Here is a 57,671-nt window from a genome sequence, read left to right as displayed (position 1 = left end):
TTGCCAATAACAATGATGATGCAAATGTCGTAAGAGTACATACAAGCAAGGAAATCGATCAATCTGTTGCTAACCAAGCAAAAGTAAAGGTAATAAAAGAAGATGAGATTTCAGGGGTAAAGGCTGTGAATACAGATAAAGAGTTATTGTTGGCCGTAAAAGTCGATAATTTTGACAGGTTTCGATTAAAAGAAATTGAAAAGAAAGTGAAATCAGACTTAGAAAAAGAATATCCAGATTATAAAATCATCGTCTCAACCGACTCAAAAATGTATTTGGAATTGGAACAATTAGAAGAAAAACTGCAAAAAGATCATACCCAAATGAAATCATTAAAAAAATCTTTCGATAAAATTAAAAGTCTTATGAAGGAAAAAGCATGACGAAAGAGGGATAGGCATGTCGAATAAGCAAAAGAAACAATTAACACCTGTACAACAGGAGTATCAAACCCTTGAAGAGCAGCTGGAAACAAAAAGGCCAGTATTTAAAAATTGTATAAATGCATTTTTAACAGGTGGATTCATTTGCCTGGTCGGTCAGTGTATTCAAATGTTTTATATTTATTATTTTGATTTTACTGATCAAACGGCAGGAAATCCGACAGTTGGGACTTTAATTTTCATCTCTATGCTTCTTACAGGTTTCGGAGTCTATGATCGAATCGCCCAATTTGGAGGGGCCGGGTCTGCTGTTCCAGTTACCGGTTTTGGAAATGCTGTCATATCAGCAGCAATTGAACACCGAACAGAAGGGTTTGTGTTAGGTGTAGGCGGCAATATGTTTAAATTAGCTGGCTCCGTCATTTTGTTTGGTACTTTTTCCGCGTTTGTGATTGCTACGATCAAAACCATACTTATTCAGTGGGGTGGTTTGTAATGTTAATGGGCCATCGTACGTGGATATTTGAGAACAAGCCGGTCATTCTCTCCACTGGAACTGTCGGCGGGCCATTTGAAGCAGAAGGGCTGTTGTCTGAAGATTTTGATCTTCTTCATTCCGATTTATGGTTAGAACAAGATTCCTACGAGAAAGCCCATAAAGTTCTAATAGAAGAAGCCAGTCAAAGAGCGATTGAAAAAGCTGGTCTTCAAAAGGAGCAAATTCAGTTATTCCTTGGAGGAGACCTTATAAATCAGATTACTCCTACTAGCTTTGCGTGCCGGACATTAGGGACACCCTATCTTGGATTGTTTGGTGCCTGTTCAACCTCAATGGAGGGACTGGCTCTTGGCGCCTATCTTGTGAACACCAAAGGCGCCAATTATTTATTAACAGGAGCATCCAGTCATAATACAGCGGTTGAAAAACAGTTCCGCTATCCAACAGAGTACGGTGGACAGAAACCGCCTACAGCTCAATGGACCGTAACTGGTGCAGGAGTTGCTTTGTTAGGTCAATCAGGAGAGGGCCCTCGTGTTACATCTGCTACGATTGGCCGTGTCATTGATATGGGAATGACCGATCCATTTAACATGGGTGGTGCAATGGCTCCGGCTGCGGTTGATACGATTGAGGCTCATTTAACAGAACGAAATCTAGATCCCTCCTACTATGATTTGATTGTAACAGGAGATCTTGGTCAGATTGGTCACGAAGTTTCACTTGATTTATTTAAAAAACATGGAACCCCAATAAATGAAAAACAGTATCAGGACTGTGGAATGATGATCTACCGGGAAGGGCAGCCAGTACTCGCTGGAGCCAGCGGGCCGGCATGTTCGGCAACGGTCGTATATGGTCACTTATTAAACCGAATGAAAAAAGGTGAGTTTAAACGCATTTTGGTTGCAGCGACTGGTGCTCTATTATCGCCTTTAAGCTTTCAGCAAAATGAAACGATTCCTTGTATTGCTCATGCGGTGTCGATAGAATACGGAGGTGAATAACAAGTATGATTTTCTTTTGGGCTTTTGTCGTAGGCGGTTTGATTTGCGTAGTTGGGCAAATTATGTTTGATGTGTTTAAACTCACACCTGCACACACATTAAGTACATTCGTTGTCATTGGTGCCCTTCTTGATGGATTTGGTTTATATGAACCGTTCATCGATTTTGCAGGAGCAGGAGCTACTGTTCCGATTACGAGTTTCGGAAATTCCCTTGTGCATGGCGCGATGGAAGAAGCTGAAAAACATGGATTAGTCGGTGTAATATCGGGAATGTTTGAAGTGACAAGTGCCGGTATTTCTGCTGCCATCATTTTCGGAATGATTGGCGCTCTGCTTTTTAAACCTAAAGGATAAGGAGGATCCGTAATGACCATCGCATCAGATGTGAAACAATGTTTTGCTCAGCTAAAAGGTATAGAGGCTGATCTATCAAGTTTAGCGTTACGGACTCAAGCTAATGAATCAAAACGTACATTACATGAAACCATGATGATCGTGCATGAAATATCTGCAGATTTAAAAAAACGAATTGGGGAATTGGAGCGAGAAGAGTCTCAATATAAAGGTTTTTAGGATAAACCATTCTTAAACAGGAGGTGTTAAACAGTGCCTGAGTGGTTAGATGTAGTAGTACGGGCATTATTATTTGTAGTTGTCTTATTTCTAATTACAAAATGGTTAGGTAAAAAGCAGCTTTCCGAACTTTCATTTTTTGAATATGTCACTGGCATTACAATTGGAAGTATTGCAGGAGAAGTTGCTATGGGGCTTGAAAAAAACATATTTCACGGGATAATCGGAATCTTGATCTTCGCTGCAATGCCTTTTTTAGCAGGTTTGATTTCTTTAAAAAGCAAAGCCTTTCGCGATTTTATAGAAGGGAAAGCAACCGTTTTTATTAAAGATGGGAAAATCATGGAAGAAAATTTAAAAAAGGAAAAATACACAACGGATGAATTGCTGGAATTGCTTCGAAATAAGGATGTCTTCCAAGTGGCTGATGTGGAATTTGCGTTATTAGAGCCGACTGGGGAATTAAGTGTTCTGTTGAAAAAAGAAAATCAGCCTTTAACTCCGAAAGATGTAAACTTGAATGTTGCTTCCATTAAGGAACCCCAGACCGTCATTATGGATGGAGAAATCTTAGATGAGCCGCTGTCTACTAGTGGCCGAAGCAGAAATTGGCTGAAAACGGAACTGGAAAAACTGGGAGTTACCATTGAAAATGTTTTTCTTGGACAAGTAGATTCTTACGGTCAATTAACCGTTGACCTCTTTGATGATAAACTTCAAGTCCCATCTCCTCAAGAAAAACCTTTAGTTTTCGCCGCAATGAAAAAATGTCAGGCGGACTTAGAGCTGTTTGCACTTGGAACTGAATCAAAAGAGACAAAGCATATGTATAGTGAAAATAGTAAAAAATTGCAAGAGGCTATTGATAAAGTGACCCATATTTTAAGAGGTTAGAAATATACTCTGCATCATGATAACCAAATGCATTGTAATGAATATAATAAATATTGGGTATATGAATTAAAGCATATGTTAGTCAAAAAAATCATTTCGTCTATCTGTGACCTCCTTTTTAAAGGAGGTTTTTTTATTTTGTTAACATGCGAAATAATAAGGATAAAAATTAACAATTTTTATCCTATTTTACATGAGAGGAATTAAATTAAACTACAGAAACAAAAAAATGAAAAAAATGTTATTTGGGACTTATATGTATACCTTCATTCTCTCGCCAATCTGCGTAGAATATACTTTTTACATTATCATATCCATTGGTAGTTAATTGATTATCTAACCATTGTTGATCAAGTCCAAGGTCATATAAGTTATCCCATAATACTTCTCCATCTATAATTATTGATGTTGGGAGGTCTACTGAACTTTCTGGGAGATTGAGATCTTGCTTGTTAGGTTTTTGATACTTGGATTGTAATAATATACTTATTTGCCCATTAGCTTCCAATATTCCGTATTTGACTTCACGAACAGAAAAAACATGATTTTGTCGAAGTATACTCAATACTTGATTCACATCCAGTTTGTTCTTTGCAAGTAACTTTCTGTCCATAATACCATCCCGTATAACTATATTAGGATTTCCTAATAAGAGGGAACGTGTCGATTTATTTTTTAGAGTCAAAAATTCTATTCCCAACATAAGAAGCGTCCACAATCCGATGGCATATAAAAAATGAAAAGTACTTACCTTATCTTCATAAATGGTATTCCCTAAAAAATCTCCAAGTACTAACACAAAAACTAAGTGAAACGGGGTTAACTGATAGATGGATGTTCTTCCTGTTACGAGAATGATAAAAAATAAGGTGCCAAAACCTACGATGGTTTTGATCGTCAATAAACCAATATTAACTTCTTCCAAAGTTTTTTCCTCCAATGTTAATTACTTAATTGTAAAATCTTGAGCTTTATATAAAGAGACTAGTTTTAGTATTAAAGCTCGAGTTCCAATACCAACGAGGATGTAATATATGAATGAATAACTGTATCTCCACTCTATATAATAAACAAGTTTGACCCATTCACAAAAAGGTTCACCAATAAAGGCGAATGATAGTGCCATAATGATTTGGGCTATTACAAAATATTTCCATGATCTAAAATATTGATATAACAACATGTAAGCTACAGGTACCAATGAAAAATCAAAAGGAAAGGCTCTAGGAATAATAGGTAAGAATGAAATTGGATAATCCCAAAACCTATATTGTAAGCCAACTATATCTAATAAGGTTGTTGTTATGATTATTATGGTACCAAACAACAAAATTTCTAAAATCATGTCTCGTTTAACGAGTTTAGCCCATATAACCCAAGGCACAACTAAAAAGCCAACTAATATCCACCATTCCCAAGTTAAAAACTCATTCTTTAGCCAATCATTTAATTCTAAAAGGTACAGTTTATCTTCTAAAAAACGTATTTCATTAAAATTTCCAAATATATTATCTATTGATATCACCCCTATATTTAGGTAACAAATATTTTTGAATTCAACCTTTTTGACCTACCTTTTTAGTATTACCTTTTTTAGTTATGAATTTCCATCGTAATTAAGAAAAACCCGTGTTAGAAGTACTTCTAACACGGGTTTTCGATTTTTTTAAATAAATCAGAAGCATTTTAAAGCAACAAAATTTTTAAAATCTAGATTTAAGATAGAACAATAAAAAGAGGATATATCACTTATAATAATGGAGAAAGCAGGCGGGCACCCTGTTCAATAATGCGCTCGGTCAAGGATCGTTGCAACAAGTCTTCAATTCTTAATGGTACAGAATCATTAAGATCAAGCTCGAATTGATGTGTAAGTTCTTTCGCCACATCAACACTATACAGGACTTGACACACCTCATAATTCAGGCGAAAACTTCTCATATCATAGTTTGCTGCACCTACTTCTGCAATTTCCTCATCTATGATCATCACCTTCGCATGTAACATTCCTTTATCATACTGGTAGATTTGGACTCCAGCTTCTATAAGTTCCCCGTAATAGGTACGGCTAGCAAATCCCACTATTTTTTGATCAACGTGGCGAGGAACCAGCAATCTTACGCGTAAACCACGAGCCACAGCTGTCTTTAATGCCATGATAATATCTGTTTCCGGTATAAAGTAGGGTGTCGTTATGTCAATCGTCTTGGTTGCCTGTGTTATACATATAAAGTAAGCTTGACGAATAACTGGGGTAGGAATTCCAGGGTTTCCTTCCAACGTATGGATATACGCTTTGTGCAATGTCCCTGTTGGGTATATGTCCATCACTTTACCATCTATTGTGCTCAACTCTGATCCTAATTCGGCAGACCATCTGGAAAGGTCTACTCTTCCGATTGGATTGGTTTTCGTTACATCAGATTTTGTTTCCAGATTTGTTTTCGATTTTATCCGTTCTGGCACAGCAATATTCCAATGAACGTCAAAGACAGTCTGCAAATCGGCAGATGCTTCTCCTATGATTTGCAAATGAGTATCCCGCCAGAACCCAACTTTAGGATTCAATCCTGTATATTCATAACCTACATTCATGCCGCCAGTAAATGCCTTCTTTTCGTCAACCGTAACAATCTTACAATGATCCCGGTAATTCCAATTGGACAAAATCCAAGGAAAGCGTAAAGGAAATATAGTTCGGCATTCTATCCCTGCTTCTATCATCTGAAGGATTCTTTGACGCGGAAATTTTTTGCTTCCCCAACCATCTCTAATAAAACGAACCTGCACTCCGTTTACTGCTTTTTCGATCAGCAGTTCTGTGATGAGATTACCTATTTGGTCATCCCGATAGATATAGTATTCTAGATCAATGGTTTTTTGAGCTTTTTGTAGGGATTTGATGAGTTGTTCATACTTTGCTATTCCAGTGTTAAATACTTGGACTTGGCCGACTCGAAGTCCATGTACAGTGTAATGCCGTAATGCATCGGCGATTACCGATGCTGAACCACTATATGTATCAGGTAATTTGTCAGGCTCATTTTGAGTAGAGGTCAATCTTTTCCGATGAATAAGCTTAGGATTTGATATGCTAAGGTATAACCAAAAACCAATGACAGGCAAAACAAGAACGACTATTATCCAATTCAAAGCCTTGGCAGGCCGACGCACTTCCCAAATTGCTATAAATAAGATAAGAAACGCATTTAACAGATATAGATAAAAAATCCATTCCAACTTAAAATTCCTCCTTAGTTTTTCCCTTAACATTTACAAACTATGTTATGAGTATACGTTCGGAATACGAAGGATTGTTGAAAAGCCTTTTCTTATGAGACACCCTAGATAATTTTGTAATTAGTTTGTTTTGTCACATTGATTTTAACATTGGAAATGGATCGAAAAACAAAAAGGTGGTTCATTTCATATTACTTCTATATTAAACCTGATTTCTTCCGAAATTCTGCTGTAGCTGACTAAGTATATTCGATGTTAAAAAGACTCCAACAGGGGCAAGGTAGTACTGCTAACGGGAGATCCGGTAAGAGTTCTATCGGTTGTAGCAATCCATGTTCCGTATTCGCCTGCTTGTAAAGAAGGAGGTTTCATGATTATCCTCCCATTTAAAATAAAATGTCGAATCCTAATTTGAGGTTCATCAAATAAAGTTAAGTTTCCTGAATATGTTGCATAAGGTGAATCAAATCTTATTTGTTTGGTGTTTTCATCCCAAGACCCATTAATTGGAATAGGTATACCACGGAAAATTAACAGTACCATTTATCCAGTTACCTATAATAGAGTTAATGGTAAGTAACCCCCAAACGATTGGTCTACCAGCTATAGCAGCATGGATACCCCATTTTGATGGGAATGGAATAGTAACAGTTGTTTGCTGTTCAGTTTGCAACACTAATCTCCCCTTAATTTAAAGAATTCTACTACCATGGATAATGAACCAATCCAGTATATGCATCACAAGCTGAATAATCCTTAATTTTTTTCATTTCTAATGCTGTTGTGAAAAATGTAGTAAAATCAAGGTTGTACTTTTGGATTTATTTTGCACTTTTTAATAATTATTTTGCGTGAATAGAAAAGATCATCCATATTAGTCCTGCTAATATGGATGATCCTTTTATAATTTTTCCAGAAACAATAAATTCCCAGCCCTAAAGGCAACATAATAAACAATACTTTCTTTAAGCTTGGCTCAAAGTACATTCCCTTCACATAGTGCATAGGATAATTGATAAAGCTGAAGGGAATGAGAAAATGTATTACGTTCCATATATGCATCCTTATCAATATCCTAATTATGTTAATGTACCAACGTATAGCTATGGAAGACAGTCTGTTTACTGGACAATTCCTGATCAGGTAGAGCATACTAACAGATTTGGTCCTTTTCGCTTACCCAATGGTGATGGGAATATTTCGTTAAAAGATTATGGACCCACCCCATTTGTTATTAATATTAATGAGGCAACTAAACAAAACAATATGTATCGTACCGCTTTGTGGACAGGAACACATTTACAAGTTACATTAATGAGCCTTAATGTTGGCGAAGATATTGGTTTGGAAATGCATCCTGACGTTGATCAATTCTTACGAGTTGAACAGGGGCAGGGGATTGTTCAAATGGGTAAGAGCAAAGATAATCTGAATTTTGAAAGAAGGATCTTTGATGACACTGCAATAATGATACCTGCTGGAACATGGCATAATGTAACCAATACAGGGAATATCCCATTAAAACTTTATTCCATTTATGCACCACCACAACATCCACGTGGAACAGTTCATGTAACAAAAGCAGATGCAATGGCTGTGGAAGAAGGAACCAGTCAAAGGGGTTCAGCCACATGCCCATCAAGCTAAGGTGAATTATTATCCCCTAAACGAAAAAAGCGCTATCCTTTCTGTAATATGATGGAAAGGATGGTGCTTTTTTATGTCTCGAGTTGTTTCAGATGAGCTGAACCTCTTTTCGCTTGAGTTACAACAATCTTTGTCTCCTCATGTCCTCAAACAACTGGCCAAAAAAGAAGGTTTTGTACAAAGGTCCAGTAAGTATCAAGCAAAAGATTTAGTGGCTTTATGTGTATGGTTAAGTCAAAAGGTAGCGAATACTTCCTTAACTCAGCTATGTAGCTGTCTAGAATCTTCAACTGGTGTCTTAATGAGTCCTGAGGGACTCAATCAACGATTTAATTCTGCGGCAGTCAGTCTCCTGCAAAATTTGCAACTTTAGTTAATAGAGATTGTGAAGATTTCACAATTTTTGTTTTTTGAATAATTTTAATGACGATTGATGACTCCAGGACTCAGTTCAGTATTTGTTGTCATTAATTAAGGCCATATATCTTGATAACAAGTCTTCCGGATAATAAGGGCGGGAGCTTTTTCATACAATATTTTGGAGGTGAAAAAATGCCGAGAATAAAATACACAAGGACCGATGTTGCCTTAATGGCAAGAATGATGAGAGCGGAAGCCGTAGGAGAAGGGAAACAAGGAATGTTGTATGTCGGAAATGTAATTGTTAATCGTGGCGTAGCGGATTGTTTAGATTTTAGAGATGTAAGAACAATTCGACAAGTTATTTTTCAAGTACAAGGAGGAAATTATTCTTTTGAAGCTGTCCAAAAAGGTAATGTATTTTATCAAGGAGCGAGATCAGTTGAAAAAAGATTAGCAAAAAAGAATTTGGATTTTTGGAGGCAGCACCCGGCGAAATATTCTCTTTGGTATTTCAATCCATACGGTCCATGTCCTCCAACATGGTACGGTCAGCCTTTTGCTGGTCAATATAAAAATCATTGTTATTATGAACCCGCAGCTGGAACATGTCCCAGTGTTTATTAAGTTATTATATTTATCCAAGAAAATAAGTTTATGAAATATTGTACTTAAACCACTGGTCACTTCATAGAAAAAAAGAATGACAAAAAAGAAAGCAAATCACTTAACATTCATAAATCTCGTTTATCAAGGACTAATAACACCATGCGATGTCTCTGTAGGAATAAAAGCATTTTTTTTAAATTGGAATTCAAAAGGTGGAAGTGTTCGAGTGCGAATTTGACAATTCCCCAGCTAGAAAATTTACTCCGTTGTAGAATTAATACAAAGATTATTCAAGAAAATTTTGACGACGTCCTCCGTTTAGCCCATTCTATTCGAGAAGGAAAAGTATCCGGCTCGCTTATCATGGGAAAATTAGGTTCTTAGCAAGGCAGAATAAACTAGCTACTGCTTTACGTGAAATGGGGAAGAATCGAAAAGACCAATTTTATTTTGGATTACATGTCTAATGAAACTTTACGTCGTAGTATTCAACGAGGATTAAATAAAGGTGAGGCTATGGAATGGCCTTACGAGATCCTTGTTTTTTGGGAAATGGGATGAATTACGAGAAAGAGGATTGCAAGATCAGCTTCAACGTGCCAGTGCATTAAACATTATAATTAACGCCATTAGCGTATGGAACACCGTATACCTTACTTAAGCCACAAAATTGCTTGAGGAAAAAGGAACTTTACGAGAAGATTTACTAAAGCATATTTCCCCTTTTTGATGGGAACATATTAATTTCCTTGGCAAATACACTTTTAATATGAAGAAAGTAGCAAGCATAGATTCACTTAGACCTCTTCATCAATAAATTAAAGCCGAAGATTCCTTGGCGTAGGAAAACTCGGCTTTCTTTATGTCGAAATTTGCTTAGCGTATGTTTCCAGAGTTTATTATACCATGAAAATCAGGAGTATTTAAAGTATTTTAAGAAGAAAAATTAAGTGAAAAGCTACTTTGAATACTTGATATCTTAACTCAGTAAACAATATATTCAACGTATACAATGTAGTGATGTCTTAACACTGAGAAGGCATCGAATACCTTATCCTAAATAACAAAGGCTTAATACGCCTTTAGGCGTTTTAGTTGCCTTCAAGGCATAAACTGGTTGTAGAATTTAATGATGCGAGGACGATTGTTAAGACGAATACGTTATATACATGTCTTCAATGTAAAATGCTTATGAAATCAAGGACTTTTTACTCCAAGTATAGATAAACGCGGATTTCGTACGCTAAGGCTAAATACCCCTTAAAATAAAAGTTCTTTGTACTTTAATCTCATTTCGACAATACAACATAAATTAAATTGTGTTGTATTAAACAGCTTTTATTACTGCTGATAACGCCCTAAGGATATTGGTAATTCATTTATTTTTTGTAACAAACATTGAAATAACTCGATATTATAAGATATCTCCTCTCACATTTCATTGTATTCTTTCTTCTACTGTAAATTTAGCCATGTTAAAACCCCGTAAATGTTAGATTTGTGTCTAACATTTACGGGGCAGTTCAAAAGGCAACAATGGCTTTTTTTCACAAAAACAATTTGCCGATTATTTAAAAGAGAATGGATTGAATTATGATAAACGGAAATTGAATGTGTACTATCATCGAGGCAAGATACCAGAACCTGATTTGTGCGGGGAATAGGAAAAAGCCTTGCTGCAGGAATGGATCCAAAAAATAGAGGTACCTGTCATTTTTGAAGACACAGGAGAAGCAAACCGCTATTATCATCTCATTCGTCATTATTTGGGTCTCTTTCATTTTTTTAAAATTATTCTCTATTGATCATGTTGATGGGACTGATAACCGATCTCTTTATCTATTTTTAATTAGTTTTCGTTCAAGTATCTCGATAAGTTGGTACATAAATGTCGCAAGGACTGCAATAATGAGGAGGCTGAGCATGACAAGGGTGAAATCAAATACTTGGAATCCGTATATGATCAAGTAGCCGAGACCTTGTTTTGAAACAAGGAACTCCCCGATAATTACACCAACCCAAGCAAGACCAATATTTACTTTTAGGACTGAAATAATCGCTGGGAAACAGGCGGGAAGAACGACTTCTTTATAACATTGTAACTTCGAACCACCAAATGTTTGGATTACTTTAAGATAGTTTGGCTCAACAGTTATGAAAGCAGAGTATACCACAATTATTGTAATAATAACGGTAATCAATATACCCATAGCAAGAATAGATGTGAAATTCGGTCCAAGTGCTACAATTAATAGCGGACCAAGCGCAACTTTTGGTAGAGCATTTAAAATGACAAGATAGGGTTCAAGCACTTTTGAGAGGAATGGTATCCACCATAAAAGGGAGGCAAAAAGGGTACCTAACAAGGTTCCAAACAAGAAACCGAAGAATGTTTCGGATAGTGTAACTCCTAAATGAGGAAATAAACTTGCGTCACTAACCATATCCATAAACAGAAACCCTATCCGTTTAGGCGAACTAAATAATAACGGATCAATCCACCCATTATTTGAGGAAACTTCCCATAATCCCATAAACGCAATAAAAATAAAAATCTGGACAAACAATACAGTTCGTTTTTCTTTTTTTATACGTTGAAGATAATCCGCATGTGCTTTATTCACTGTCGTTTTGTTCAATGTGCTCCAACTCCTCCCAAATTTGCTGGAACATCAACGAGAAATCAGGATGCTGTCGAGCCGCAAAGGGGGGAAGCTTCCTTAGCGTTTCCGGAATTTTAAAGGTACGAAAGATACGTCCGGGATTCTTTGAAAATAAAATGATCCTTTCACTCATAGCAATGGCCTCACTGATGTCATGTGTAACAAGGATTGCGGTTTTGTTATGCTCAGTTAATGTAACTGAAACTAAATCTTCAAGCCTTAGTTTCGTCTGGTAATCGAGTGCGGAAAAGGGTTCATCAAGCAGCAATATCTTAGGGTTGGTAGCAAGTGTCCTAACAAACGCCACCCGTTGCCGCATGCCGCCTGAAAGTTGTGATGGATACATATCTAAGGTACCCTCTAAACCGACTTCTTTTAGTAACGAAAAGGTGTTGGATACATGTTGTTCGTTAAGCTGATCTCTTAATTTTAATCCGAGAAGCACGTTTTCTTTGACTGTTTTCCACGGGAACAGGTAGTCTTGTTGAAGCATATAGCCGATTTTTGGATGTGGCCCTTTAATGAGTTGACCGTTTAGAGTAACAGAACCCTCTGTGGGAGGAAACAATCCCGCAATAATCGATAAAACTGTCGTTTTTCCACAACCACTCGGACCAAGGAAGGAAATAAATTCTCCTTCTCGAACAGATAAAGATATATCTTCTAAGGCCTTTGTGCCCGATCGTTTTGAAAAATAGGTTTGACTAATGGAATTTAACTGTAAAAAGACCACGACGATCCCTCCAAAACTAGGATAATAATAAAATGTAAACTCTAACATATCAACAATAGTTGCTTTTAGGAAAAAGAATAATACTTTATCATATGGTAGTTTTGTAAAAAAGATTGGATGTTTTACCGATTAAGATAAGCTTTTATTTATTGTTAGATAGTTGGGAGACCATTTTCCTGCATCCATTTTTATTCCACCTCTAAAAAATAAAAAATCCATCATAATCTTCCACTACTATCGGTTCAACTAGTAATCCTTTTATCTTGAATTCTTTCGATAAATAGGTAATAAGATGTAGTTGTATGCGTGGATTTGGTAAGGGAAGAAACTGACAATCTATAATTGTTTCATCTGTCAAAATTAACATCCCCTCTAAAAGCTTATTCTAGGTAGGAATTCACACTTTTTTTCACGTCTCATACTTTACAAAGGCATACCTTACTGAAATTTTTATTATTAATGGTGCTTATCACCAAGGAGGGGCTTTTCATGAAAAAATGGCTAACAGGATTAATACTGTCCTTTGTATTAGTCTTATCACTAAGTGCTTGTAATCAAAACAAGGTGGAGAAAATTCGTTTAGCTGAGGTGACACACTCCATCTTTTACGCTCCCCTGTATGTAGCAATGTCTGAAGGTTTTTTTGAAGACGAAGGATTAGATGTTGAACTGACTACAACGTGGGGTGGAGATAAAACAATGACTGCACTATTGTCAGATGGGGCAGATATTGCACTTATCGGCTCAGAAACTTCAATTTATGTATCAGCACAGGGCTCAAAAGATCCAGTTATCAATTTTGCCCAACTCACCCAAACCGATGGGACGTTTCTTGTTTCACGAGAGAAAATTGATAACTTTAGCTGGGATCAGTTAAAAGGGAGTACATTTCTAGGTCAGCGAAAGGGTGGAATGCCGCAAATGGTTGGAGAATTTGTCTTAAAGAAAAATGGCATTGATCCAAAGAATGATTTGAATCTTATTCAAAACATAGATTTTGCAAACATACCTAGTGCATTTGCTTCTGGAACTGGTGAATACGTTCAATTATTTGAGCCAACAGCAAGTATCTTTGAAAAAGAAGGAAAAGGTCATATCATTGCTTCTTTCGGTAATGAATCTGGAAAAGTACCTTATACAACCTTCATGGCGAAAGAAAGCTTTTTAAAAGAAGACAGTGAAACTGCATCTAAGTTCACAAAAGCAATTTATAAAGCACAGCAATGGGTTGAAGAAAATAGTGCAGAAAGAATTGCAGCATCCATTGCCTCACAATTTGAGGATACTGAACAAGATATTATTACGACAGTTGTAGAGCGCTACAAAAAACAAGATTCGTATGCAACAGATCCAATTCTAGATGAAGAAGAATGGATAAATCTTCAAGAAATAATGAATGAAGCAGGTGAGCTTCCAAAACGGGTCGACCATGATTTCCTTGTAAATACATCGTTTGCTGAGGAAGCAACAAAAAAGTAAACAGTACCTGGTATGTCTTTCTTAAATGGTCCAGAATGTCAAACAACATACTAACCTCCTTGAACGCCAAGGAGGTTTTGGTTTGATTATATTCCTCTAAGAAAATAATTGTTATGTAAACTAACTTTGCATAGGGTATGCACAATAAGTCAGCTTCTAATTGAAAGAGCGCTGGTAACTTTTCAAATCGACTAATACGTTGGAATCTAGAATTGTTATTTTTAAATTATTGGGAGATGGTCGAAGATCAGCATAAGAAGACAAAACATATAGCGTCAAAAACATCTTTGAGAAGATGGATTTACGTGATGCCAATGGATAATTCATTGTTTGAGATGTTCAATTTAACAGGGGTACTATTTTAATTATGGCTATTTTAGAAAAAGGAATCGAGCGTTTATGGTGAGCGAAACTTCTCTCAGGATAACCATTGAAGAATTTTTTTATTTGTCCTGCTTTAGTGCTTGGAATAGGGCTCCACAAAAGGAGGAAACTATAAGCTGCTTTTCTATCGAAGAAAGAGGCTATTTATTATAATAAACTAAGCTGTGAAAAGCTCACAGCCTTTTGATTGATTATTTAAGTTGGACGCTTCACTACTTCAAAATTATCGACAAGCAACAATCAATTTTGCGGAAATGCTATACCAAGTTTCCATCTTGGAACCCATATTTCTCTGCAGCAGATACGTTTTTTTGATAAAACGGTCTTGAACAGCTATGTCATTCAATAAGATACGACCCAGTTCATCACTGAATCCGTCGACTTCCTGATTCGTAATCACCATCATAAGTACGTTATTGAAGATCAACCATTGTTTTGTAATTAGGTTTATTTATTTTCATTATAATAAAATTCATAATGGATATATTATAAATGTTTTTAATAAAAGATAAATAAGGAGAAGGGTTTATGAAATATTCTGGAGAAAACTTTGAAAATTTGTTTGGAGTAATAAAGAGAGCAAGGTTAAAAAAAGAAATAGAAAATTTGGGTCAATATTTTGAAAACCCCATCATACATAGGGAAATACATGGGGATAAAATATATGTCCCCTTAAATCTGGATAGAGTTTGGAATCAGATAAGTTAGTTATAACATAGAATCCAACATTAAGTTTATTAGTAGGGAACTTAACTTATTTCGAAGAATTAATTACAAAGGTTTTGAGATTAAACAAATACTATAAAGAACTTATGCGGAATATTTCATGAATAATGAATGCCTTTATATATATATTGAGAGGGTGGAGATTCTGATCCTAAAAAAATTGAGAAGTAATGAAATACATTTCATTATCATTAGTGCAATAGTTATAGCTTTTTTTAATGTTTTATTTTTTGATTCTTGAAAATCTTAGAATCACAGCAATACGGCAGCTTCATGGGTCAATCTGGTTATGGTGGATATCAACCCATGAAGGGTTATGCTGGATCCAACGGATAACAGAGTACTTTTTAAATAAGTAAAAACTAAATACGCCTGGTGTTAAGATGTCGTGTTTGCTGTTGGTCTTTAGCAGTTTAACTCCTTATAAAAATAACTAAGCTTTTATAGTAACCCTAAAATAACTTTTATAGGCATGAGTACACGGTAATCTACTGGACTCATGCCATATTTTATTTGAATGATGGCTCTGCCTTAAGAATTCATCAGTGTTAGCTTGATGGGCATGTGGTAGGACGCTTACCTAAGACAAAAATCCTTTTTCCTAAGATACAAATGTCCCCGGTTATATTCATGCCTACTTGGAAATAAATAGAGGAAGGCATGTATGCCCAGCCAGGAGGGAAAGGATGCATAACGGTGTATAAAAATAAAAAATCCAAATCTCCAACTTTAAAGACAAAATTAGAAGAGCACTTGCAGGGAAATGCGGATTGTAAGTTTCAAACGTTAACCAGCAACAGCAAGCAAGTGGAGCTTATCTATATAAAGAGTTTGTGTGAAGAGCAGAAAATTCAGGAAATAGTGGTCAAGGCCTTTTTTGAAATTGAGGATCTTAAAACCTATGAAGGCTATCTAAAAAGCGTCGAAGGATTTGTAGAATTTAAAGATGAACCAGAAATGCTAATGCGAATTTACAGAGGTTGTGTTGTCATCTTTATTGCTGAAAAGGTGTTGCTGGTCCGCCTTAACAAATATGAAAACAAAGGTGTGCTTGAGGCGAGCACCGAAGCGACGATTCAAGGTCCGCAAAAAGCATTAAGTGAAAGTCTTGAGCTCAATTTGAACCTTGTTCGTAACCGCTATCATCAAACAAGTCTCATGACCGAAAAAATCAATCCAGTGGAAAGCCTTAACCAGCTTACTACTATACTGGTTTCTCCACAAGTATTCCCCCCCTAATCATAAACAATATATAAATACCCGACTTATAGGTGGCTAAACAAGAAGTATGTGGAAATAAACCTCAACCTTTTTAATTAATTATCTTGTAAAAAGAGAAAACATGTTTCCTGAATGATGTCCAATTTTTTTTTGAAATGAATAGTGAAATCAACCCTAACACGAGTAGACAAATACCAATATAAAGTGATGGTACTTCAATAAATGCAAATAAAAATAGATAAATGCTCAAGGCTAACAAAAGCCATCCCATAATAAATAAGATGTTCGAATAAACTTCTCGCATGGAATTCAACCTTTCTATTAATCTACTTTTGACTTTATTCTAACGATAACCTAAAATTCGGAAAGTGATCGGATCAATTTTACATAATGAAGCTATATGAGAACCTTACTGAAGCTTTTCAATCAGGTTTAAACCTGATTTTTAACTTTAGTTGATATAACAAAAAGGCTGCACATGTAGTAGCATCCTTAAAGGGTTTGGTTTACACTTTAATATTTTTTAACTGTAGCATATAACGTAGAACGTGGAACACCGGTCGCTTTGACAATGTCGTTTACACTCATTCCATTTGTTTTACGCTCCTTATAAAGCTTAACAGCTCTTTTTAATGTTTTTTCATCTTGCCCAGGTCTACCCATATGTTTCCCTTGTTTTTTTGCTCGTTCTCGACCTTCGGTCGTACGTTCAACAATCATGTCACGTTCAAATTGAGCAAATGATCCTAAAATATTAAACAACAGCTGCTGCAAGCTATTTTTGCTTTCACTTGATCCATCAAATTCCATAGCTTCTTTTATAAACTTAATTTTTACTCCTTTTTGGGCCAATTCTTGAACAATTTTATTTAAGTCCATAATGGAACGGGCTAAACGATCAATCTTTGTAACAACCAATGTATCTCCTTTTCTAACAAATTCCATAGCTTCTTTGAGCTGTGATCGTTGTTGGGTACTTGTACCTGTAATTTTTTCAACAAATAACTTTTCGCAACCTTCATTTTCCAAAATTTCCTTTTGTGTTTCAAGATCCTGTCCAGTAGTAGAAACTCTTGCGTATCCAATTAACATATGTATCTCCTTTTTGTCTAAAAGTCTTATACCTTCTGCACTTATAATTATAGACCAACTTTTAGACGCTAAACAAGAAAAAATAGAAGATAAATAGGGTCTCTTTTTTGTTAGTCTAAAAGTTTTAACTTTTGGATGATGCAATTAAAGTTTCATTATCATTTGTAATACATCTTAGCAAGTTAATCATCTTTCCCTTTTTGTTGTTGATCTGAAATAAAGTTCAAAAAGATTGATAAAACCCTGTATTAATATAGGGTTATTCTTTTGACCCTTAAACTTCATCTGTATTCAATTAAAGGGCCTTTAATGGAACAAACACTTATTGAGCAGTTAAGAAAGGTAAAGTAAAAAAATCCTTACTTTTATATTTTTAAAGGGATATTTGATTCGGAAAAGAATTAGTTTGTAAAGTGGATCATTGAATAATACGGAGGTATGAAATGAATAAACGAAGATGCTATATGGTAGTAGCAGAATGTAAAGAAAAAATAACCTTACGAGAAGCTAATTCTTTATTTAATAATTACATTGCAAATAAGAGTAGGGGACATTGTGTATTTCATGACCACTTCCTTGATATACCTGGTGGAATAGCTTTTTTTGAAATTAATAGTAAAGAGCAAGAAGAATCATTGTATATGAAAAATGAATTACCAAATTGGGAACTAAATATTCATCCCTTAATTCTTTCAAGATCTGCTTCTGGTTTCGTTTATCAACTTGATTATACTAGTTCTCAATACGGATGAGTTCCTATTTCAAATTTATTAGAACGTATAGAAGAAGCTGAAAAGAACAATATAGACCCTTCAGACTCATAATTTTTTTGGACTATCGGGCGCTATTATTAAATAATTAAATCCCAATTTCTCATTTATATCACAGTTCTTCCAGTTCTTCTGGTTCTTCATCGTAAAATGCCTTGTTGCTATAAACCATTCTAACAATCTTCAGCAATCGGGCGCTTTAATGAAGTAACTAAAGCCTAATTTCTCGGTGTTAAAAGCGAGAAATTAGGCTTTTTTATATTTGGATTTCCTTACCATTGTAAATCCATATTTTCCTGATGTTACTCCTTAGCGTAGGAAAAATCGGATTTTTTATCCTGAATTTCTCTTAGCGTATGTTTTCCGCGTTTTGTTGGTAGGACCCCTAAGACAAATCCCTTCTTATTCTCTTCAGAGATGTAGTAAAGGGGTGTAAAGTCTCCAATGATTTGATGTTCCGTTAACTTCACATAAATATCAAACAGACTTTTATAACTTGAACTTCTTTCGGACGCAATATCCTTAATGTGAACAAACTGATACCCAGCTAATTTCAAATGGTGCGTGTCTTCAAAGTCATTTGTAATCGTTTGGATAATGGTTTGTTCGGTTATTTTTCCTTGTGCATTTGCCGGCCCTGAATTTAATAATAAACCAATCATTACTGCACACAATAAATAAGCTAGTCTTTTCAAGTGTACTCACTTCCTTTGGATTTGTCGCCCTTATTTTTCCACTGAAACCATTCCTTATACTCATAATGTGATATTCCGCAATCTCACCACCTTGTATTGTTAACAATGTGCAGTTTGATGATTTCTGATCAAGCATTAATTATAAAAATTTCGGAGAAAATACTTACAACCATAACAGCTAGAGGTGGAGTCTTTATGAAAAAGCTAATGATAATACTGCTGCTGATTGTAGGATTATTTTCCTCGTTTTCAGATGTAAACGCTAATGGAAATTACACGAGTCTGGTTCCAACCAAAGAAGAACTGCTTGAAGAAACATTATATAGCAGGTACTACCCCTTTCTTGGTAAAACCTACTCAGATTTTATTCTGTGCCCAAGAGTAGAAATTGAAAGAATAAACGGTGATTCAAGAAGACATATCATATATGCAAGTGCTTTAAACTACGATGGGCATCACGGGGATGTCCCATATGATAAAATTTATTTCTTTTTAATTGATACTCCGGAACAAGGTGTGAAAATCAATAAAGTTACAATACAAAAAAGTATTTCTGAGAAAGAAAGCATTAAACAGTGTACGAGGTAGGGACATTTACTTATTAAACAATCGGGGCGTTAATCCAAGAAGGGAGTGACGCTTCTTTTATTGAAATCAATTGGTGTAGAAAGTTTACAATAGATGGATTTGGGGGAGTTGCTTTGAAGTTTAGACATATGGCTGTAGCATTTCTCATAAATGAGATGGGACAAATCCTTTTCTTACAAAAGGGTGCTAACAGCTCTTTTCTGGCCGGTCATTTAGTTCCCATTGGTGGGCATATAGAAGAAAATGAAATGAGTTTGCCTATTGAAGCTTGTATTAGAGAAATAAAGGAAGAAACAGGCTTAAATATATCTGACATAAGCAATTTAAAACTGAGATACATTGTAATGAGAATTAAAGATGTAAGAGAAGTCAGAACACAGTATGTCTTTTTTGGTGAAGTTAAAGGTGCTGCAAAATTAACTGAAAGTGAAGAAGGTTCCTTATCTTGGATCGATTTTGATAAGATTCCAAAACATAACGTTTCAGCTACAACTAAAGAAATCGTTAGCCACTATAAAGCATTAGATATGCCTACTGAAAAGGTATTCGTTGGAGCAATGAAATCTAATAAAGGCAACCCTCAGATAACCTGGTCATTACTAGAAGATTGGGAGCGAACATATTAGGTCTCAGGTTAAATCTCTATTAAATGGAAGGAAAGATTAAATGACAAATGTATGTCTAGTTAGACACGGAGAAACAGAGTGGAACCGCCTTGGGAAACTACAAGGGAGGACTGATATTCCATTAAATTTACAAGGGAAATTACAAGCTCAAGAGTGTAGGAAATATCTGAGAGATTTTGAATACGAAATAGTCATATCAAGTCCATTAAAAAGAGCTTTAGAAACAGCTCAGATCATAAACGAAGGTGAAAAGAGCCAAGTCCTCGTGATGAAAGAATTTATAGAACGGGATTATGGAGACGCGGAAGGTATGACGATAGAAGAAAGACAATTAGCTTTCCCAGATAAGAATTATCCAAATCAAGAAAGCAGAGAATTCCTAAATGAACGGATTACAAACGGACTAACAAAGATAAACCAGGATTATAGTGACAGCAACATAGTATTAGTTGCCCCCGGTGCAGTAATAAATGCTATTTTAGCTCATATTTCAGATGGTGAAATTGGATCGGGTAAGACAAAGCTAATAAATGCCTGTGTTAGTTCAATTGAATTCATTGAGGAAAAATGGAGAGTAAATCATTACAATCAAATCACGCACTTATCTAAATATAGTGAAAAAGGGAATTTATAATTCGCAGCAGTTTCCTAAAAAACTCAATTAGACTTATTTAACAATCGGGGGCGATTGCTGAAGAAGGCTAAAAGTAAATGACCAGAAAAATCTGGTCGTTTTTTATTGTCATTCACCCGTTACTGATCAAGTTGACTTTGTTTCTTATTTTAATAAACTGCATGTTGGACACCTCATGCTTTTGACCATTTAAACACTATTAATGCAATCAAATAACTCCGGGGATCAACCGGAGTTATTCAGTAACATACAATACTCAAGCACAAAGAGTATTTACGAATACTTTACCTAATTTCTCCTGCGTTTTGAAGGCCATAACATCACGCTTTCATTTCTTTATTTCTCTGCTGGCGGATTACCATTGGTTTATGCTTATCCTTTTTCATATAGTCTACGTATTTTGCCAAATATCCATCAGTGATTCGATGCGGAACATACCCCAACCGCTGACGAATAATGTTTTCCAGAACAAACATTTTACGTGTGATCTTTTCGTATTCCGTTCCACTATATTCTTCAGACTCTTTAAACTCATCCGTATTACCTTGCTTGCGTGCCTTATAAAAGGTGTTCAGATAACGATATAACGCTGTTCTTTCAGCTCGTGCATATTTCAATAAACTAAGCAACTCGAAGGTCGATAGCGTCATTAATTCCGGCGTTGTCCTCTCAAGATGGACTTCTAGCGCAAAATCTCTTACACGAACTGAAATTCTTTCATGATTGCGTTGCACAAGCGTCTCTGGAACGTTCATTACACAAAAATTACAATAGTATTCTCGCTGCTGCACCAGTTCGCTACCACAATAAGGACAAGTAATAACACTTTGATTTTTCATATCAACTTTACTCCCTTCAATCTTTTGAACGGATAAGCACCCATTTATGACTCGGGCGCTTACGACTTATGCCATTGAAATTTGCCTGTTTCTGAACGTTCTAACTAAATTACACCATTTAGGCACTATTTTAACAATTTATTAGGATACTCTTCACGTTCTCTTCGTAATCTTGCTTCAAAATAGTTAGTTGCTCGACTTAATTGAAGAAATGATCCTATCCTTGTTCTTTTTCGGTAAACACGATAATAACTGCTTCCATCCTTACGAATTGAAAAATCTCCTTCTTTCCTTACGATAATCGTCTTTCCTCCTTTTTCAATTTAATTCCCACTGGCAATAATGAGAATTAAATAATAGCTTGAATTTATTTTTTATATGGTCATCTTCCTTGCTCGACAGGAAGATGACCGATCCTTTGTGCTTGTGATGTTATAGGTTACTGCTTTTTACTCGCCTTCAGGTTCTTCTTCTCCTAGAATGTAATCCGCTGCTTTTTGGGCTTGTGCAGCTGCTTGAACCACGAGACGACTGTCTTCTTTCAATGACCTTAGCCAAGAATGGATATAGCTGGCGCTATTACTAATGGTGTTGTTGTCAATACCCGCAACACCGCAAAGCATTGCAGCCCCCATTTCCGCCACTAATTCTTCCTTGGAATATACTTCATCTCCAAAGGCTACATTCTGAGTGGTCACTCCTGAACGAGCTAGCCGATTTTTGTGCCCTGTGCTGTGCACCATTTCATGAAACAAGGTACTGTAGAATTCTTCGACTTTTGGAAAATCCTTTAATGGCGGGCAATTAATTTTATCTAGCGTTGGATAGTAAACGGCTTTTCCTGAATAAAATGTATAATCAGGAGCGTTGATATAGCCTTTATAAATTGCTTCAGCTTTCTCAATTGGATCATGGTCGAATGACGTTTCTTTTCTTTTACTTTCCAACCCCTCCACCTGGGAATTGATCTCAAATACTCGGTAGTACCGAAGGTAAGGTATTTTTTCGACTTTTCCACTTTCGTCATCTTCTTTCTCTAACCACTTCCAGAAGACCACGATGTGCGATTTCTCGCCTTTTCTTACCTTTCCACCAGCTTCTTGAATTTGCTTATATGTCGCATACTCTCCGGAGTCTAAAAGAAAAACATTGATCCCCCTATACGCCTTTTGCGTTTTCCAATTGACCGCACCCCCGTTAATCCAAGGCTTACGCCAAGGTACAACTCCTTTTTCTAGCTCTTCCATGACCTTCTCTGTAACGATCTCATACACACTTTTTTTCATTTCGTTTTTCCTCCTTTTGATTTTTGCCTTCCGAAGCGAAAGCTTTCCCCAAAGGGAAGGATTTTGCCCCTTTGACAGGAGAAACGAACAATGAGCATAGAGAAGGAGTCAAGGGAGCTCTTAGCGGAAAAGTTTTTTATGTTGCGAAGCGTGTTTCATAAAAAAGTTTTATGCCCCTTGACTTGTTTTCTATCCGACTTAGCTTCCAGCAGGTTGAGGGCAAAGCCTAGGAGGCTCGACCTGCTGGAAGGTTAGCTCGGATTGTGTGATTGTACGATTCGGAAGGCAAAGGGCAAAATCTTATTCAATAGCAGCCGTAGGGCTGCTTTCCACTTTAGGTTTTATTGTTTTAAGATTTTCGGCTCGTGCGGTACGGCCAGAAGGGCAAATGGATCAGGAACCTACAGATTGTAGGCGAAGTATGAGCCGTACAAGGTGTGGTTATCGAGCCATTTAGTGCCGTCAGCGACACGTTACAGCCTGTTAAAAAGCGTTCTTTGCTTTTTTACAGGTTGTCGTGCAGCCGCCCAAGAAAAGTTTTAAATCGTTCAAAAGCCTTTTCTCAAGAAAAAAATTCCGCCTAAAGGCGAATGCAGTCATGACAACAAATCTTTTTGCTTAAAGCAAAAAAGAGAGAAGGATTCATCCTTCTCTCTGATCACTAGTTTATACGTCCTTAGAAACCTGAAGTCATCTGAACGATCCCTTTTATGCAGCTCCTACGAATTGTTGAACGTTTGCAATCATTTGTATTTCTCTAACCAGTGGGAAACCATCCCTTTCACATCCCCTGCTTTTTCTTTCATATCTTGAAAAATCATATCCATCAAGGTAAACCAAGATATTTCCTCACTGTAAGGATTATTTTTATTGATGTATTTCAGCACATGTTTAAGCTCCTTCATCCTTGCCTCGTCTAAGTGTTCCTGAAGGGATACTTTCACAAAGGCGTTCAACAAATTCACATTGCGTATACTGGCATCCAACAATAAAGCTGTTGCTTTGGACGGCGTGACATCCAAAGCAGAAGATAAAACATAAATATCCTCATAAGACGTTTGGGAGAAGCGAGCTGTGATCCGTTCGTTTTTTCCTGGTTGGCATTTCCGCTGCAAGGATTCTCTTCCCCATTCCCCTATAAACACTGTACTCATGAATTGGTAATCTCGTCTGAAGTGCTGCGATAAGTGTTCAATGACTTTTCTTGACCTTAACCCCTTTTCACACAAAAGAACGGCTACGTCCTTTACAGGTGTATGTGTGATATAAGACAAGCTATATATACAATCTTTAAGATTGCTAGAAATTGTCGGCTTGATGTCGCGTTTTGCATCTGATCTTTTCTTCCTGTTCTTCGTCATAACGGCCTCTTCTCTCTCCATTCCTACCCCTCTTTTCCCCATTTTCACTTAGGACAGTGTCAGAGTGTCCTAGACTTTGTTTTATATATATGGGGGATGGGGGATAGATATGTTTAGATTTTCAAAAACCCGTCCATACTTTTATTAAGAGTAATAGCAAAGGGGAAAAAGAAATGAAAATGTCGAAAGAAGAAGCACAGGTACTAGCTAAAAAAGCGATTGAACAAAGCATAAAGAGGGGCATACCGCTTAAAAACAAAAAGAAGAAACAGGCGTAATACCGCCTGCTGATAAACGTTCGATCTTCGGTCAACCAACCCGGAGATCGATTTTTTTTATTAAAAGGACCTTGATAAGCTCACTTTTCTATACAGAGCGATCACTCGTTTGTTCTCTCTTTCCCATTCTTCATTCCTTAACATTGGAATCTGGTAGACCTGCTCCATTTCCGTCATGAGCTCAGCCAATCTTTTGTCTTTTTTATCCTGAGGCCAGTCGGCATGAATAATCTCTTCATAGCGTTGATTATATTGAACAAGTGTCATTTTTTTGCCTCCTGTTGGATGGATCCCATTCGATTTATCTCTTGTTCTGCATATTTCTGAACTGTCTCATCGGACCAATACTTCACTCCGCCTACAACAAGATCGGGATGCGGTACTTTCCCGCGTTCAAAATATAAATTCAACTTCTGTCGATCGTACCGCAGCCCTTGTTCACTTAAGTAGTCAGCAAACTGACTCATGCTTTTATAGTGAGATCCTTCACGAATCAGGGAATACGTTGGCTTCTGAATCAAATACGTATCCTTTCTGAAATATTTCGTTATCAACTCCAGGGCAAATTCAAGCCAGCCATTATCAAGGTGACGATACAGCAAACCAAGATCAAACGTCTCCTTTTCCGGATCTTCAAAAAACCACGCTAACTGTAAAAATGTTGCCTGAACATCATCTACTTCCTTCAGCGCTTCATTGACCAACAGCATGTTTTCATAGGCATGTAGTTTATCCTCAAGCTTAGGAAACTTCTCAACAATTCGACGAGTTGCGTTTTTCATGTCTCACCCTCCTGTATACTTTGTATACAAAGTATACACCATTTTGTATACAAAAAATTTCAATATAAATGGCAGAAACGAGCAAAAAAAGGGAGGGTTTCCTCCCTCTCTCTTACAATCTAGCATGCTCTTTCAAGCTGTAGTATTTGGCTTTCGTGTTAATGATGAGATGATCTAGCACCTCAATCCCTAGGATCTTTCCGCATTCTACAAGCCTTGATGTCACTTCGATGTCTTCTCGAGACGGTGTGACATCTTGACTGGGATGCTGATGGCTAACGATGATTGAGGCACTGTTGTTTAGGATTGCGGACTTAAATACCTCTCTTGGCATGACGATGCTGGCGTTTAATCCTCCCACATGGCAGCGATGCACCGCAACGACTTGATTCTTCGTGTTCAGACACATCACAAAGAACACCTCACGATCATCATCTCCAATAAATTGAGCTGCAACATCCGCCGCATCCTGTGGCGAACGAATTACGAACTTTTCGCTTGCCTCCACTTCCTTGATTACTTGTTTAATCCTCACTAGTTCATAGATTGTTTCCATTTTACTCTCTCCCTTCCGCGTTTGAGGAAACCTGAACAATTCGCGCAAACAGGGGGAAGGGTTCGCTCACGAAGAAGCGAACTTGCCAGAGAGGGGTAGGAAAAGGCCATGATTTACGGACTTTTTCGTTAGAAAATGAGTGAAGCCCAATGACTTAGCCAGCGTTAGCTTGCGTACTTTGCAAGGTTACGGTGGTTTAGCCGACTTGGCTTTGCCGTTTCTTTCCCCGAACGCCCGCCCTTCCGGCTGTCATAAGCGAAGTTGTTACACTGAAGAGAACGAAGGAAGGAGAAGGGCACCGCACCCATCGCGGCGAAAAGCAGCCCGAAAGAGCTGCCGCCGACTAACGTCAAGGGTTCGATGCCCGAAGCCGTTATATCAAAGCGATTTTTTCTGAGCTGGCGCGAGCAAGATCAGAAAAAGAAGCGTTTTGTATCAAGGCGCAGCCGGATACAGTCGGTTGTAAGGGGTTCGATGCCCCTTACAAGCGTCAACCTTAGTTGTTTCTATAAAAAAACCAATGCTTTTAAAAACATTGGTTTCTATCTCATCAAGATATTATTTTGTTTATATTTCTTTGTATTTCGGTTCTCATGATATTTTTCCACGAAGGAGCCGGTTCATTGCTAAACTGTAATAAATGAACTAACAAGTTTCTTAAATATGTAGGACCCTCGCTAAATTTACCACTCGTAAAAAGTGCTTCAAAGATATCAGTGAAATCTGCCAATGTAATCGGAACAATTCTAAGAGCTAGCGATGAATCATCGGATCGATACCAAATACCAATTCTAAAGGTTTCTGCCGTATTTGTATCAATACTATTTGCAATGAATAAACCATACACCATTTTTCCTTGGGCCGCGTAGTAATCAACGTAATTCGCCACATGTCTTCGCACCGGTTCCCCTTCCATCGCCTCTTGTCGTGAAGAAGCAGAGAGTGTCACCTCCGCAACGAACACAAAATCATCAAATTCAAATATCATATCAGCATCTCCACCAGCTGCATGCCTTACTGGTTTAAAGCTGCGGTCTACTTTAAATTTCCTTGCTTCCCATGGCAAATTTTCTAATGAATTGATTGCCAAGAAGGATCTCCAAATAGCCCATTCTAGATAAGCTGGTCCTTCTCCGCTAGGAATTAGTTGATTATTTCTCCTAGCTGAATTAGATTGCTGCAATGCTTTTAGATAAGCCAAAATATCTTCCCATTGAAACTGTTGTTCAGCAGCATACCTCTTCTCTAAAACATGTATCCATTGGTTTTCTAACTGTATACGTAACAAAGAAAGGTCCTGTACAGCCATCCTCTCTAAATCAGGTAAAGGTGGTATTGCTTCCCCGTTATCTATTAGAAGCTGGTATAAATTCAAAATAGCATGTATTGCTTCATTTTCATTATCAGTCGGTAAGGATGCTCCAATAGCCAGTTTGCTCTCATAATCCTCATCAGATATCGCTACAAACGCTTTATTTAATATCTGTGTGATGATAGTCATTTTATGGGTTGCAAAACTTAATTTTGAAACCCCTTCTTCAGCAAATAATCCCGTCAATTTCAAATATCTCATATTTACATCTGCATAATCTCTCAAACTATCAGCATTCGCCCCAGTATTATTATTCTGAGCTGCCTGTTCTCTGAATGAACTATCAAAACGTTTAACAGACCCCATAGCATCCAAACGACCTTTTCTATACTCGATGATTTTTTCTACAACATCATCGATCGTATCCATATCATAATTTAAAATCACGATGGACGCCATTTCATTTTTAGAAATTACTGGTTCAGCACCTTTTTTCCCTAAGCGATCAATCGTTTCAAGTACCATCCTAAGAGGATTAAATGGCTTTTCCGAATTAGCATAACTAAATTTATGTAACGGAGAAGGAATTTGTTGAATTAACAAAGCTCTCAAAAAACATTCCTCTTCTTCCGGTAAAGAATTAGAATGAATCAGTCTCCTCCCATTCTCAGTGACAGTATGTGTATCGTTGGATATGAAACCTAATCGAATTAAATTTATTCTCCATTTTCTTGAAATTGTATTATCCGTGTTGCTACGCAGAGCGATAATGCCCTGCTCATTAAGTACTTTTGCCATTCCAGCTTCATTTTTCTTGCTAAAGTCCCCATGGAACTCGGAATTTACAAGTACTTCTAAACCATCTTTTAAGCGTTGTGGGTTACGGACCCCATTATCTGCAATTAACCATGCCAAAAAACTCTTCCCCCTTAATAACCAACAAACAAGTACTCTTGTACTTTATTGTTGTTATCGGTTATTTTGTGCTTTTGGTTACCAAAAGAGTATCTATGATCAACAGAAATAACATCTACATTTTTCTTGTGTTTGGCTAACAAAGCTAGCATTTCATCTTTTGTTGGTAGTGAATTAGATGAATAGGAGACTATCAGCACACTATCTTTATGCTTTTTAAATAACAAATCAAATGCATCATGAGCACCCTTTCTTGAACTAAAAGGGGTGGGGTAATTTTTGAATTTTTTTGTTTTAGTGTGCTCCTGAATTTCTACACCTTTCCAATCTCTGGCTAAACCTTCGACAAAGTGATATCTCCTAACATATTCATTATCAGAATGAGGGCTATAGTAAGGCGGATCAATATACACCACATCCGATTTATGATTAAAGGTTAGGGCATCACCATGACGTGATTTGTTAACTTTGTTGTTATCAAATACTGCATTATTAAAAATCGAAATGGCTTCCATAAAATGATCGGAAAGAGTCATCTGAAGGTCTTTGCGTCCGTCATTATACTTATCTAAGCCAACAAACGTAAAGATGCCTCTTGGCCGTCTTTTCATGCAAGCACGTACCAATGCTGATAAAGCAAGTGCCTCTTTTGTTTTATTTCTTAACTTAGGGACATTATTTCTAATCATATCAATGAATGTATTATCATCCTCATTAAAGTAAATCCCATCAAAAGTCTCCGAAACAAAATTATTCGTATGATTTGTTGGAGTAATTAATTTTAAAATATCTAAATCACTTAACCGAATATTATTATTTTCAATCAACGCTTTACCGAACAAAGAGGAAAACTTCATATAATCATTTGTTAGTACTTGTTTACCCTGAGCTTTAAACATGTACGAAACAATCCCACTACCAGCAAATAAATCAGTTACCGATTCAAAGTCAAAGTGTGATGCCACTGCCCAAATGTTATCGATTAAGTCTTTCTTGCTGCCCATATATCGGGTTGATGGATACAATTTAATTTGATCAGGTAAAACCACTTTATCAGGTACAATTGTAATGTTTTTTTTGGGTAGGACCTTAACCAAAACGTCCTCTCCCGTTCTTTTAGCTGCATTTTTATTTATATTTCTTCTTGTTTGATGAACACTAATCTCAAATTCTTCGTATAATTCATGAACCAATGGATGGTTGGAATTCGTAAGTAGAACATGACAACCTAATTCTTGTAGCCGTTTTACTTCCTCTGCCAGCTGAATATGATCTTCTTCATAAAATTGTTCCTTAGTATACCGTTTAAAATCGGAATATTGACTGATTGGTAAGTAAGGTGGGTCTAAAAAGATAAAGTCTCCTGGTTCTGCACATTCCCTTAAAACTGTCTTATAGTCGCCATGAATAATTGTAGCATCCTTTAACATCTTACTTACTTCTAATAAATTAACTTCATCACAAATCCTAGGATTAGTGTAATTTCCAAATGGAACATTAAACTGTCCTTTCCGATTTACTCGATATAAGCCATTAAAGCATGTCCGATTCAAGTAAATAGTTCTAGCAGCTCTTTCCACATTCGTCATGTTTTCAGTGTTTTTCGCTCGCAATGCAAGAAAAAAATCCTTCTCATTTGGATATACCTTTAACAGTGCTATAACATCATGAACATTGTCAGCCACTGTTTTATAGAGATTAATCAACTCTTCATTAAGGTCCGCAATTACAGCTTGTCCTGGCTTTAATGAAAAGAAATAGGCACCTCCACCAAAAAAAGGCTCGATATACTTATTAAATGTTTTCGGAGCATTGTTATGTAGAAGGTCTAGCATTTGGGTTTTCCCGCCGGCCCATTTTAATATTGGCTTTGCATTTCTTAACGTTTTCTTGTCAGGTAGTAAATCTAAGTTCATGTTGTTCATTCCTTCTTTGATTTTTACAGCTTTATCGATTTTCATAAGGCAAAGTCATCCAATGCCTGATCGATCATATCATCATTAATTCCTATATACTTCAATGTAATGGATGGTGATGAATGTCCAAAAATTTTTTGAAGCATCGCTGCATCTTTAGTTTTTTGATAAAAGTGATAGCCAAATGTTTTTCTTAGAGTATGGGTTCCAATCGAATCTGTAATCCCCACTTCTTTAGCAGCATCCGTAATAATCTTCCATGCTTGCACCCTACTAATTGGTTGATTACCTTTTCTAGATGGAAAAAGATAATCCGAGTCAGCCATATTTTTGATGTATTTTTCAATTTCTGCTTTTAAAACCACTGTCATTTTAATTTTCCTGATCTTCTTAGTTTTCTTCTCTCGGACTTTAAGATAATCCAGATATCTAACATCTAAAACCCTCAAATTAATAATATCGCTTATCCTTAAACCCGAATTTATACCAAAAACGAACAGAAAATAATTACGATAAGATTGATGTAATAGCACTTCTTTCATCTCACTAATTTTGTCTCTATCTCGAATTGGTTCAACAGTATTAGCCCCAATTTTCCTTACATTCATACAGGGTTTCACTCCTATTGGAATTCATTTTACGTTAGATTAAATTTAACACAAAATAGCAATATGTTATATTCATTTTTAATAATATCACAAAAACGACAAAAAACCCTTTAAATGAAAGGGTTTTAACATAAAGGTATGAATTTAACATAATATCTATTTTGTTAGATTCGTATTAGTGAGAGAAATGATCTTAATTAAAGATCAGCAATGATTTTTGCATTCTCAAATAGAATACTGTTTTTAGTGAATGGATCGAAATTTAGTAAAAAAGACTTTAAACAAAATCCTTCATGTTGCTTTAGAAAAATGTTTGATCAAATTGAAACTAATAATAACCTTGATAAACGAACAAAAAAGAGCGTGTTTTGAAAGAAAGATTGATCAAAATTCGCTCTTAATATATTTTATTGAAGCTAATTTTATAAAAAAGTTTGATCATTTCTATGATTCTTATTCCATGAAAGCGCCCGATTGTTGTAAATCGTAATTCAATAAGGGCCAATTAGTGGGATTTTCTCAACAATTCCTTAGTTGTTTTTACTTGTATGGATGATCAAGGATGCTTAGTGTTCTTCTTTTTTCATCTTCCTCCATAATTAACTTATAAGTAACATTATCAATATCCGAAAAGTTCATATTCTGTTTAAATCCCTTTTCCGAATTAAGCCAAATACAATTCATTAGCCTATCAAATGTTGCTTCACAACTTCGTCTTGGACAACGCCCCAATGTAGATTCAAAAAAACTTGTGTGATATGAATAATGATGAGTATGAATAAACTCGTTCCACGATTCAATTACAGTATCCTCATCTCGAATATCAATTATTTCAATTTCTTCGAGCTTTCTATCATTGATTGAGCCCCATGCCTTTTTCATCATAGTAATTGCTTCAACATCGCTCTTTGGTGCACTATAGCCAAAGATTGTGATCATATACGCTTGTTCTAAAGCATTACTTAAAGACTTCCATGATTTTTTAATAGCAACATCACTGCTATAATCCTTCTTTTTAACTGGATATAACAGCTTCATTGGTTTAAGTGGCTCTCCACATTTACAAGGCATCCCAACATTCCCCATAACATTATCTTTTTCACAAAAACCAACAGCCACATTTCCATGTAGAAAAGCAACATTAGGAATATTTTTTGTATAGCGTTGAGCACGTGCGATAGCTTGAACTAGAAGTGGGTCCCAATTAAATGTTGCAATTATATCCTTATCCGTAAGACTCATAACCAAAAAATCATAAATAGTTGGATTATCTGGCAACTTATAACCACTCATATATTCTTGAATGACTTCTTCTAATTCAGATTTCACTTCGAAACATTTAGGATCTTCTTCACTACGTTCATCCAATTCCATATAAATATCTTCAAGATTATTAGATATCGTTTGAATAGATACTTTCTCGATTATATTTGAAAGCCCTAGTTTTTCTACAAATCCACTCATTGCAGATATTTTCTTTCCGGTTTTGTCCCCATTTGGGATAGTTGCACAACTTGCTCCTGCTCCTAAAATTACCACATGAGGTCTTTGTTTCATAGAGCGTTCATATTTATGATAATTATCCACATTAATATCTCCCATCATACTGAAATTTTTTCCTTCTCCTTATTTGTCAACTTCTTTAATTTTACAATTAAACGCTCTTCTATAGTTCTTTTTTAAGCTGTCCTTCTTTGTTAGTTTAATTGTAAGCCCTCTACAATCTGTTCCTTTAATTGAAAACAAAAGATGAAGTTTTAGTGTCAAAAAAATATCCTATATTAATACAGGGTTTTATCAATTTTTTTTATACATTATCGAACTTTATTTCAAATCAACAATACTTGCATCCAACAATACTTCAAGCTCACAAAGAAAAACTCTCGTTTCACACAACGAGAGTTTTTTTCTTTATTGTAAACCTTGCGTATGTTGGTATCTTACTGTAAACAAAGGATCGTTTTGATAGGCGAATGTGACCGCCTTACGATTTACGTTTGGCATTTCATAGAAAATTTCACTTATTTCTGCTCCGTTCAAATCAATACCCTTTGTTTCGTTTGGATCTGGTTCTGCAAATCTTGGAAGAACCACAGTTACTTCAACTCGTCCACCTTGTACAATACCTAAACCATCAAATGGAACTCGGATTTGGAAATCATAACTGTCTGGAAGACCTATAGCAGCTAATGGAAAAATCTTATATTCATAAGATAATTCGTAAGTATTCACAGCACCTGCGATGGTAACAAGTGGTGTCTTTTTAAGAATGGAGAGTAAGAGCAGTTTAGCTGCATCTTCTAATGTCCCACTCGGGTTTCCGTTTAAAGCTTGCGTTTGAATATCATCAGTTCCAGATAATAAGGTGCTTGCTTTAAACGGTGTCACTTCAAGATTTTGGAGCTTCAGTAGATCTAATATTCCTGGTGTTACATTCACTCCACTTGGTACATAATAATCTTCTGTAATAGGCTCGTCCGTTTGAATCGTTGTTTTAACGGTTACAGTATCAAAAGCGTTGTTGTTAAATCGAGAGGTTCCGTTCACAAAAACCATGACATCTTGAATCTTAATGTTAGCCATATTGGTTCATTCCTTTTTTTATATATTTTTGTTATCATGGAAATACTGTTTTTTATATAAAAGTTTTAATTAAGTAGGACGTTGCCGCGTCCTACTTTTCTTTTTGAACACCTTTAAAAGGAGCCGAACTACTCGTTTTTTGGTCCATAAAACGACCAGTTGTTGCATCTCGCTTAATAAAATTACCGTTCGGTCCTTTGAACTGACTTCTTGATTTGACTGCACCAATTCGGCCATTTCCTGCACTTCCGTTCTTCGCCACCGCTTTCACCTCCTTTCAAATATTGAGTTGATTATCAACTCAATATTATACTTAAAAAAATTTAAAACTGAAATTCTATCTGTCCTGATGCCTCTTCCTTAGACGAGTAAATAATTTTGTCTTTTATGTATAACAAGTTCAATTGCTCTAACCTGTATTTTAACGCTGATATAGAAACGCACAGTTTCTCTCTCAATGCGTATAAATCTCTCCATTCTATTTTTCCATTCTCCTTCATGCTATTAATAGTCTCAATCATGACTGGCTTAGGCATTAGGATACATGCGGCAAACAGATCTGCTTGATATTCAACAGGTGGTTTTATAGACTTACTACGACAATAAAATATCTTTTTATTTGAAAACAGATCAAGACATAGTTGAGATTCATCTATTGCATGAAGAACCCAGTGACCTAGTTCATGTGCAAACGTAAAGTGCATCGTTCCTATTTTTTCTTCGAAAATCTCTTTCTGACTTTCGTTCATTATGATCTTTTTTTCTGAAGGAATGATTGCTGCCATAACTGTTTCATTAGGGCTATAATGATCAATATCCTCCCAATCGATAATCAACTCATAATGAAATTCGATTATTTCTTCAATTGGTATGGGAAAGCATGATTCAACATTATCTAAATCGATCCCGTAATCAATCAATATCTGCTGGGTAAGACTCTCCATTTCTTCTGGAGAAATATATGATTTTATCAAATATTAATCCTCCTCATTGATGATCTTTTTTATCTCTTCCCATTGTTTGTTTGAAAGTTTAGAAGCACTACGAAGAAAAACGGGAACATTTTTATTTTCTGTAATTACTTTTTGAAAATCAGTAGGTACTTTTTTTGCTGCTATCAAAAGTTCATTAGCATCTTTATTGAATACATCAGCGATTTTAATAATTTTATCTTCAGCTGGTGGTTCCATTGATCCGTTTTCAATTTTGCTAATATACGTAAAATCTATGCCTATTAAATCTGCTAACTTTCTTTGTGTAATCCTGTATTCCTTACGCAAATTTTTTAGCAACTGTCCGAACTCACTCATCTCAGTCACCCTTTCTATACTAAGAATACACCAATGTTGATTTTTATGTCAATATTTTATTCTAAACAATATACCTTATGAATTAAACAATTCTACTTAAAAGAACATTTCATTTAGAAAATAAAAAGCCCCCTCAAGGGGCTTGGTGTCTTTAAAAATTTAACAGTTCATCTCAAAGTCATTCAGTGTCTTCATATTTTCTTTTTAAATAATTTAAAGTACTTTCATCAAGATCAGGCTGATTGTTAAGGGCGGTTATTATTTCTTCTGCTTTACTATCAGTTAATCCGAAAATTGTATCACCCGGACGTGGTCTTATATCTAAGTCTAATTCTTTAAGCGATATACCTAATTTGGGAGATATCACCCATTCTAAGTCAACTGAATAAGGCCATCTACCATCCGTTATATTAAGTTCAGATACAACTTTGGTAAGCCCAATTATTTTTTTTTCAGGGGAAGTTACATATATAAACATATATTGTCCAGGAGAAAGTTGTTCTGCTACAGTTCTTCGATTTTTAGGAAATCCAGCTTTAGGATTTTCAATCTGACCAAAAATCCCCGGGTAGACCAACTTAATCATATAATCAGATATTATATTTCGTTGCCACTCACGCTTTTCCTTTTCTTCCTCTTTAACAACAAGGAGCGTTAATTCCTTAACTTTATTTTTTAACTCATTTACCTCTACTTCCAATAATTCAATTCTTTTCTCCTGACTCATAAATACATCCCCTTCCTTTATTGTGAAATTATCATATATCACAAGTGAACACTAAGTCAAGTGATTACTTGCATAAGTGTTCACTTGATAAAAGAATAATAAATTTTATATGCTGGATAAATAATTGCTCCAGGATCCTTCTCAATGTTAGACAGAAAACACCAATAAATTGCTCACTTCCCTTCCACATTTTTCTCTCCTAAAAAAATCACAAAGGTTCTTAATCCTTTTATCACAACCAAGACAGCATTAAATCACCATTGCAGTAAGAACGTACATTCCCATATAATGATTTAAAGAGTTAAAAATGATTGGAGGGATTAACATTGATACGTAACCGAAGAAACATTAAGTGGACGGCGATGATGCTGCCAGAACATGTGAAGGAACTAAGAGCCTTTTATTTGGCTCAAACAAAGAAAGAGAAACCTGAACTGGATGAACAGCGCCTCTCCCTTATGGAAGAGACAATCAGTGAAGCGATGGGAGAAAACTTGGAGTTATGTTTTACGTATTTTCAAAGTGATGATTTTCACTTGTATATTGGTAAAGTGCATTATATAGATACATATCGAAAAGAATTGAGAATAGTGGACTTTCATGAGGAGACTTTCCGTTTAAAACTCGAAAACCTGGTAGACGTTAGAATTCACTAACCACGATGAAAGGGTAATGGACCTCTTCATTGAGTATTAAGATTCAAAAATCCTTATTTTATGGATTTTTGTGGCCACAAAAAAATCGCTCTTTATAAAAGAACGATCGGTTACTTCTTTTGTCATTTAGCTTCTTCTAGTTCCCGAAGCAGGATTTCTGCGCCTTTAGGACTCAACACAAATTTCCCATCACCATACGTTCTGTTTTCGTTGGTTATCTCACCGGTAATCGCACACGCATTATGGGCCATATATTTTTGGAGAATGATTTTATCATCATCTACAAAAATCTCTATTGCGTCCTTAATTTCAATCTCCAGGACTCTTCTTAACTCAATGGGAATAACAATTCTCCCCAGCTCGTCTACCTTCCTTACAACACCTGTACTTTTCATGCTAATATCTTCCTTCCTTAGGACGTGGGGCGTCCGGTTAATTCTCCGACAAATTCTACATCATTGATCTTCCAGCCTTGCTCTTTCACATAAATAAGAGACGTTTTGACAATCACCGTTTCTGTATTCGATACATTATTATACTCGGTCGAAAGCTTGAATTCATTAAAGAACTCCGCTTCCGTCTTCGATGACTGATATTCAAACGGCTTCAGCCCGACCATGGTTGATTTGACGGATTGCTTGGATTGCGGTGGTTTCGTTCCTGAAGGATGAGTCGCTTTAAATCCACGATCGGTCATTAAGGGACGAATCTTTTGATAGCGTTCAGCCGTAGTTTCATAAGTGAAAAACGCTTCAAGGAACGACCGATTTTTAGATAGTGCCTCGGTTTGTTGAACAGAGGTTAAGGATTTAATTTCTTCTTCATAATGACGCTGATTCGACCTGACTTCCTGCAGCTGGGAGCGTAAGCTGAAAACGTACATGATAATGATCACCGCTGCAATAAAAGCACCCATAAGCATAATGTAATTTTTCTTTTGGCTGGGTTCCATGATTTTCACCTCCACTACTGAATCCTTCTAAACCCTAAGAAAGGATAAATATTTTTCCACTCTTGAACGGACGAATAAGAAGTGCCGTTACTTCCGTTCGCATTAATGAATTGACCATCTCCTACATACATACCGACGTGAGAAGCTCCTGGTTTATAGGTGGAGAAAAAGACTAAATCTCCCGGTTTTATTTGATCTTCAGGAACAGGAATGGTTTTATCGTATTGAGATTGCGCTGTTCCATACATATCTACGCCAACCTGAGCAAAAGCATATTCGAGTAACCCTGAACAATCAAATCCGCCGGCTGCTGGCGTTCGACCTCCCCATACGTAAGGGCGGCCAAGAAATTCTTTCATAATGTGATGAACTTCCTCTACATCAAATGACTGGCTTCCATCCCCCACGACAACCTTCCCGCCATTTCCGCCCTCATAATAGCGAAGGACGTGTTCGACATAGTGGACGTCTCCATACCGGGACCATCCGTTTTTGACAGCCATCATCTCACTAAAATCAATAGCGACTTCCTTTGAATACCCTCCCCGTTCTAAGGCATAGCCGATAAATCCATTCCCAAAATTATAAGACTGCAGAGCTAGGTGAATATCTCCTTTGGCTTGTTTCATCACATCCGCAAAATACTTCACCCCTATCTGAATGGAGTATTCAGGATCGGTAATAGCCCCGGGTGGTAACCCGATTGATTCAGAACTCTGCATCACATCTAAATGTCGGCCGCCACTTTCTTGTTGGATCAGAGCCATGATCAGCCCGACATATTCGCCAATCCCATTTTCCTCTGCATATTTTCGAATGAGGGGTTCATATCGAAGGACTTCAGCCGATACCTCTGCTGTTCCTCCTGCTCCTTCTCCTGAAAGCCCGGAGTCAAATTGATTTTCTCCGCCGAGACTAATTGAGATGAATAAAGCAATGCCGAAAATGGATAGGAGGAGAAGAAGGATCCCTGCAATCACCCACGTAAGAGGGTTTTTCAGAATGGCCACGGTTTTAACAACTTTTGCACCTTTCTTCAAAACGCCTTGCATAGGCTCTCCTTTCTAAAAGCCATTCTGACGCAACAAGACAAAGAGTTAACCACAAAACAAAAGTTAACTGCGTCAGAAGGCTTCTCTCCCACATCATTTTTGTCGGTTCGTTTGCTCATTCTTGGACTTCCTACTTTCTGATCGTTTGACCGTCTCACCAGAAGTATTTGCATTCCTTTTTTTGATTTGCTGCTCAGCTTCCCATTGAGTGATGTGTTTGTCTGGGTCTCTCGATGCCGCCACCTCTTTTTGACTTTCCATTCGTCCTGCCGGGTTACGGTGAGGGGAAGGTTGCTGAGTCGTACTTCCGTTTTTTTGTTGCTGGATTGGTTTAGATTCCTTATTCGTTCCTCCCTCTGACTTTGTTGAGCCAGGATTACGAGCCTCTGAAACGGATCGTTGGGAGGAAGGTGTTCGAGCAGCCTGCACTTTCTCCTCATTTTTGTTGGGTCCTTCACTTTTTTGCTTTTTGTAATCATTTAAATTTACAATCGCAGCTCCTGCATTTCGTGAAGCTGATCGAGGGGTCTCCGTTCCTGTAGCCGCTAAATCGCTTTTCATCCCTTTTTTAGTCTGTTGTTCTGAATTTTTTTCACTTCCTAATTTGTTCTCTCCGACTGCTTTACGGTGCTCTGACCGTTCACCACTAGCTCCGGCCGCATTCGTCGAAACTTTCCGGCCAGCTCCCTCTAAACCAGATTGAAATTCGTCCATACGCTTTTTCTGTTTATGGTTTTGATGGGCTTTACCTACCATCCGTTTAGCCCCCTTCATTCCTCTTTCGCCAGCATCCCCCAATCGATTCAGGGTATTTGTGGTTGTTCTTTCCACCACTTGCTGACCTTGAACCATACCAGCTGAAGCGACTTCAAAAATTTCCGTACGATATTTGAACAAGCCCCAAATGGTAATGCAAATCAGAAAGACCACAAACGCATATCCTTCTACACCGTTCGTGACTTTAACCGATTCATAAAGGAGAGTAACCAGTCCCGTGATTACCGCAATTAAGAGAACGAGCCCTGCCTTCATAAGCAGTACACCCACAATCTTTTTCCCATGATTCAATGCACTTTCACTGTAAGCTGGGATGAGAGAAAGAATGAGTGGAATGGCCGTAAAAATGACCAAAGCTAAAAACCAGACTTGAAGCAAAAACTTAAAAACACCTAATAACAAAACCGGAATGGCCAAAGCAATGGTGGAAATAATTGTGATAATGAGATAGCCAAACCGTTCTCCACTGAATTCCGGTGACATTTGCTTGTTGTCAAAATTGGATACTTCATCACTTACTATCCTTTTTCTTTGTTCTTTTCCCTCGTCTGAGTATGGTTTAATGACCAATAGATTATCTACTCGATTGGGATCCTCCTTAATGATGTCAGCTTCTTTCGTGGAACCATAGTTTAAAAGCAGATACGGACGTTTGACCATAAGGTTGAACAGTTTGTTTTCAAGCAAGGCAATGCCCTCTTTAGGGTTATAAGCCTCATTACTGTCAAACTCGTCCGAACTGATAAGAACATTTGCTGAGCTGGCGATGCCTTCAAGTTCAGCCCCTCTATCATTGAGCCATTTGATATTCCCTGTCGCATCGGAGTAAAACCAAAAGGTCAGGACCGTGATAGCCAATGCTCCAAGGATGGCTTTTACTGCATGACCGACCTGCTGATTGACGAAATAACGCCACGCAGCAGCTCCACCCACAAAGATGACAAACAACGAGAGGAACGTACCGGACATAATCTCATAAATCCGTTCACTCATAATTCCGGCTTCGCTTGCAATGCTGCTGATTAAATCAAATGACATGAGTTGATTGGTCGAATAAAGAGTAAAGCTGGCAAGGGTTTTATTGAATCCCCACATCCCTTGATTAATGGCGTGCAAGGCATTATCCGCAGCATCTTTAAATCCGTCCCCGATGTTCGCTTCCATCTTGTAATGATCGAGAGGATATTCTTTGCTTTCCAGAGTCACACGACCAACGGTCTCCTCTTTTTTCTGAACAGTCGGGGAAGAATCTTCGGCCAGTGTAGCTGCTGGCATGAGAAGAAAAAGCAGTGCTATACCTAAACCGATCCCCCGTTTTAGGAAGTTCATCCAATTCCTCCTTATTCGCAGTGAATGCAAGCTTTACGATCAAACTTGTCTTTGATATCCTCCCGGTTAATATCCAAACTCTTACTCGTATCTACCTTCCACACATCAGCTTTTTGACGAAGTAGAATATTATTTTTAACGGCATTATCACCATTTGGATTTTTGAAATCTGTAAAAACATAATAGTATTCAGACTCTTTGTCGTAATAAATTTCAAAACGAACATCTTTATATTTCAAACCAGAATTAATCTTCTTAGTTGTTTTATGGATTTCATATGAACCCTTATCAAAAATGAATTCTTGCTCTTTCTCATAATCTCTATCAAAATTTGCCTTTTCCCAACCATATGCCACTTTAGCAATATCTTCAGAAGAAGTGCCCTGATTGCACCCGGTTAAAAGTGCAACCAACGCTAAAAGGGTGATAACTAGTGTTTTCTTCAAATGAATGCCTCCTCGGTTTCCGCTCTTCCTCGGTCATTTTCTTTCGTGTTGAAGGCGCTGATCCATTCATCAAACAGGACATCAGTTTGAATCTTGGCGGTGCGTCCGTACATGTCTTCAACGATACACTGACCCTCGGTCAAATTTTTCAGCATATCTCGGTTGGCTTTGTTGTCCTCCAGGCCGAGAAATTCAATGATGTTCGCTGCTTCTTCAGTGGTTTTCGCTTTAAACGCAAATTTTGTACCGATATTCTCTTTGATTTGAGGCTTGTTGTATTCATACGTGGACTGCGTAATGATATAAACTGCGGACCGCAAGGAACGGCCGGTTCGTAATAACTCATTGATCAGCCGATCACCGGCCCCTGTATTCATGAGCATCCAGGCTTCTTCAAAGATCGTCATCTTGACCACGGAATCATCACGGGCAAACCGGGTGGCGAACTTCGCCAACGGCTGCATTAACGCAACAGCTATGTGTTCATCACGCGTCGAAGCTTTTTCGCCTTCATCCGGGAGATTCAAGTTTTGAATCTGCAAGATATTGACTTGCTCATGCAAACTAATGCCTTCTACATTCCCATCCGAAAACATGAGCTTGGCGATGCCGTTTGTCCCTATTTCATAAAGAAGATCTCCGACGTTTCGGACGTCCTGATCTTCTGATTCTTGTAAATGACGAACGACATTTAAGAGTCCAGGCTTCTTCTCTTGCTGCAGCACGTGACGGACCCCTTTATAAATCGCCGTTTTTACATTCCGTTCATTGGATTGAAGCTCGGATAGGTATTCAAGAACACCAACCGCTGCATCTTGCGCCTCTTCTCCTTCCAAGAACGTCAAAGGATCGAGCTTTCCGGCATCCTTCTTTTCACTTGATAGAGTAATATAGTTAAAGCTTTCAATTAAATCCCGGAAGAAAGGCGCTGTTCGCTCCATTTCAGGTGTGATCGCTTGTTTAAATTTCTTTTCAACTTCATCCTTAGGATCCGTCATAAGCACCTTGGCACCGAAAAAGACGCCATTCAACAAGATATCTTTTAACAAATACGATTTCCCCATTCCCGTTGGTCCTGAGATCGTGACGTGAGGAGAAGAATACTTCGAACCTTTTAAACCCAAATGAGCGAGAAACGGATGAAAGAAAACAAGAGATTGAGAGTTATCCACGCTTTCGCCCGCGTGAGAGATATTTTTCCCAAGATAAAAGCCGACGGTATTGCCAATCTTCCGCGTAAGGGAGAAAAGAGATTCCCCAAAAGATTCAGGCGTAAGGATTTGCTCCCAATCGTCCGCAACGATTTTAGCTGCTGGCAGGGATTGATGAAATAATAGGAGTTGGTCGGCTAACGGCTGGACAAGTTCGATCTGCTGATCCTTAAAATCGATTTTGAGCCTTCTGGCTCGTTTTCGAACTTCTTCTTTTGTTGGGCCGTAGACCACGAAATTGATGTGAGTTCTGAGGAGTGGTTTGCCTTGATTCTTAATTTGATTTTCTAAATCGTGCAGAAGTTCACGGCCTGTATTAATTAAGCTGTCATCATCCTCATTCGCTTCAATGAGTTGGGCGTCCTGATCACGAAATCGCTTTTTGATGGTATTAGTACGGCCTTCATCCTCCTTTTTGTTCTTGTAGATCGTCCGCATGTTGACCTCAACCGGAAAAGGATAGGACTGAAAGAAATACGCCCATTCTTTATAGCCTAACTGAATGGGGAATTCGGAAACCGGAAGAAACGCGCACCAAGATTCATCTTCTAGTTGTTGAATACGTACATAGCCGGCTTTTCCGGGATCTAGGATGCCTTCTGTAAGACTGTACACACTCCCCTCACCGTCTGGCTGCGCTTGACCTCTGACAAACTGATGACGAATGATGTAGCGAAGCTCTTTTTCCTTCACTCGATTGGCCCCGAGATAATGATTAAGCGTTGTGAAAGCATCTTCCTCCGATTCCTCAAATAACCGAACGGTTAAATCATCAATGCTCTGTCCGCCAAAACCAGCAAGTTTTTGAAGGTACCGGTTCATGCTTTTAAAAGAGGAGGAAAAAGAATGCATGAGATTCTCATCAAGCTCCTGTCGCTTTAACTTTACACCAACAAAAAACTTATACTCGACCACATGTTTCGCTTCTTCTCTTAAAATTTCTTTAGCTCGTTCTGCGTAATACATGCCGGTATCCGCGTACTGCCCTTCATATTGAGCTTGCAGGCTATCCATCCGTTTATCGATATCAACAGGGATTGGTACGATTTTATAATCCACTTCTTCAAATGCCGAGAACTGCCAGGCCAGCCGTTGCAGACGGTTCACAAGATGATTTTCTGCTTCTTGTTCATTAACGCCTACGGTGTTTTCATGCAAACGATAATAGGACCAGGCTTCCATATCATGTGTATAGATCACGTTGTCTTTAAAAGATTGAATCGGAAACTGTATCATACAATCACCACCTTATTGGAATCGCTCGTAAGACTGCGCTTTCTTCATTTGTGGCTGGTACACACTCTTTTGGCTGCTGTAGGAAAATCGTTTAGTGAATAGATAACGGAAATAACCGATGAAAAAACGATCCAATCGCTTTCCATCCAATCGGCTTTTGCAAATGGCCCCCGCAATCAACCAAGGCAACACCGCGTAAAACGCAAGCTGCAGCGTGGTCGGCAAAATGTGATTAATGCTGCCTCTAAAGAGAAAGAGAAAACCGAAGATCAGGACGGCCATGATGATTTGCCGAATCTCAATTCCCTTGGAAAAGACGAGGGATTTCTCGCCCTTTCCAAGCTTCCAGATTTTTAAGGGATATTTAAAAAACTTCCGATAACTGTAGGCATCTGTCCTCAATTTAAACCACCACTTTTAACTTGATCCCATATTGCATTGGCCATGCTTTCAAATTCCCCCGGATTGGCTACGATTACATAGCAGACAACCGCAAAAACAAAACTGGAGAAAAACTGGCCCCATCGTTGAGAAATAAACGCCCGGACAATCATGACGATCATAATGATGAACAAAACGGCCGCCACCTGACCTGAAACATAATCAGTTAACCCTGTAATATCTGGCATTTTCCATCATCCTCCTAAAGTGTGTTTGAACTGTTTTACATAAAATTTATTGTTCTCTTTGCTTACGACAAGAGTAAAAGGATGTTTGGTCTGCAATCCCGTATTCGCCTCTTGCAGAAGCACAAGCGTCTTCAGAATGTACTGTCCTTCTTGCTCATCATCATAAACCACAAAATCTTCTAGTCCCTTATACTCGTAAAGATCTTTCAGAGATTCTGGTTTTTCCATGAGATAAGCCATCTCATCCACTGAATTGGTTGTATATGATGTGAAAAACTGTGTAGCAAATTGTTTCATCTCATCTTCCACTTTGACATTTTGTTGCGATTGATCGGTTTGATCTTGAACCGCTACGACTCTCGACTTTCCAGGAATCGCTTGATAGTAAGGTTGTTCAATGACATTAAAAGAGTTTCCATCCGTCCCTAGCCGGACCACAATCATTTGCTCTTTCTTCCCCAATGGCTCATCAATTTTTTTCATTCTTTCCTCTTTTACGACTGTCTCTTTTCCATCTTTCCCCTTGCTTTTAACAGGAACTTGCTCTTTTTTCTCGACGACGTTGAAAAGTTCATATTCTATACGATAAACATAACTGGCTGCATCTTCGCTCACGTTCTTCACATCATATAAGCTAGCACTCTTCAAAACTCGTTTCCCTTGAAAAGCTGTTAGGTTTTCTATTTCTCCCACCTGTAACCCTTCAGCCAAGAAGTCTTGAAGTGCTTTCGATCGTTCTTCTCGTTTCTTCTCATCATTGGATACGTTGATATAGGTAGTAACGAATTGGTTCGCATACGTTTCACCAGCTGGTGAATTGGCGAACCCTACCTCATTTAGACTTTCAATCTGCGAAGACGCTTGATCTTGATAACCGTTTACCTTTTCATTCAGAAACCCGGTTCGCGCCCAGGCCTGAAAGGAGAAAAAGATAACCCCGAGCAACACACCCCAAAAGACCACGGTAAAGGCGGTTCGTCCATTCAAACGAGAAGTCGTTAAACGTCGTTCATCTTTTAAGACTTTTTTTCTTCCTTGAGAGACATTCTTTTTAAGACCGCCTCTCAACTTGCTGAAAAAACTCATTGGATCCCTCCTAAGTCTAAGGCATTACGCACATACACTCGGCTGAAATACGTATCGCTGCCGTCCACCTCCACCATTTTTCGATTGATGAAAATCTCACCGATTTGAAGATTTTTAATTTCACTTGGATTGGCTTTAAAGCGTTCCACATCGCGAACGGTTCCCATTTCAGCCTCATAACGGATATGGGGGTATTTCTTTTCGATCTGTTGCGTGATTTCCCGATCGGAAAACGTTCCGAATACCTGAGCGATCCGCTCTGCATCTTTAGAGGAATTCACGCGTCCTGTGGCAATGACATTACAGTTGGAAATGATCTGCTCGGTCATAATTGGATCCACGGCATCAATGTCGGACAACGTTTGAGTGGAGATGATACATTCAAAGCCAGCAGACCGTGATTTGTTCACGATATCCACGATTCGGCGGTCGCCATACGCTGAAAACTCATCGTATACACCGAAGATGGATTTTCGCCCCTTTGCCTGACGGTATGCGACTAGACTGTTCACATCAAGAATAATCATTTTCCCAATTTTCCGAATATAGTCTGCATAACGACTCCCTGAAATACTGAAAATCACCACATCGTTGTGATCCGTAATGTTTTGAAGATCGATGCCCTCTTCACGCTCGATGAATAAATGGCCCAGATCAGACTCTAGTAATTCGCCCAATTGCATTTTTAATCTAGTTAGGCAGCCTTCCACAATATCTTCCGGAAACTCTTCATCTAAAATGTTCTTTATACGCTGCATGCCCTCTTGAAGCTTGGTGACAGACCTCGTACGCTTCTCTAAGACCGTTTTCTTAATCGTCTTGGTCTTTGGTTCTGCCGGAGCGACAAAACCGCTTAGATCGTCATCTTCGGACGTTGACGCCTGTCCAGCGACTACTTTTTCGTGGGCATCAACTTCGACCTCTTCTTCAATTTCTTCCTCAATGCTGTGTTTCTTGAAAAACGCATTCATATTTTTCACATTCGTCAATTTCGCAATCGTCTGAATGTCTCTTGGAACGTTTGCCTCATCAATGAGTTTCACGATCAGCTGCAAGTAACGAGAGGCAATATCCGTATAGTAAGCTCCATCTCCTTCACTCGAAAAACTAAATAAGGACATAAGTTTATCTCGTGTTTCAGTAGGTGTTCCGTTTTTAATCGGATTGTAGGTCAAGTCATCCATTTCAGAAAACAGATAAACCTTGCGACCGTAAGCTTCACATAATGCTTTAAATTCAAGCATGGATTTTCGCTCACCTTTACCATCCATGAAGATAACCGGTTTTTCCTGCTGTAGGGCTGATTCCATTAAGGATGCGATCAACGTCGTCTTTCCAGTACCTGTCCCACCTGTCGCAAGCATGTGATAGTTAAGCTCTTTCGATTTAAGGGCGACACGCTCTTTAAAATCGGTATAACCGACAAAAACTTCCTTTGAAGGTTTTTCTCTATATTTCAGCTGCTTTTTGGCTAAAAAGGTTACTCGGTTTTTACGAAACGCTTTATATCGTTGCTCAGCCTTTTGTCTCAAAACCTCGCCAGATTTGGTTGTCACTCTCTTTTTCCAAAAAAACTTGGCGAAGATGAAAAAACCAAATGAAAAGAGAAACGCCAATCCGCCTAATACCACATAGGAAGAAGAACTCGTGGCGATGGAATTCCCATCATTCATCAATCGTTCAGCACCCGTTGATAGGTACGGTATATTCATTTCTGAAATCAATCCAAAATAAGTAAGGATGGTTCCTGTTTGAAACTGCCATAAAAGAATCAGAATCCCTGTTCCCAGTGCTATATAGAAAAGCCAATCTCGTTTAAACAAATGAAGAATGGAAAAGATCAACATGCCAAGCATAGCTGGAAGAAAAAAGAGAATTCCGATCAATCCAATCAAACCATAGATGACAATGTCACCGATCATTCGGTCCGTTTCAGTCTGTTGCGTTTGCTCCTGGCTCTTCGCCATTGGATCCACTTGGCATCACCTCTTCCCAACGTTCGTTAATGATCACCGATGGTATTTTTCGTATAGAAATTTTATCTGCATTCACTAATCGTTGTTTGGCTTCATTAACCACCTTATGAATCTTCATGTCATCTGCAAAATAAATCACTTGGTCATAAGCATACGGCTGATCATCTAACCGTTGATTAGAGAGCAATTCATCAAACAACTTGAATTTGTCATCATACCGTTTCCGTTCTTTCTTATTGAGTTCAAGCTCTACCCAAGTTGTTGTCACGTTTCCTTCTGCATTTTTGAAAAAGAAAACAGCATCGGGTATACGTTCTCGACTCGCATTATACGCTTTTAATTTACTTTGATTATCCCCCTCCCCAAGCATGGAATGACGAATTTCCCTTTCCGTTCGATACTTAAATTCAACACCTTGTTTCTCAGCCTGAAACTCATAGAAGAGAACCAAATCATTAAGCAAAAGATTATGCTGCATCGTATACACAGTTGCTTTTGTCGGAACAGTCACATGAACATTCGTTAAATTTCGAGCATCAATTGTGCCCAGATAGACTCCTACTTTATGAGCGACTTGTTCATGCCTCACATATTTCTTCCTCTCAAGTTTTCGAAGTCTCCGGTACACACGATGAAGATTAGGTTCCCTGAATTTCAAGAGAATCTGCTTGGCTGTTACCATCCCGTTTCTCAAAATAAACGTAAGATACTCCAAATCTTTCTCTTTTAGCGAAGTATACTTTAGCATCAATTTCATCATCCTTTTCTAGCAAATATAGGAACCACTCTCCCTTTTAGCAGTTTACCAAAGCAAAAACTAATTGCATAAACCAAAAGTGAAAACAACACCGCAAATAAAAACACAAATAATTTAACCATTTTAATAAGACACCAACTGACAATTCCATAAACCAAAATCAATAACCCTACATACGCTCGTAACCAATTATCCAGCATGGAGAACACCAAACACCACCCTTGCATATTTATCCGAAATCATTTATATTTTTACAGTCACTTCTCCATTATCATCCCGACAACACCCTCCTATTTTGAATCATCACATTTATTTTTTTCACCTTCACTGGAACTTATTTTTATCCTTTTCCCTTTGAACTTTTCTCTTGATCTAGACCTTGAACATATCTCTTGAACTTACTTTTTATATCTTAAACTTTATTACTTAAACTACTTCTCTTACACTCTCTTACCTCTGAATAATCTCGCCGCCAACCCCACTTACACTTTAGATTGACCTCCGCCTTTATTTAGTAGCAGAAGACCTCGTCTATGTTTACGTAGTATAGGCGAGGTCTTCTGCTGGTTACGCAAATAAAAAGGAGTCAATCTGCCCTTTATATAATTGGGTTTGGCGGCATTTTTAACCGCAATTAAAAAGAACATTTATTTCCTTTTGATTTACTTATCGAAATCTATTAAATATTCATTTTATTTCTCTTAATCCTAGTGTAGTATACGTACATTTGTTTGGCAATGATTGTAAAGGGAATTCGTTCCATATGCTCACTTGTTATTTTTTTATGTGATTTTTTTACTATACTCATATCCATTTTAAACACAGTGATCCACACCCAATTTTTTTAAAAATTGATATCTCTAAAACACTTAAATATTTTTCCAAACAAACATCACCCAAAAAAGATTATCTCTAAATAAAAGTTCTATCTTACCCTATAAAGGTGAATAAAACATGTATAGTATAAAAACCATAACAAGCTTAGGCAGCACATAATTTGACAAAAAGAAACATCTCTAAATCCAATTAATAGTTAGGGATGATCACACTCAAAGTCGCAGAATATGTATAGCAGATAAAGAAAACATATATTCACAAGAGCAAAGCTAAACCAAAAAACCCTAGAAGGCTAATCAGGGTATAGCAGTAGACGAAAAAGACACAACAGTTCCCGTAACACTGCTAAGAGAAGAAGAAATCCCACCCACCACCTGATCTATAAATGTATTTGAATTGAGCCCATTTTGATAGGATGGTTTTTTAGCCCGGAACGGAACAACTTTGGACTGTTTAACGAGTTTTAGCGTTGTTACAGCAGCTCGTCCTTTTCCCTCAACACTTTTAGTAATAATTCCGCGTTGAACAAGGTAATCTATGACTTTCTTAAAGGTTGAATAAGGTATGTTTATATTTTGGTCTGAAGACGATTTGATTGCTTGAGCAATCTTTCTTTGTCCACCACAAACTTCACCACCTGCAGAGGTCAGGTAGCTAATAACATCGTTCTCCCACTCATTAAAGTGGCTATATGTACGTTCTTCTCTTGGTTTTGCTTCTTCCCATGTTTGATAGGTAAATGCCATTCCGGACAGCTCACGGATCCAAAATGAAGAAGGTCCTCCTGGAGCTCCTTTCTTGAAGGCACTTTTTACTTTTCGTTTAACATCGATCTGATTCATGGCCGGCTCGTTCAGTCCGTTCCATTCTTGCAAGCGTGCTTCCGTTTCTGATTCACCGTAGCCTGAAGCTTTAAAAGCCAAAGCAAGTGTATAGCATGTATTGTCTCTCTGACCCTTAGAAACACCTTCTAATAGCCTTTTTATTGCAGCATGACCTAATAGACCGCCTGAACCTATACAGACGGACTTGCGTTCTTTTAAAAGCTCCTCCCTGCGCTCTTCATGATAGATTGATAGCCAATCACATAAATCATCAAATGATACCCTGTTATCACTATGAAATAACGTGTTGGCTTCCGTTGGCATACGGAACCATCGTTCTGCTCCAACAGCTTGAATGTCCCCTCCCATAACCTCTGCAATAGAGGCTTGTACACGTTTATAAAGCTCTGTGACCTTCGGAAAGGCACGCCTTGGGTTATTGAAATACCAGTAAACATGAAAACCACCTGAAGGTGTAGAAACCACCATAGAAGGCAACGGGAGACCAGCTTCTGATACAAAATCTAGTACATCGGGAAGAATCATAGATTCGTTTTGACCGTGTTTTACATCAATATCAATAACCATTGCATTCAACCAGCGCAAAGCTCCTGCATGTCGCTGATCATTGCGATAAAAGGTATTGGGTGTAAAGTAAGTATGAGCTCCAGCTGCTCCATATAGAGAATAAAAGGTTCGTATGGCTTTCGGTTTTTCATTGAATTTATTACAAACAAAAACCCATCCTAAATGACTGTTATAACCGGATTGTTGCTTTTCTAATTGCCTCTTAGGTGTTTCGGTTAATTGATCCCCAAAAAGGTCTCTGTAAGCGTTCATATGCTTGTCCTCCCCTGCTTGGGAAAACAAAAAAGACTGGAGCAAGCTAAGCTGCCCCAGTCTAAAACCTTAAAAACGCCTGATACCCCTAGATTCTTTGCAAAATATTCCACTCTAAAAGCTAGAGAAAGTAATTGCAAAAAGCCTAGAAAACTGTTATTATAATCCCATACGAAATTTTAATAACGGTCCAAATTGCTACCAACAATCTGGACAAAGGCGTTTCAATGCTAGGGGCTATGCTAGCTTGAAACTATATTTCTGAGCGTGCTACCAACACGCTCTTTTATTTTTGTCTTTTTTATTTTCACTTAAATGTCATGTTTTAATAATGCTCTATGTATGTCGTAATCTATTAATTTAGGAAACATAATTCATCAAAATATATCAAGTTACTAAACACTATACACCCATTTTTGACATTCGTCTACCCTTATTCTTATAAGGGTTTATTTTAAAATACAGTGCATGCAAAACGTATGCAATGGTTGACAAAAGCATGCAAAACGCATACAATAAGTGCAATTAGTTAATAAATAACACGCAAATATTAAGGAGGAAACAGGAAAAATGGGAAGATTTGTTTCAATTGATATTGGTAACGATGCTGTAAAAGGCTATTTAGGGGACCTCAACAACCAGATTTACATACCGAATGTTATTGCTGAAGTGAAAGACCGAGAAATTGTCGAAATGGAAAAGAATCCTTTAAATGCACTTCATGTTGAAATAACATCATCTGCTTTGAAGAAAAAAAACGGAAGTTACGCAGTTGGTAACTTAGCAGCAAAATATCCTAACAACGATGAACTATCACCAGATCAAGACAAGTCTGATAATGATCAGCCTGTAATTATGCTATTAGCTTCACTTGCATTTGACGCAGTTAATCATTTTAAAGAAGACGATGGCATCATTGAAGCCACATACTTTTTGTCTACCGGGCTACCTTTAGACGAAACGAAGAAAGCGAAAGCAAAAGACTTTCGCAAGAAATTAAAAAACTCTCAGCATGAAGTACAGTTCTTAAAAACCCCTGAACTTGAAGGGAAAATAGTCCGAATTAAATTCGAACAAGTTTTAGTGAATACAGAAGGTTTTGCTGCATTTGTAGACTTAACGACTAACAATGACGGATCAACAAAGAATGAAGATCTTCTAGGAAAAACGATTTTAATTAATGATATTGGCGGCCTTTCTACGGATTCAGCCATAATCACTAGTGATGCAGAGGTTGATAATGAGTACAGCAATGGAATTAAAAAAGGTGTTTCTACTTATCTAGATAACATTATTAGACAAGTATACTCTAAACATAAATATTCAATAAAAAGTCGTCGTACCTTAGTTGAGATCATTTCAAATGAAGACCCTGAAGAACAAAATCACATTTGGGTAGATGGCAATCGTGTTTCCATTAAAGATATTGTAGATCAAGAGCTTTCTGTATTGGCCAAAGAAGAATATAAACTTATCAAAGATATGTGGCGTAACGAACCGAATATTCGGCTAGCTTATCAAATCGGTGGAGGCTCATTAGTTTTGAAACCTTATTTAACTGAGCTTAATTCGTCAGACAAAAACTACCCTCTTCGATTTTTATCAAAAGAAGATAGCGTATGGATCATTGCCCGTGCATATTTCAAGATTCTTCTTATGTATCTTCAAAGCAAAGGATTGTCTACACAAGAAGTAGCAGCAAATAAAGAGTGATTCTTATGGAACAATTTGAACCTGGCAAAACGATCTCATTTCGTCTGCCACATGATACTCCTGTATCAGTAAGTAAATATTTAACAAGAAGAAAAACTAGATTAGGCCGGAAATTCAGCAGTGAAATCGCCCCTCTTTTTGTAGATGCAATTTCCCGGAAGATTTCTAAAACATCTGAGGAAGATACCATTTCAGTTCCTCTCCCTAAAGGAATCACCAATGACCAAAAAGAGTGGCTGAATCACCCACAAACAAAAGCTTTAATTAGTCAACTTCTCTACCAGGTTATTAACAAACCTGCTACAGGTTTCGATTTTGATACAATCGAAGGTAAAAATGAAGACACTCCCTCTCAATCCTTTAAAGTAAATGATACCGTTAAGAACTTTGCACAAAAAACGTTCCTTACTTTTGAAGATGATGATGACTAAACCCACTTATTGTGGGTTTTCTTTTTACGCAAGATAAGACAAAACTAGATAAAGGATTTTACATAATAAATGATAATTTACTACTTATACAATTAGAAAAAATGAAAACTCTACTCAAAACACACTAAATTATATGCTATTATAGTCTAGTTGTAGTTCATATATAATCACAATCGACAAATAATATATTCTACATATTGTATAGAGCCTACAAGTAGATAACGTTTCCAACCGAAAAATAAGCATACATTCAAAAACCACCACATGTAGTATATTTTAATACTGAATTTAAACTCCATTAAATCGAGATTTTTAGTCTATATGTATCTTTTATTCTACAAGTGTTCCATAAATTATAAACCACTTGTAATATGTGCTCCATATATAGAAAGTAAATTTGATTAATCTACTCAAAAGAATATAAAGAGGGGGCTTATACTAATGAATTTTTGGAAAATTAGTGATTTTGTCGAAGTAATTAAACGTAATCTTGATATTACATCTCTTCATATGAATACAGTTGACGGTTGGTTTAAAAGATTGGAGACTGATCGTATCCATTACATCAATCGGTCTGAAGACACAAATGAAAAAATATATGATGACCTTGATTTAAAAATAGCGATATTTATTAAAAGTCGCCGAGAAGACAAATGGTCACTTGCTGCAATCTCAAGAGATCTTCAAAATCATTTTGATCTAAGACCTTTCCCAAAAACTGAGTCTACCTTTCCATCATCTTATGTAGAGGACATAGAGTCTATAAAACAACATTTATCTATAGAAATGCGTGCATCATTTGAAGAATTAGCTGCCACGAAGATTGAAGAATTGAAAAATCAGTATGAATCCATAATTAAACAGCTACCTCAACCAATCTCGGTGGAAGAGCAGAAAGAACAAAGGTTTCAAGATATGGTTTTACGAAAGAGAATTGAAAACAAACTTGAAGATGAAGCACTTAAATTGTGGTCTACAAAACCGGAGTCTGAGCGGACAAAAAGAGTAGGTTTTTTTAGAACGGAAGAGGATTATGATAAAAAATATCGTTTTATTAAAGATTATGTAAACAATAACTTTGAAATAACACTCAAAGAGGAGCTTGATCTTTAAGATACATATGGAAATGTAGTTGAAATTGCTACCTGTATTATCGGGATGTGATTTTAAAAAAATGTAACACGACCAATCCTACTTTTTAGAGCCAATATTATCGTAAGTCTTATTCCATTAAAGGGCAGCATTCCTGTAATGGAGAAAAATGAGGTTTGAACAAAAAAATAACCTCTTGGTATGATATGAGTGTCCTGAAGCTGGCCAGCGAAAAGGACAAAATCATATATACCAGGAGGACTTCAATATGAATTATAACCAAAATGAAAAGATTGCTCAAATTTCTTCTCAAACACTAATTGTAGGTGTAGATATTGCGAAGTATAAGCATGTAGCTCGTGCTCAAGATTTTAGAGGCATAGAGTTTGGTGCACCTTGTCACTTTGAAAATACCAAATCACATTTTGATCTTTTTTTAGGCTGGATAAAACATTTGATGGAACAACACGGCATGGATAAGGTGATTATTGGAATGGAGCCGACAGGTCATTATTGGCTCAACCTTGCTCATTTTCTTAAAGAAGAGGAGATTAAGTTTGTCGTTGTAAATCCTATGCATGTGAAGAAGTCTAAAGAATTAGATGATAATTCTCCAACCAAAAATGACGTGAAGGACGCAAGAGTCATTGCTCAGCTAGTTAAAGATGGAAGATATGCTGAACCTAATATTCCACAGGGAGTTTATGCAGAACTTCGTGTGGCAAGGAAAATTCGCGATCTCTTATTTGTTGACTTACAAGCTGTGCAGGGGCAAATTCATAACTGGTTAGATCGATATTTTCCTGAATTCCTTACAGTGTTTAAGGATTGGGAAGGAAAAGCAGCAATACAAATATTAAAGTTAAACGTATTACCACATGAGTTAGAGATAGTGGAGGAACAAGAGATCCTCATTCACCTTAGAAAAGCTGTAAAGCGTGCGGTTGGACTCAGTAAAATTCAAGAACTTAAACGAGTAGCTAAAGACTCTATTGGTATTCGTGAAGGTTCGAGGATGGCTAAATTAGAGCTTCGCACTTTACTAGACAAGTATGAGTTAATAAATGAAAAGTTCGAAGAACTAGAATCTGATATTGATGGACTCCTTGAACGGATACCAGGTGTTCAACAAATGTTGGCCATCACAGGAATCGGCAAGGACACTGTAGCTGGCTTCTTTTCAGAAGTCGGGAATTTAAGTTACTATTCTCACCCTAGACAAATCATCAAGTTAGCTGGATTAAGCTTAAAGGAGAATACCTCTGGAAAGCACAAAGGGCAAACGAAGATTACAAAGAGAGGAAGGAAGACATTGAGGGCTCTCCTCTTCCGAGTAGCGATGCCTTTGGTAGCTAAGAACACTGCTTTTAAAGCTTTACATGAGTATTTTACAACACGTAAAACAAATCCTCTAAAGAAAATGCAGTCTCTTATAGCGATATGTAATAAGCTGATACGAATTCTTTTTACGATTGGTACAAAACAATGTGAATTTAGTGAAGATAGAATGTTGAAGGATATTCCCCATATGGCACCATTACAGAAAGCAGCTTAGAATTCATTTAGTTGGTTATTTATTTAGTTTTATTAGGTTTATTATTTTAGACATTTGAAGCACGGATTAGTCAGTAAAACAACAATACTACGGACTTTGATCCTGTCGGGCAGCATCACTGACATCCACCTCATGGAAAGGTTGGACGAAGGAATTTTGGAGCAAAGACTCTGTGAGAAATGGGAGGGTTGACCTCCATGAGACATGTGGACATCCACCAGTGCAACCATACTTTTACTAGGTAACCACTTTTTGGATAGGGGTGGTTAGACAGTTAAGGACTTTTTTTCTCTAACACTCCAAAAATATCCTTATTTTCAACTTAAGCCCATAACTTTGATGTCTAATTAAAATAAATCTAGATGAAATCTTAAGAAAAAACTAGAAATCCAGAGCTATTCCTTTCTTTATAGAGGGAGGATTGTTGAAGAGTGGTTTCAAGAGTTTGATCAATAAACGGGCCATTATCTTGAATAAGAGAAGGAATTTTTAGATTGTTAGCTATATCTTTGTTGAATAAAAATACATATAGTTGTATATTTATAACTAAAAAGGAGGAATATTACTTGGAGGTAAAATTTGCTAAGGTATCAGATGTATCGATTATACACGATTTAATGATCAAGGCATTTATAGAATATAAAGACGAAGTACCACCTTCAAGTGCTTTGGAGGAAACTGTACAGTCCCTTTTAAGTGCTTTAAAAGACGGTGAGCAGGCTTTAATTAGTTATGTTGATAATCAGCCAGTTGGAATGGTTCGTCTTCAATTAAAAGAAGAGGGTTTATATTTTTATAGACTTTCAGTGATTCCAGAAAAACAGGGTCTTGGTATTGCGAAAAAAATATTAAGGTCTTTAGAAGATTTCGCAATAAAAAAAGGAGGAACTACGATATTTTGCAAAGTTCGTATGACTGTGCCTAAAAATATAAAGTTATATAGTTCAATTGGGTATGAAATCTATAATGAGGAAGTTGTACATAAACCAAACGGCATAAATATAAAAGTTGTTTCTATGATGAAAAGTCTCAAATAGGGTAAGCATCACGGAAAAATTGATTGAGGAGTGGAGCTATGCACCTAGTATGTGAAACTGATAAATTAGAAGATTATTTGCTTGAATTAAACGAAATTAATTATTCTAACGCCTTGATAAAGTCGAAAGTAGATGAACTTTTTAATCCATCTCAAACTGAAATTGAAAAGGCAAAAGTTGCTTTTGAATTTGTTCGTGATGAAATATCTCATTCTTGGGATATCCAAGGGAAACGCGTTACATGTAAAGCATCAGATGTATTAGCCTATAAAGAGGGAATATGCTATGCAAAATCCCATTTATTAGCATCTTTATTACGTTCTCAAGGAATACCAACAGGTTTTTGTTATCAAAGATTGATGTTGTTTGATACACCAGAAAAAGGGTATTGTATTCACGCTTTAAATGCTGTTTTTTTTAAATCACTTAATAAATGGGTAAGGTTAGATGCTCGTGGAAATAAAAAGGGAATTGATGCCCAATTTTCAATTGATGAAGAAAAATTAGCTTTTCCTACTTATGAAGAATTTGATGAAAAGGACTATCCTGTTATTTATGTACAGCCACATCCAAAAACGATAGCTGTGTTAAAACAACATACTAATGTATTAGAAATGTATAAACATCATTTACCAGAGAGTTTATAGTTTTTTCATTAACGGGCGCTTTTCTTCTATAAGACAACATAGATGATATTCAACAATCGGGGGCAATTGCTTAACAATGAATCGTCTCTTTTTATAAAAGTAAATGTAGTTCTGCTTAATATGAAATATATCAACAAATGGTAGTAGACTCTAAAAGTTGGTGGTTCAATGGAGAATGTTAAATGGATAAATGGAAGTTATAAAGAAGATAATCGCATTTTTGATTCGGAGTTTGAAGCTGAAGAATGGACAGATGCTTTGTATCCTGATTTTGCTGTTTTTTTATTTAATAAAATCAATGTTGGATATGCAACACCTGATGAGAAGGTAATTAAATATTTAGCATATTATTTACCTAAATGGGCTGGAAATAATAATATTTCTTTTAGCATTTGTACAGAAGAAACAAAAATAGACGGTCAAATTATCTATAAAATTTGGACAGAACAAGTATGAATATTTTCAACTGAGTGAAACATCATTTATGTCTTCAGCAATCGGGGGCGACTATTCAAGAAGGGTTTTCGATTTTCTTACTGAATTGTATATGAAGTTCATTTGCAGATAAGAGATAGGGTTAAGCCGCCTAGATCAATTTCTTTTTGATTTTACAAGCTAGATAAAAAATACTGTTTGAATTAAGGAGGGTCTTAATGTCCGAAAAGAAACCATTTAATGATGCAATGGATCATATGAAAAATGTTGAGGGAATGCCTACAGATGTAGACTTAAAGAAACTCCCCAAACCATTAAGATATTTTGGCTATTTCTTTATGGGTTTCTTTGCTCTGTCGTTAATTTCTATATTATTAGGGATATTTTTCAGTTAGTTATTCAACAATCGGGGGCGATTGCAGCAAAGTGGATCGGCTTTTCTTATTGAGGAATTGGGAGTTTAATTGAATAAGCTACATTGTTTACTAGTAAAGGAATAAAAAAAGTGAGGATCTTAATAATATGTCTAAAGAGATGTTTATAAAAGTTAGTGACTTTCAAATGTTTGCTAACATAATTGGGGAAAAAAAAGATAAACCAACCGTTGTTATGGATGCTGGATATGGGGATTATTCAAAGGGATGGAATGCCATAATTCCCGAAGTCTCTTTACTAACAGAAGTTTTCGTGTTTGATAGAGCAGGTTTAGGTAAAAGCGAACCGAGCTCTAATCCTAGGAATAGCCGAGAGATGGTAAAGGAACTGAAAGAACTTTTAGATAAGTTAAATATAATTCCTCCATATATACTGGTAGGACACTCTTTTGGGGGAGTAAATGCACGGTTATTTGCGAGT

61 protein-coding genes and 3 pseudogenes (1 of these 64 running past the window's edge) are annotated in these 57,671 nt (G+C 37.1%); 28 read left to right on the top strand and 36 right to left on the bottom strand.

All coding sequences use genetic code 11. The annotated features are described in order from the left end of the window. The 6 genes in view from GJU41_RS22015 to GJU41_RS21990 are tightly spaced (at most 33 nt apart) and all read left to right on the top strand, a layout consistent with a single transcriptional unit that may run on beyond the window. Positions 1-383 carry the 3' portion of a YhcN/YlaJ family sporulation lipoprotein gene (locus GJU41_RS22015; protein WP_154319596.1) on the top strand. 91 nt of this gene lie to the left of the window's left edge, so the window shows 383 of its 474 coding nt (coding positions 92-474); its start codon lies beyond the left edge, outside the window; its stop codon occupies positions 381-383. Between the two features lie 16 nt (positions 384-399). Then, a complete protein-coding gene (gene spoVAC, locus GJU41_RS22010) occupies positions 400-879 on the top strand; it encodes a stage V sporulation protein AC (RefSeq protein WP_154319595.1) in 480 nt (159 codons plus the stop codon). Further along, entirely contained in the window at positions 879-1,889 is a 1,011-nt protein-coding gene (spoVAD, locus tag GJU41_RS22005; protein WP_154319594.1) for a stage V sporulation protein AD, read from the top strand. The genes spoVAC and spoVAD overlap by 1 nt, the downstream gene beginning before the upstream one ends. Before the next feature lie 5 nt (positions 1,890-1,894). Next, entirely contained in the window at positions 1,895-2,245 is a 351-nt protein-coding gene (gene spoVAE / locus GJU41_RS22000; RefSeq protein ID WP_145584932.1) for a stage V sporulation protein AE, read from the top strand. A gap of 12 nt (positions 2,246-2,257) precedes the next feature. Further along, positions 2,258-2,464 (top strand): DUF1657 domain-containing protein, encoded by a 207-nt coding sequence (locus GJU41_RS21995; RefSeq protein WP_154319593.1) that lies wholly within the window; start codon positions 2,258-2,260, stop codon positions 2,462-2,464. Positions 2,465-2,497: 33 nt separating this feature from the next. Beyond that, the gene (locus tag GJU41_RS21990; protein WP_170292886.1) at positions 2,498-3,358 is read left to right on the top strand and encodes a DUF421 domain-containing protein; all 861 of its coding nucleotides are present in this window, start codon (positions 2,498-2,500) and stop codon (positions 3,356-3,358) included. Positions 3,359-3,599: 241 nt separating this feature from the next. Here the strand turns inward: GJU41_RS21990 and GJU41_RS21985 are convergent, their stop codons facing one another. The 4 genes from GJU41_RS21985 to GJU41_RS21970 all read right to left on the bottom strand — a co-directional run bounded on the left by GJU41_RS21985 (position 3,600) and on the right by GJU41_RS21970 (position 7,141). Beyond that, positions 3,600-4,283: a DUF421 domain-containing protein gene (locus GJU41_RS21985; RefSeq protein ID WP_154319592.1), complete on the bottom strand. Its 684-nt coding sequence runs from the start codon at positions 4,281-4,283 to the stop codon at positions 3,600-3,602. Between the two features lie 21 nt (positions 4,284-4,304). Next, positions 4,305-4,883, bottom strand: a complete 579-nt coding sequence (locus tag GJU41_RS21980; protein WP_170292885.1) for a CBO0543 family protein — start codon at positions 4,881-4,883, stop codon at positions 4,305-4,307. A gap of 224 nt (positions 4,884-5,107) precedes the next feature. Then, on the bottom strand, positions 5,108-6,598 hold the full coding sequence (locus tag GJU41_RS21975; RefSeq protein ID WP_154319591.1) for a phospholipase D-like domain-containing protein: 1,491 nt from the start codon (positions 6,596-6,598) through the stop codon (positions 5,108-5,110). 255 nt (positions 6,599-6,853) lie between these two features. Beyond that, positions 6,854-7,141: a hypothetical protein gene (locus tag GJU41_RS21970; protein ID WP_224771482.1), complete on the bottom strand. Its 288-nt coding sequence runs from the start codon at positions 7,139-7,141 to the stop codon at positions 6,854-6,856. Positions 7,142-7,636: 495 nt separating this feature from the next. Here GJU41_RS21970 and GJU41_RS21965 point away from each other — a divergent pair, with 495 nt between their 5' ends. From GJU41_RS21965 to GJU41_RS25510, 5 genes and pseudogenes are all read left to right on the top strand, one after another. Next, positions 7,637-8,245 carry a cupin domain-containing protein gene (locus GJU41_RS21965; protein ID WP_154319590.1) on the top strand — a complete coding sequence of 203 codons (609 nt, stop codon included), beginning with the start codon at positions 7,637-7,639 and terminating at the stop codon, positions 8,243-8,245. A gap of 73 nt (positions 8,246-8,318) precedes the next feature. Next, positions 8,319-8,609: pseudogene (locus GJU41_RS21960) on the top strand (IS4 family transposase); the annotation flags it as partial. A gap of 188 nt (positions 8,610-8,797) precedes the next feature. Continuing rightward, complete coding sequence (locus GJU41_RS21955; RefSeq protein WP_154319589.1) at positions 8,798-9,232, top strand: cell wall hydrolase; 435 nt, start codon at positions 8,798-8,800, stop codon at positions 9,230-9,232. 141 nt (positions 9,233-9,373) lie between these two features. Beyond that, positions 9,374-9,775, top strand: a pseudogene (locus GJU41_RS25515) (Tn3 family transposase). Next, positions 9,723-9,875, top strand: coding sequence for a Tn3 family transposase (locus tag GJU41_RS25510; RefSeq protein WP_396653232.1), 153 nt, complete (start codon positions 9,723-9,725; stop codon positions 9,873-9,875). Before GJU41_RS25515 ends, GJU41_RS25510 begins: the two are co-directional and overlap by 53 nt. A 1,174-nt stretch (positions 9,876-11,049) precedes the next feature. Here GJU41_RS25510 and GJU41_RS21945 read toward each other — a convergent pair. Together GJU41_RS21945 and GJU41_RS21940 are read right to left on the bottom strand one after the other, a co-directional pair. Next, complete coding sequence (locus GJU41_RS21945) at positions 11,050-11,853, bottom strand: ABC transporter permease (RefSeq protein ID WP_224771483.1); 804 nt, start codon at positions 11,851-11,853, stop codon at positions 11,050-11,052. Continuing rightward, on the bottom strand, positions 11,831-12,610 hold the full coding sequence (locus tag GJU41_RS21940) for an ABC transporter ATP-binding protein (protein WP_170292884.1): 780 nt from the start codon (positions 12,608-12,610) through the stop codon (positions 11,831-11,833). Before GJU41_RS21940 ends, GJU41_RS21945 begins: the two co-directional genes overlap by 23 nt. A gap of 489 nt (positions 12,611-13,099) precedes the next feature. On the opposite strand from GJU41_RS21940, the gene GJU41_RS21935 reads away from it, so the two are divergent. Beyond that, entirely contained in the window at positions 13,100-14,089 is a 990-nt protein-coding gene (locus GJU41_RS21935) for an ABC transporter substrate-binding protein (protein WP_154319587.1), read from the top strand. A gap of 656 nt (positions 14,090-14,745) precedes the next feature. On the opposite strand, the pseudogene GJU41_RS25115 reads toward GJU41_RS21935, so the two are convergent. Further along, positions 14,746-14,891 (bottom strand): annotated as a pseudogene (locus tag GJU41_RS25115) (spore gernimation protein); the annotation flags it as partial. A gap of 110 nt (positions 14,892-15,001) precedes the next feature. Between GJU41_RS25115 and GJU41_RS21930 the strand changes: the two are divergent. Beyond that, complete coding sequence (locus GJU41_RS21930; RefSeq protein ID WP_154319586.1) at positions 15,002-15,181, top strand: hypothetical protein; 180 nt, start codon at positions 15,002-15,004, stop codon at positions 15,179-15,181. Between the two features lie 714 nt (positions 15,182-15,895). After that, entirely contained in the window at positions 15,896-16,438 is a 543-nt protein-coding gene (locus GJU41_RS21925) for a spore germination protein (RefSeq protein ID WP_170292883.1), read from the top strand. A gap of 495 nt (positions 16,439-16,933) precedes the next feature. Here the strand turns inward: GJU41_RS21925 and GJU41_RS21920 are convergent, their stop codons facing one another. After that, positions 16,934-17,512: a recombinase family protein gene (locus GJU41_RS21920; RefSeq protein WP_154319584.1), complete on the bottom strand. Its 579-nt coding sequence runs from the start codon at positions 17,510-17,512 to the stop codon at positions 16,934-16,936. A gap of 443 nt (positions 17,513-17,955) precedes the next feature. Here GJU41_RS21920 and GJU41_RS21915 point away from each other — a divergent pair, with 443 nt between their 5' ends. Then, entirely contained in the window at positions 17,956-18,264 is a 309-nt protein-coding gene (locus GJU41_RS21915; RefSeq protein WP_154319583.1) for a hypothetical protein, read from the top strand. A gap of 320 nt (positions 18,265-18,584) precedes the next feature. On the opposite strand, the gene GJU41_RS21910 is transcribed toward GJU41_RS21915, so the two are convergent. After that, positions 18,585-18,977, bottom strand: coding sequence for a hypothetical protein (locus tag GJU41_RS21910; protein ID WP_154319582.1), 393 nt, complete (start codon positions 18,975-18,977; stop codon positions 18,585-18,587). Positions 18,978-19,172: 195 nt separating this feature from the next. Between GJU41_RS21910 and GJU41_RS21905 the strand changes: the two genes are divergently transcribed. From GJU41_RS21905 to GJU41_RS21895, 3 genes are all read left to right on the top strand, one after another. Continuing rightward, positions 19,173-19,565: a hypothetical protein gene (locus GJU41_RS21905; RefSeq protein WP_154319581.1), complete on the top strand. Its 393-nt coding sequence runs from the start codon at positions 19,173-19,175 to the stop codon at positions 19,563-19,565. Positions 19,566-19,693: 128 nt separating this feature from the next. Continuing rightward, positions 19,694-20,191, top strand: coding sequence for an NUDIX hydrolase (locus GJU41_RS21900; RefSeq protein ID WP_154319580.1), 498 nt, complete (start codon positions 19,694-19,696; stop codon positions 20,189-20,191). Positions 20,192-20,231: 40 nt separating this feature from the next. Further along, complete coding sequence (locus GJU41_RS21895) at positions 20,232-20,825, top strand: histidine phosphatase family protein (RefSeq protein ID WP_154319579.1); 594 nt, start codon at positions 20,232-20,234, stop codon at positions 20,823-20,825. A 320-nt stretch (positions 20,826-21,145) separates the two neighbouring features. On the opposite strand, the gene GJU41_RS21890 is transcribed toward GJU41_RS21895, so the two are convergent. From GJU41_RS21890 to GJU41_RS21820, 15 genes are all read right to left on the bottom strand, one after another. Next, positions 21,146-21,664, bottom strand: coding sequence for a hypothetical protein (locus GJU41_RS21890; protein WP_154319578.1), 519 nt, complete (start codon positions 21,662-21,664; stop codon positions 21,146-21,148). 449 nt (positions 21,665-22,113) lie between these two features. Further along, positions 22,114-22,950, bottom strand: coding sequence for an ArdC family protein (locus GJU41_RS21885; RefSeq protein WP_154319577.1), 837 nt, complete (start codon positions 22,948-22,950; stop codon positions 22,114-22,116). A gap of 743 nt (positions 22,951-23,693) precedes the next feature. Beyond that, positions 23,694-24,332, bottom strand: a complete 639-nt coding sequence (locus tag GJU41_RS21880) for a hypothetical protein (RefSeq protein WP_066240292.1) — start codon at positions 24,330-24,332, stop codon at positions 23,694-23,696. A gap of 317 nt (positions 24,333-24,649) precedes the next feature. Continuing rightward, on the bottom strand, positions 24,650-24,856 hold the full coding sequence (locus GJU41_RS21875; protein ID WP_154319576.1) for a hypothetical protein: 207 nt from the start codon (positions 24,854-24,856) through the stop codon (positions 24,650-24,652). After that, the gene (locus tag GJU41_RS21870; RefSeq protein ID WP_154319575.1) at positions 24,853-25,371 is read right to left on the bottom strand and encodes a hypothetical protein; all 519 of its coding nucleotides are present in this window, start codon (positions 25,369-25,371) and stop codon (positions 24,853-24,855) included. Before GJU41_RS21870 ends, GJU41_RS21875 begins: the two co-directional genes overlap by 4 nt. Positions 25,372-25,483: 112 nt before the next feature. Then, positions 25,484-25,927 carry a JAB domain-containing protein gene (locus GJU41_RS21865; protein ID WP_154319574.1) on the bottom strand — a complete coding sequence of 148 codons (444 nt, stop codon included), beginning with the start codon at positions 25,925-25,927 and terminating at the stop codon, positions 25,484-25,486. Positions 25,928-26,477: 550 nt separating this feature from the next. After that, the gene (locus GJU41_RS21860) at positions 26,478-28,154 is read right to left on the bottom strand and encodes an AlwI family type II restriction endonuclease (protein ID WP_154319573.1); all 1,677 of its coding nucleotides are present in this window, start codon (positions 28,152-28,154) and stop codon (positions 26,478-26,480) included. Positions 28,155-28,168: 14 nt separating this feature from the next. Next, complete coding sequence (locus GJU41_RS21855) at positions 28,169-30,115, bottom strand: Dam family site-specific DNA-(adenine-N6)-methyltransferase (protein ID WP_224771484.1); 1,947 nt, start codon at positions 30,113-30,115, stop codon at positions 28,169-28,171. Next, complete coding sequence (locus GJU41_RS21850; protein ID WP_154319572.1) at positions 30,112-30,678, bottom strand: site-specific integrase; 567 nt, start codon at positions 30,676-30,678, stop codon at positions 30,112-30,114. The genes GJU41_RS21855 and GJU41_RS21850 overlap by 4 nt, the downstream gene beginning before the upstream one ends. Before the next feature lie 540 nt (positions 30,679-31,218). Continuing rightward, positions 31,219-32,265, bottom strand: a complete 1,047-nt coding sequence (locus GJU41_RS21845; RefSeq protein ID WP_170292882.1) for a hypothetical protein — start codon at positions 32,263-32,265, stop codon at positions 31,219-31,221. A gap of 324 nt (positions 32,266-32,589) precedes the next feature. Beyond that, the gene (locus GJU41_RS21840; RefSeq protein WP_154319571.1) at positions 32,590-33,261 is read right to left on the bottom strand and encodes a hypothetical protein; all 672 of its coding nucleotides are present in this window, start codon (positions 33,259-33,261) and stop codon (positions 32,590-32,592) included. 91 nt (positions 33,262-33,352) lie between these two features. Continuing rightward, complete coding sequence (locus GJU41_RS21835; RefSeq protein WP_154319570.1) at positions 33,353-33,523, bottom strand: hypothetical protein; 171 nt, start codon at positions 33,521-33,523, stop codon at positions 33,353-33,355. A 61-nt stretch (positions 33,524-33,584) separates the two neighbouring features. Next, positions 33,585-34,235: an ImmA/IrrE family metallo-endopeptidase gene (locus GJU41_RS21830; RefSeq protein ID WP_154319569.1), complete on the bottom strand. Its 651-nt coding sequence runs from the start codon at positions 34,233-34,235 to the stop codon at positions 33,585-33,587. A 3-nt stretch (positions 34,236-34,238) separates the two neighbouring features. Beyond that, positions 34,239-34,571 carry a helix-turn-helix domain-containing protein gene (locus GJU41_RS21825; RefSeq protein ID WP_154319568.1) on the bottom strand — a complete coding sequence of 111 codons (333 nt, stop codon included), beginning with the start codon at positions 34,569-34,571 and terminating at the stop codon, positions 34,239-34,241. Positions 34,572-34,749: 178 nt separating this feature from the next. Continuing rightward, entirely contained in the window at positions 34,750-35,298 is a 549-nt protein-coding gene (locus GJU41_RS21820; RefSeq protein ID WP_191559216.1) for a hypothetical protein, read from the bottom strand. A 326-nt stretch (positions 35,299-35,624) separates the two neighbouring features. Between GJU41_RS21820 and GJU41_RS21815 the strand changes: the two genes are divergently transcribed. Beyond that, positions 35,625-35,954 (top strand): YolD-like family protein, encoded by a 330-nt coding sequence (locus GJU41_RS21815; RefSeq protein ID WP_224771485.1) that lies wholly within the window; start codon positions 35,625-35,627, stop codon positions 35,952-35,954. A 122-nt stretch (positions 35,955-36,076) separates the two neighbouring features. Here GJU41_RS21815 and GJU41_RS21810 read toward each other — a convergent pair whose 3' ends face one another. The 12 genes from GJU41_RS21810 to GJU41_RS21755 form a co-directional block, all read right to left on the bottom strand. Beyond that, on the bottom strand, positions 36,077-36,349 hold the full coding sequence (locus GJU41_RS21810; RefSeq protein ID WP_154319566.1) for an AbrB/MazE/SpoVT family DNA-binding domain-containing protein: 273 nt from the start codon (positions 36,347-36,349) through the stop codon (positions 36,077-36,079). 17 nt (positions 36,350-36,366) lie between these two features. After that, the gene (locus GJU41_RS21805; protein WP_154319565.1) at positions 36,367-36,906 is read right to left on the bottom strand and encodes a hypothetical protein; all 540 of its coding nucleotides are present in this window, start codon (positions 36,904-36,906) and stop codon (positions 36,367-36,369) included. A 14-nt stretch (positions 36,907-36,920) separates the two neighbouring features. Continuing rightward, entirely contained in the window at positions 36,921-37,958 is a 1,038-nt protein-coding gene (locus GJU41_RS21800; protein ID WP_154319564.1) for a bifunctional lytic transglycosylase/C40 family peptidase, read from the bottom strand. 93 nt (positions 37,959-38,051) lie between these two features. After that, on the bottom strand, positions 38,052-40,064 hold the full coding sequence (locus tag GJU41_RS21795; RefSeq protein ID WP_154319563.1) for a CD3337/EF1877 family mobilome membrane protein: 2,013 nt from the start codon (positions 40,062-40,064) through the stop codon (positions 38,052-38,054). An 11-nt stretch (positions 40,065-40,075) separates the two neighbouring features. Continuing rightward, entirely contained in the window at positions 40,076-40,510 is a 435-nt protein-coding gene (locus tag GJU41_RS21790) for a hypothetical protein (protein ID WP_154319562.1), read from the bottom strand. Continuing rightward, a complete protein-coding gene (locus tag GJU41_RS21785; protein WP_154319561.1) occupies positions 40,507-42,957 on the bottom strand; it encodes an ATP-binding protein in 2,451 nt (816 codons plus the stop codon). Before GJU41_RS21785 ends, GJU41_RS21790 begins: the two co-directional genes overlap by 4 nt. Before the next feature lie 12 nt (positions 42,958-42,969). Further along, a complete protein-coding gene (locus GJU41_RS21780; protein ID WP_154319560.1) occupies positions 42,970-43,359 on the bottom strand; it encodes a TcpE family conjugal transfer membrane protein in 390 nt (129 codons plus the stop codon). Further along, entirely contained in the window at positions 43,356-43,586 is a 231-nt protein-coding gene (locus GJU41_RS21775; RefSeq protein WP_066240255.1) for a TcpD family membrane protein, read from the bottom strand. The genes GJU41_RS21780 and GJU41_RS21775 overlap by 4 nt, the downstream gene beginning before the upstream one ends. A 6-nt stretch (positions 43,587-43,592) precedes the next feature. Further along, the gene (locus GJU41_RS21770; protein WP_154319559.1) at positions 43,593-44,672 is read right to left on the bottom strand and encodes a conjugal transfer protein; all 1,080 of its coding nucleotides are present in this window, start codon (positions 44,670-44,672) and stop codon (positions 43,593-43,595) included. Beyond that, positions 44,669-46,639, bottom strand: a complete 1,971-nt coding sequence (locus tag GJU41_RS21765) for a type IV secretion system DNA-binding domain-containing protein (protein ID WP_154319558.1) — start codon at positions 46,637-46,639, stop codon at positions 44,669-44,671. The genes GJU41_RS21770 and GJU41_RS21765 overlap by 4 nt, the downstream gene beginning before the upstream one ends. Continuing rightward, complete coding sequence (locus GJU41_RS21760) at positions 46,605-47,396, bottom strand: hypothetical protein (RefSeq protein WP_154319557.1); 792 nt, start codon at positions 47,394-47,396, stop codon at positions 46,605-46,607. Before GJU41_RS21760 ends, GJU41_RS21765 begins: the two co-directional genes overlap by 35 nt. A 1,142-nt stretch (positions 47,397-48,538) precedes the next feature. Continuing rightward, a complete protein-coding gene (locus tag GJU41_RS21755) occupies positions 48,539-49,906 on the bottom strand; it encodes a primase C-terminal domain-containing protein (protein WP_154319556.1) in 1,368 nt (455 codons plus the stop codon). 570 nt (positions 49,907-50,476) lie between these two features. Between GJU41_RS21755 and GJU41_RS21750 the strand changes: the two genes are divergently transcribed. The 9 genes from GJU41_RS21750 to GJU41_RS21710 form a co-directional block, all read left to right on the top strand. Next, a complete protein-coding gene (locus GJU41_RS21750; protein ID WP_154319555.1) occupies positions 50,477-51,619 on the top strand; it encodes a ParM/StbA family protein in 1,143 nt (380 codons plus the stop codon). Between the two features lie 5 nt (positions 51,620-51,624). Then, the gene (locus tag GJU41_RS21745) at positions 51,625-52,050 is read left to right on the top strand and encodes a hypothetical protein (RefSeq protein WP_154319554.1); all 426 of its coding nucleotides are present in this window, start codon (positions 51,625-51,627) and stop codon (positions 52,048-52,050) included. Between the two features lie 441 nt (positions 52,051-52,491). Next, entirely contained in the window at positions 52,492-53,163 is a 672-nt protein-coding gene (locus GJU41_RS21740; RefSeq protein WP_224771481.1) for a MerR family transcriptional regulator, read from the top strand. A 247-nt stretch (positions 53,164-53,410) separates the two neighbouring features. Further along, positions 53,411-54,697 carry an IS110 family RNA-guided transposase gene (locus GJU41_RS21735; protein ID WP_154319553.1) on the top strand — a complete coding sequence of 429 codons (1,287 nt, stop codon included), beginning with the start codon at positions 53,411-53,413 and terminating at the stop codon, positions 54,695-54,697. A gap of 566 nt (positions 54,698-55,263) precedes the next feature. After that, a complete protein-coding gene (locus GJU41_RS21730; RefSeq protein WP_191559214.1) occupies positions 55,264-55,734 on the top strand; it encodes a GNAT family N-acetyltransferase in 471 nt (156 codons plus the stop codon). A gap of 38 nt (positions 55,735-55,772) precedes the next feature. Next, on the top strand, positions 55,773-56,381 hold the full coding sequence (locus GJU41_RS21725; protein WP_154319552.1) for a transglutaminase-like domain-containing protein: 609 nt from the start codon (positions 55,773-55,775) through the stop codon (positions 56,379-56,381). Positions 56,382-56,549: 168 nt separating this feature from the next. Further along, a complete protein-coding gene (locus GJU41_RS21720; protein ID WP_154319551.1) occupies positions 56,550-56,837 on the top strand; it encodes a hypothetical protein in 288 nt (95 codons plus the stop codon). 197 nt (positions 56,838-57,034) lie between these two features. Then, positions 57,035-57,211 (top strand): amino acid transporter, encoded by a 177-nt coding sequence (locus GJU41_RS21715; RefSeq protein WP_154319550.1) that lies wholly within the window; start codon positions 57,035-57,037, stop codon positions 57,209-57,211. 127 nt (positions 57,212-57,338) lie between these two features. Next, positions 57,339-57,671: alpha/beta fold hydrolase (locus GJU41_RS21710; RefSeq protein WP_154319549.1), on the top strand; the 333-nt coding region annotated here is incomplete at its 3' end.

It is taken from the genome of Metabacillus idriensis (genome assembly GCF_009674765.1).
In the GTDB taxonomy this organism is placed as follows: Bacteria; Bacillota; Bacilli; order Bacillales; family Bacillaceae; genus Bacillus_P; species Bacillus_P idriensis.
This window is presented reverse-complemented; position numbering and strand designations above follow the sequence as displayed.

Bases quoted from the DNA above. Each gene is read 5' to 3' on its own strand.
- GJU41_RS21725 (WP_154319552.1), top strand. From the start codon at position 55,773: ATGCACCTAGTATGTGAAACTGATAAATTAGAAGATTATTTGCTTGAA.
- GJU41_RS21915 (WP_154319583.1), top strand. From the start codon at position 17,956: ATGAATAAACGAAGATGCTATATGGTAGTAGCAGAATGTAAAGAAAAA.
- GJU41_RS21785 (WP_154319561.1), bottom strand. From the start codon at position 42,957: ATGATACAGTTTCCGATTCAATCTTTTAAAGACAACGTGATCTATACA.
- GJU41_RS21740 (WP_224771481.1), top strand. From the start codon at position 52,492: ATGAATTTTTGGAAAATTAGTGATTTTGTCGAAGTAATTAAACGTAAT.
- GJU41_RS21735 (WP_154319553.1), top strand. From the start codon at position 53,411: ATGAATTATAACCAAAATGAAAAGATTGCTCAAATTTCTTCTCAAACA.
- GJU41_RS21810 (WP_154319566.1), bottom strand. From the start codon at position 36,349: ATGAAAAGTACAGGTGTTGTAAGGAAGGTAGACGAGCTGGGGAGAATT.
- GJU41_RS21920 (WP_154319584.1), bottom strand. From the start codon at position 17,512: ATGTTAATTGGATACGCAAGAGTTTCTACTACTGGACAGGATCTTGAA.
- GJU41_RS21905 (WP_154319581.1), top strand. From the start codon at position 19,173: ATGAAAAAGCTAATGATAATACTGCTGCTGATTGTAGGATTATTTTCC.
- GJU41_RS21995 (WP_154319593.1), top strand. From the start codon at position 2,258: ATGACCATCGCATCAGATGTGAAACAATGTTTTGCTCAGCTAAAAGGT.
- GJU41_RS21965 (WP_154319590.1), top strand. From the start codon at position 7,637: ATGTATTACGTTCCATATATGCATCCTTATCAATATCCTAATTATGTT.
- GJU41_RS21715 (WP_154319550.1), top strand. From the start codon at position 57,035: ATGTCCGAAAAGAAACCATTTAATGATGCAATGGATCATATGAAAAAT.
- GJU41_RS21870 (WP_154319575.1), bottom strand. From the start codon at position 25,371: ATGAAAAACGCAACTCGTCGAATTGTTGAGAAGTTTCCTAAGCTTGAG.
- GJU41_RS21825 (WP_154319568.1), bottom strand. From the start codon at position 34,571: ATGAGTGAGTTCGGACAGTTGCTAAAAAATTTGCGTAAGGAATACAGG.
- GJU41_RS21765 (WP_154319558.1), bottom strand. From the start codon at position 46,639: ATGGCGAAGAGCCAGGAGCAAACGCAACAGACTGAAACGGACCGAATG.
- GJU41_RS21935 (WP_154319587.1), top strand. From the start codon at position 13,100: ATGAAAAAATGGCTAACAGGATTAATACTGTCCTTTGTATTAGTCTTA.
- GJU41_RS21805 (WP_154319565.1), bottom strand. From the start codon at position 36,906: ATGGAACCCAGCCAAAAGAAAAATTACATTATGCTTATGGGTGCTTTT.
- GJU41_RS21955 (WP_154319589.1), top strand. From the start codon at position 8,798: ATGCCGAGAATAAAATACACAAGGACCGATGTTGCCTTAATGGCAAGA.
- GJU41_RS21880 (WP_066240292.1), bottom strand. From the start codon at position 24,332: ATGGAGAGAGAAGAGGCCGTTATGACGAAGAACAGGAAGAAAAGATCA.
- GJU41_RS21890 (WP_154319578.1), bottom strand. From the start codon at position 21,664: ATGAAAAATCAAAGTGTTATTACTTGTCCTTATTGTGGTAGCGAACTG.
- GJU41_RS21720 (WP_154319551.1), top strand. From the start codon at position 56,550: ATGGAGAATGTTAAATGGATAAATGGAAGTTATAAAGAAGATAATCGC.
- GJU41_RS21840 (WP_154319571.1), bottom strand. From the start codon at position 33,261: ATGGCTAACATTAAGATTCAAGATGTCATGGTTTTTGTGAACGGAACC.
- spoVAC (WP_154319595.1), top strand. From the start codon at position 400: ATGTCGAATAAGCAAAAGAAACAATTAACACCTGTACAACAGGAGTAT.
- GJU41_RS21855 (WP_224771484.1), bottom strand. From the start codon at position 30,115: ATGAAAATCGATAAAGCTGTAAAAATCAAAGAAGGAATGAACAACATG.
- GJU41_RS21795 (WP_154319563.1), bottom strand. From the start codon at position 40,064: ATGAACTTCCTAAAACGGGGGATCGGTTTAGGTATAGCACTGCTTTTT.
- GJU41_RS21820 (WP_191559216.1), bottom strand. From the start codon at position 35,298: ATGAGTCAGGAGAAAAGAATTGAATTATTGGAAGTAGAGGTAAATGAG.
- GJU41_RS21865 (WP_154319574.1), bottom strand. From the start codon at position 25,927: ATGGAAACAATCTATGAACTAGTGAGGATTAAACAAGTAATCAAGGAA.
- GJU41_RS21895 (WP_154319579.1), top strand. From the start codon at position 20,232: ATGACAAATGTATGTCTAGTTAGACACGGAGAAACAGAGTGGAACCGC.
- GJU41_RS21900 (WP_154319580.1), top strand. From the start codon at position 19,694: ATGGCTGTAGCATTTCTCATAAATGAGATGGGACAAATCCTTTTCTTA.
- GJU41_RS21970 (WP_224771482.1), bottom strand. From the start codon at position 7,141: ATGGTACTGTTAATTTTCCGTGGTATACCTATTCCAATTAATGGGTCT.
- GJU41_RS21850 (WP_154319572.1), bottom strand. From the start codon at position 30,678: ATGAATGTAAGGAAAATTGGGGCTAATACTGTTGAACCAATTCGAGAT.
- GJU41_RS21750 (WP_154319555.1), top strand. From the start codon at position 50,477: ATGGGAAGATTTGTTTCAATTGATATTGGTAACGATGCTGTAAAAGGC.
- GJU41_RS21875 (WP_154319576.1), bottom strand. From the start codon at position 24,856: ATGACACTTGTTCAATATAATCAACGCTATGAAGAGATTATTCATGCC.
- GJU41_RS21770 (WP_154319559.1), bottom strand. From the start codon at position 44,672: ATGAGTTTTTTCAGCAAGTTGAGAGGCGGTCTTAAAAAGAATGTCTCT.
- GJU41_RS21930 (WP_154319586.1), top strand. From the start codon at position 15,002: ATGAAATATTCTGGAGAAAACTTTGAAAATTTGTTTGGAGTAATAAAG.
- GJU41_RS21775 (WP_066240255.1), bottom strand. From the start codon at position 43,586: ATGCCAGATATTACAGGGTTAACTGATTATGTTTCAGGTCAGGTGGCG.
- GJU41_RS21885 (WP_154319577.1), bottom strand. From the start codon at position 22,950: ATGAAAAAAAGTGTGTATGAGATCGTTACAGAGAAGGTCATGGAAGAG.
- GJU41_RS21755 (WP_154319556.1), bottom strand. From the start codon at position 49,906: ATGAACGCTTACAGAGACCTTTTTGGGGATCAATTAACCGAAACACCT.
- GJU41_RS21760 (WP_154319557.1), bottom strand. From the start codon at position 47,396: ATGCTAAAGTATACTTCGCTAAAAGAGAAAGATTTGGAGTATCTTACG.
- GJU41_RS21745 (WP_154319554.1), top strand. From the start codon at position 51,625: ATGGAACAATTTGAACCTGGCAAAACGATCTCATTTCGTCTGCCACAT.
- spoVAD (WP_154319594.1), top strand. From the start codon at position 879: ATGTTAATGGGCCATCGTACGTGGATATTTGAGAACAAGCCGGTCATT.
- spoVAE (WP_145584932.1), top strand. From the start codon at position 1,895: ATGATTTTCTTTTGGGCTTTTGTCGTAGGCGGTTTGATTTGCGTAGTT.
- GJU41_RS21800 (WP_154319564.1), bottom strand. From the start codon at position 37,958: ATGCAAGGCGTTTTGAAGAAAGGTGCAAAAGTTGTTAAAACCGTGGCC.